Source organism: Cupriavidus sp. JZ107 (assembly GCF_053903255.1).
Genome location: NZ_CP096481.1, coordinates 694,219 through 750,825, shown reverse-complemented (window position 1 = coordinate 750,825; position 56,607 = coordinate 694,219). Strand labels below are relative to the sequence as shown.

Below are 56,607 nucleotides of genomic sequence, written 5' to 3'. Positions count from 1 at the left end.
CCGAAGACGAACAACAACGGAGCGCTCTCCCGATGAAAATTCCTTCCGCAGAATTCGTGGCGCCCAAGGACGACAACGCCCGGCTGCAGAACCTGTGCGGTCCGCTGGACGAAAACCTGCGCCAGGTCGAACAGGCGCTGGACGTCACGATCCAGCGGCGCGGCCACAAGATGACGGTGCGCGGCGCCAATGCCAACGAGGCCGCCGCCGCGCTGGAGCGCTTCTACAACCAGGCCCGCACGCCGCTGTCGATCGACGACGTGCAGCTCGGCCTGATCGAGACGCGCCAGTACGCCGCGCATGTCGCCGGCCCGCCCGGGGCGGACAACGACGCGGGCGGCGATGCCGACGACGAATCGCCGGTGCTGCACACGCGCCGCACCGGCCTGGTCGGCCGCACCGCGGCGCAGCGCGACTACCTGCGCAATATCGTCTCGCACGACCTGACCCTGGGCATCGGCCCGGCGGGAACCGGCAAGACCTATCTGGCGGTGGCCTGCGCGGTCGATGCGCTCGAGCGCGACGCGGTCAAGCGCATCGTGCTGACGCGTCCGGCGGTCGAGGCCGGCGAGCGGCTGGGCTTCCTGCCGGGCGACCTGGCGCAGAAGGTCGATCCGTATCTGCGCCCGCTGTACGACGCGCTGTACGACCTGCTCGGCTTCGACCGCACGCAGAAGATGTTCGAGCGCCAGATGATCGAGATCGCGCCGCTCGCCTATATGCGCGGCCGCACGCTGAACCACGCCTTCATCATCCTGGACGAGGCGCAGAACACCACGCCGGAGCAGATGAAGATGTTCCTGACCCGGATCGGCTTCGGCTCCAAGGCGGTGATCACCGGCGACACCACGCAGATCGACCTGCCGCGCGGCCAGAAGAGCGGCCTGATCGAAGCGCAGCACGTGCTGCGCGACGTGCGCGGCGTCGCCGCGACCCGCTTTACCAGCATCGACGTCGTGCGCCATCCGCTGGTGGCGCGCATCGTCGAGGCCTACGACGAATACCACGCCCAGCACAAGGACACCTGATTTGACCAGCAAGAAGATGGCTCCCAGCGCCGCCCCCAGCCTGATCCTGTTCGACGGCGAAGGCCGGGCCCGCAAGAGCGCCGCGCACGCGCTGCGCGTGCAGCTGCCCGACGGCCGCAGCCTGACCGTGGACCTGTCGCAGGCCGCCGACGGCGTGGTGTCGCTGCTGGCCGAGCACAGCGACCCGCGCCAGCGCGCCGGCCTGCTGGCCCGCCCCGACAGCCACGACGCGCTGGCGGTGGCGGTCACCGCCACGCCGCAGCTGACCACCACCGGCACGCCGGCCACGCCGCCCGAACTGACACTGGACGTGCAGTACGGCGACGGCGTCCGCGGCCGGCGCGGGCTGCCGCCGCGCGCACGGCTGCAGACGTGGCTGCGCTCGGCACTGTTCGCCGATGCCCAGCTGACCGTGCGCTTCGTCGACGAGGACGAGGGCCGCGCGCTGAACCGGGGCTTCCGCGGCAAGGACTACGCGACCAACGTGCTGACCTTCGCCTATGCCGAGCACGACGACGATCCGGTCACCGCCGACATCGTGCTGTGCTGCCCGGTGGTCGAGCGCGAGGCGCGCGAACAGCGCAAGCCGCTCGAGGCGCATTACGCGCATCTGCTGGTGCACGGCGCGCTGCACGCGCAGGGCTACGAGCACGAGGACGACGCCGAGGCCGAGGAGATGGAGGCCATCGAGACCGAGACGCTGCTGGCGCTGGGGTTTGCCGACCCGTACCGCGACGACGGCGGGCCGCGGCTGGGGCACTGAACGATCGGCGAGGGGATTGGCGGGCGGCCCCGCTTGCCCTCTCCCCCGGCCCCTCTCCCGCAAGCGGACGAGGGGAGAAACCAGCCAGTGCGACCTCGGCGCCGCATCGGACCCGGCCGGTGGCTCCGGCTGCCGGCCACCCGGCCGGAACCGAAAAACAATTGGTGTATGCTTGCTCCGGTATCCACCACGCGCACCTTGCGCCATGAACGACCCTTACCCTAGTTCGAAACCAGTCGACCGGCCCCGGTCCCTGCTCGAACGACTGAGCGATCTGATTTCTCCCGAGCCCGAATCGCGGGCCGAATTGCTCGAAGTCCTCCAGGATGCCCACGCCCGCAATCTGATCGACGCGGAGTCGCTGTCGATGATCGAGGGCGTGTTCCAGGTCTCGGAATTGACCGCGCGCGACATCATGGTGCCCCGCGCCCAGATGGACGCGGTCAATATCGCCGACGCGCCGGAAGCCTTCATTCCCTTCATGCAGGAGACCGCGCACTCGCGCTTTCCGGTCTACGAAGGCAGCCGCGACAACATCATCGGCATCCTGCTCGCCAAGGACCTGCTGCGCTACTACACCGACAGCGAGTTCGACCTGCGCGAGATGCTGCGCCCCGCGGTGTTCATCCCGGAGTCCAAGCGCCTGAACATCCTGCTGCGCGAATTCCGCAACAACCGCAATCACATCGCGATCGTGGTCGACGAGTACGGCGGTGTCGCCGGGCTGGTCACGATCGAGGACGTGCTGGAACAGATCGTCGGCGACATCGAGGACGAATTCGATCTCGACGAGGATGACGACAATATCGTGCCGCTGCCCGACGGCAGCTGGCGCGTGCACGGGCTGACCGAAATCGAGCAGTTCAACGAGGCCTTCGGCACCCAGTTTCCCGACGACGACGTCGATACGGTCGGCGGCCTGCTGACCAACCACGTCGGCCACGTGCCGCACCGCGGGGAAATCATCACGCTGCCGCCGCTGCGCTTCGAGGTGCTGCGCGCCGACGCGCGCCAGCTGCATCTGCTGCTGGTCCGGCGCGAAGCCCCCGCGGTCACCGACGCCGTGGCCAACGCATGAAGCGGCTGGCGCAGGGCTGGAACGGCGCCGCCGCCGCCGAACTCGATACACCACTGACCGACACCCGCCGCGGCCGCGCGCGCTGGGGCCGCCTGCTGCTGGCCGGCGTGCTTGGCGTCGCCCATACCCAGGCCTTCGCGCCGCGTGACTGGTGGTGGCTGCAGCTGCTGGCGCTGGCGGGACTGGCCGCGCTGCTGTTCGATACCCGCCGCGTGCGCGATGCCGCCGCGCTGGGCTACGCCTTCGGACTGGGCTGGTTCCTGTCCGGCATCTGGTGGCTCTATATCAGCATGCATGTCTACGGCGAGATGCCGGCCTGGATGGCCGCGCTCGCGGTGCTGCTGTTCTCCGGCTACCTGGCGCTCTATCCCGCGCTGGCGGCCGCCGCCTGGCATCGCGCCACCGCGCCGCGGCGCTTCGCTTCGGCCGCTTCGGGCAGTTGCGCCGGCTGGTTTGGCCTGGTGGCCGCGCCGCTGGCGTTCGGTGCCGCCTGGGGCCTGACCGAATGGCTGCGCGGCGTGATCTTCACCGGTTTCCCGTGGCTGGGCAGCGGCTATGCGCATACCGACGGACCGCTGGCCGGCTACGCGCCGCTGCTGGGCGTCTACGGGGTCGGCGCGCTGGCCGCGCTGTGCGCGGCCTGGCTGGCGGCGCTGGCGCGCGTCGTCCGACCGGCATCGGCGCAAGTGCCGGAAATGCCGGCCGGCGGCCGCGCCGCCGCGCTGTCGGCCAGGCTGGCGGTCCCGCTGGGCCTGGCGATGCTGCTCGGCGCCGGCTGGCTGCTGGCGGGGCGGGCGTGGACCGAGCCGGTGGGCGCACCGCTGTCGGTGCGGCTGCTGCAGGGCAACGTGCCGCAGGACATCAAGTTCGAGGCGGCCGGCATCGCCCGCTCCAACGCGCTGTACCGCGACATGATCACCGCCGCCCCGGCCGACCTGGTGGTCACGCCGGAGACCGCGTTCCCGCTGATCCTGCAGGACATGCCGCCGGAGATCGCGCTGGCGCTGCGGCAGTTCAGCGTCGGCACCGGCACCGCGCTGCTGTTTGGCGCCGCGGGCGCCGACTCGCCGGTCGACTTCACCAACAGCGTGTTCGGCATCGGCCCCGAGATGAAGGGGCTGTACCGCTACGACAAGCACCACCTGGTGCCCTTCGGCGAGTTCATCCCCTGGGGCTTCCGCTGGTTCGTCGACATGATGAAGATGCCGCTGGGGGACTTCCGCCGCGGCGGACTGGCGCAGGCGCCGCTGCCGGTGCGCGGCGTGATGGTGGCGCCCAATATCTGCTACGAGGATCTGTTCGGCGAGGAAATCGCGCGCACGCTGCGCGGCCAGCCGCAGCCGGCCAATGTGCTGGTCAACGTCACCAACCTGGCCTGGTTCGGCGACACCATCGCGCTCGATCAGCACCTGCAGATCTCGCGGATGCGTGCGCTGGAGACCCGCCGGCCGATGCTGCGCTCGACCAATACCGGCATGACGGCGGTGGTCGCGCCGGACGGCAGCGTGCCGGCGCGGCTGGCGACCTTCACCACCGGCACGCTCAGCGCACAGGTACAGGGCACGCGCGGGCTGACGCCCTATGTGCGGGTCGGCAATGTGCCGGCGGTGCTCGGCTGCCTGCTGGTGCTGCTGGTGGTGGCCTGGCGCGCGGCGTCGGGCCCGCGCGGCGCCGGCGCCTGAGCGTTTCGCCGGCCTGGGTGGCCGAGCCTTACTGGATCACGCTCGCGACGATCGATACCGCGGCCGCCGCCGCCATCACCGCCAGGGCGACCCGATAGGGTTTGTGCGAAAGAAACGACATGTTGTTGTCCCCGTTGTCTTGGCGCCGACGGGCGCCTGTGCGGCGCCGTCCGCTGCCTCTGTCGAACAGCTTTTCAATAATGTATACAAAAATCGATAACGGCAGGCGCTTCCGGAACTTGAGATCCCTCGGGATTTACCCGAAGTCCTCGCCCGGCTGCCGTGCCCTTCCCTTCGGCGGCTGCCGGGCAAAAAACCGCTAGAATTCTGGGTTTGGCAACGGCGGGGCCGGCTTGTCCGACCGCCGTCCTAGCCCGCTTCCGCTTCGGTGGCCCGCCGCCGGGCCAACACTCCGCGAACCGTCGTCTTCGTTATGCTGACCTTCCAACAAATGATCCTGACCTTGCAGTCCTACTGGGACCGGCAAGGATGCGCGCTGTTGCAACCCATCGATCTGGAGGTTGGCGCCGGTACCTCGCACGTGCATACCTTCCTGCGCGCGATCGGCCCGGAGCCGTGGCGCGCCGCCTATGTGCAACCGTCGCGCCGCCCGAAGGACGGCCGCTACGGCGAGAACCCGAACCGGCTGCAGCACTACTACCAGTACCAGGTCGTGCTCAAGCCCGCGCCGGAGAACATTCTCGAGCTGTACCTGGGCTCGCTCGAGGCGCTGGGCCTGGACCTGAAGCAGAACGACATCCGCTTCGTCGAGGACGACTGGGAAAACCCGACGCTGGGCGCCTGGGGCCTGGGCTGGGAGGTCTGGCTCAACGGCATGGAGGTGACCCAGTTCACCTACTTCCAGCAGGTCGGCGGCATCGACTGCAAGCCGATCACCGGCGAGATCACCTACGGCATCGAACGCCTCGCAATGTATCTGCAGGGCGTCGAGAACGTCTACGACCTGGTCTGGACCGAGTGGGAAGAAAACGGCAAGACGCGCCGCCTGACCTACGGCGACGTCTATCACCAGAACGAGGTCGAGCAGTCGACCTACAACTTCGAGCAGAGCAACACCGACATCCTGTTCCGCCATTTCGCCGAACACGAGAGCGAGGCCAAGCGGCTGATGGGCGTCGGCGCCGAGGCCGGCGCGGACCCGGCAACCCAGGCGGCCGGCGCCAAGCTGGCGCTGCCGGCCTACGAACAGGTGCTCAAGGCCGCCCACACCTTCAACCTGCTGGACGCACGCGGCGCGATCTCGGTGACCGAGCGCGCCGCCTATATCGGCCGCATCCGCAATCTGTCGCGGCTGGTCGCGCAGGCCTACTACGAATCGCGCGAGGCGCTGGGCTTCCCGATGTGCGGGCCGGCCGGCGGCGCGACCGCCGAGACCGCTGCCGCCGAGGCCGCCGCATGAACTCGATGGCACGCCGTGCGCTGTGCTGCGCGCTGGCGGTGGCCGCCGCGGGCGGCGCGCACGCCATCGTGCCCTCGGCCTATGCCCAGGCCTCGCAGGTGCTCTACCCGTCGGCCGAGCAGGCCAACGTCTGCGAAGGCGATTCGCAGGCGCTGCAGCAGTCCATCAACAAGCATCTGCAGCCGAGCGCCAACGCGATCGACCAGTGGACGCAGCTGGTGCGCTCGATGTCGTGCGACCTGTCCGGGTCCAGGGACCTGGGCTGGCGGCGCGTGCCGCTGCGCGCCTACGAGAGCGCGATCCGCTATCCGCTGACCTGGGTCGAGACCACGCACCGCAACGGCCGCCAACGGCGCCTGGTGCGGACCTACCATTCGGCCTCGCAACTGCCGCCGCGGATCGACTTCTGGATCGGCGGCCGCATCGACGAGATCCGCTACGATCGCCGCCATCACCGGCTGTATGCGCGCTTCTCCGCGAACAGCGAGAAGCTGGCCGGCAGCACGCAGTCCGCATGCCGCTCGACCACGCTGCAGTTTCGCCAGCAGCATGGGCTATGGCTGCTGTCGGGCGTCGAACCGCGCTGTTGAGCGCCGCTGAACCTTTCCGGCGCCGCCGATGCCGGCGTGCGCCACAAACCGTTGGAACCGATTCATGTCGCAACCCCTGACCGATTCGCTGCTGATCGAACTGTTCACCGAAGAGCTGCCGCCGAAGGCGCTGGCACGCCTGGGCGAGGCCTTTGCCCAGGGCCTGTTCGCCGGCCTGGCCGAGCGCGGCCTGCTCGATGACGGCAGCACGGTGACGCCGTACGCGACGCCGCGCCGCCTGGCCGCGCTGATCAGCGGCGTGCGCGAGAGCGCGCCGGACCGCGAGCAGCGCGAGAAGGTGCTGCCGGTGTCGGTGGCGCTCGACGCGGCCGGCGAGCCGACCGCGCCGCTGGCCAAGAAGCTGGCCGCGCTGGCCAAATCGGTCGGCGTCGATTCGATCGACTGGCAGACGCTGGAGCGCGCCTCCGACGGCAAGGCCGAGGCGCTGTTCTACCGCTACACCGCGCGTGGCGCGGTGCTGGCCGACGGCCTGCAGGCCGCGCTGGACGAGACCATCGGCAAGCTGCCGATCCCGAAGGTGATGAGCTACCAGCGCCCGGACGGCAGCACCGTAAACTTCGTGCGTCCGGCCCACCGGCTGATCGCGCTGCATGGCGACAAGGTCGTGCCGGTCTCCGCGCTCGGGCTGGCCGCGGGCCAGCGCACGCTGGGCCACCGCTTCCTGTCCGCCGGCGAGATCGAGATCCCGCACGCCGAGCGCTACGCCGCCGTGCTCGAGGACCAGGGCAAGGTGCTGGCCAGCTATGCCCAGCGGCGCGAGCGCATCCGCGAGGGGCTGCTGGCCGCCGCCGGCGCCGATCGCGTGATCATGCCCGAGGCGCTGCTCGACGAGGTCAATGCGCTGGTCGAATGGCCGGTGGTCTACGCCTGCCATTTCGAGGAGGCCTTCCTCGCCGTGCCGCAGGAGTGCCTGATCCTGACGATGCAGACCAACCAGAAGTACTTCGCGCTGACCGACGCCAACGGGCAGCTGCGCAACCGCTTCCTGATCGTGTCGAACCTGGCCACCGACACGCCGCAGTCGATCATCGGCGGCAACGAGCGCGTGGTACGCCCGCGCCTGGCCGACGCCAAGTTCTTCTTCGACCAGGACCGCAAGAAGACGCTGGCCTCGCGCGTGCCGCAGCTGGCCAACGTGGTCTATCACAACAAGATCGGCACCCAGCTCGACCGCGTGCAGCGGCTGCAGCAGATCGCCGGCCATATCGCCGATGCGCTGGCCAGGGCCGGCGTGCCGGTCGACAAGGCGGCGGCGATGCGCGGCGCGGAACTCGCCAAGGCCGACCTGCTGACCGATATGGTCGGCGAATTCCCCGAACTGCAGGGCACGATGGGGACCTACTACGCACGCCACGACGACGAGGCCGAGGAAGTCGCGCTGGCCTGCTCCGAACACTACCGTCCGCGCTTTGCCGGCGATGCGCTGCCGTCGAACCCGGTCAGCATCGCGGTCGCGCTGGCCGACAAGCTCGAGACGCTGGTCGGCATCTGGGGCATCGGCCTGCAGCCGACCGGCGAGAAGGATCCGTTCGCGCTGCGCCGCCATGCGCTGGGCATCCTGCGCATGCTGGTCGAGACGCCGCTGCCGGTGGGCATCGACGCGCTGCTGGCGCTGACCGAGCAGGCCTTCGCCGGCGTGCCGGCGGTCAAGCCCGCGCGCGAGGACATCACCGACTTCCTGTACGACCGCCTGCGCGGCTATCTGAAGGACAAGGGCTACACCACCAACGAGGTCGAGGCGGTGGTCAGCCTGCGCCCGCAGCGGCTCGACGACATCCTTGGCCGCATGGAAGCGGTGCGCACCTTCGCCGCGCTGCCCGAGGCGGACGCGCTGGCGGCCGCCAACAAGCGGATCACCAATATCCTGCGCAAGAATACCGAGGCGGTCGGCGAGGTCGCGCCGGCGCTGTTCCAGGAAGACGCCGAAGGCGCGCTGCATGCCGCCATCGACAGCGTGCGCCCCGGGGTCGAGGCGGCGTTCGCGCGCGGCGACTTCACCGCCGCGCTGCGCGACCTGGCCCGGCTGCGCGACGCGGTGGACCGCTTCTTCGACGGCGTGATGGTGATGGCCGAGGATGCGCAGCTGCGCGCCAACCGCCTCGCCCTGCTGGCCTCGCTGCATGCGCTGGCCAACCGCGTCGCCGACATCTCGAAGCTGGCCGCCTGATCGGCCGCGCCCTGCACGGACGCACCGCACCAGCCGCACCGACCGTACCCGTTACCGAAGCGCCGCCATGCCGCAGACACCGCCCAAATTCGTGATCCTGGACCGCGATGGGGTCATCAACCTCGACAGCGACCAGTTCATCAAGACGCCGGACGAATGGATTCCAATCCCCGGCAGCCTGGAAGCGATCGCCGCGCTGAACGAGGCCGGCTACCGCGTCGTGGTCGCCAGCAACCAGTCCGGCATCGGCCGCGGCCTGTTCGAGATGAGCGCGCTGAACGCGATGCACGAGAAGATGTACAAGGCGCTGGCGCGCCTGGGCGGCCGCGTCGAGGCAATCTTCTTCTGCCCGCACACCGCCGCGGACGCGTGCGACTGCCGCAAACCCAAGCCCGGCCTGATCCAGCAGGCCGCGCAACGCTTCGGCATCGAACTGCGCGGCGTGCCGATCGTCGGCGATTCGCTGCGCGACCTGGAGGCCGGCGTCGCCCTCGGCTGCGCGCCGCACCTGGTGCGCACCGGCAAGGGCGAAGGCACGCTGGCCAAGGGCGGCCTGCCGCCCGGCACGCTGGTCCACGACGATCTGCGCGCGTTCTCGCGCTGGCTGCTCGAAGGCGATGGCGCGCGGCACGGCGCCGCGGCGGCCTCGCACGCGGGCGCGGCGGCCGTGGCATCCGCCGGCCGCGCCACGTCTCCGGTTGACTCGACGAACCCTCGATGATCTTTCTACGCTCCCTGCTGTTCGCGTTGTACCTGCTGGTACTGACGCCTCCCTACGCCTGCGCCTGCTTCCTGGCCTTCCCGTTCATGAGCGCCAACCGGCGCTACCGCTTCGTGCGCGGCTGGCCGAAGCTGGTGATCGGCGCCGCCTGGCTGATCTGCGGCATCCGCTACCGCATCGAAGGCGGCGAACACCTGCAGGCCATGATCGACAAACCCGTGGTGCTGCTGTCCAAGCACCAGTCGGCGTGGGAGACCGTGGCGCTGGTGGCGACGATGCCCAAGCCGCTGTGCTTCGTCTTCAAGCGCGAGCTGCTGTTCGTGCCGTTCTTCGGCTGGGCGCTCGGCATGCTGAAGATGGTCCATATCAACCGCAAGGACGGTTCGCGGGCGTTCGCCTCCGCCGTGCGCCAGGGCCGCGAGCGGCTCGCCGAGGGCGCCTGGATCATCATGTTCCCGGAAGGCACGCGCACCCCGGCCGGCATGGAAAACCCGCGCTACAAGAGCGGCGGGGCCCGCCTGGCGGTCGAGACCGGCGCCTCGGTGATTCCGATCGCCGTCAATTCCGGCCGCCTGTGGCCGCGCAACTCGTTCCTGAAGTACCCCGGCACCATCACGATCTCGATCGGCCCGCCGCTGTCGTCGGCCCACAAGACCGCCGACATGCTGAACCAGGAGGTCGAGCAATGGATCGAGCGCGACATGCGCCGCATCGATCCGGAGAGCTATCTCCGAGGGCAGCCTGCATGAAGCCGGCCCGCCGCGCCCCGGAACCCGCGGACGGCCAGATGGAGCTGCCGCTGATGGACTCCGGCGCCGGCACGTCGGGCTCGCGGCCACCCGCCAGCGCGCTGGACGGCACCACGTCGGCCGGCCCGGCCACGGCGCCGTGGCCGGCGCCGCAGCCCAACGCCCGGCTGCTGCGGCTGGGCGAACGTCCGCTGCACTACACGCTGAAGCGTTCGTCCCGGCGCACCATCGGCTTCGTCATCGACGACCGCGGACTGTCGATCACCGCGCCGCGCTGGGTCACGATCGCCGACATCGAAGCGGCCATCGCCGAGAAACAGCGCTGGATCTTCGGCAAGCTGGCCGAATGGCAACAGCGCGATGCGCAGCGCGTGCTGCCGGCGGTGCAGTGGCGCGACGGCGCGACGCTGCCCTTCCTGGGCAAGCCGATCACGCTGCGGCTGGACTCGCCGACCGGCACGCTACTGTTCGATGGGCAGGCGCGCGTGCTGCATCTGGCGCTGCCCGAACAGGCCGACGAACAGCAGATCAAGGACCGCGTGCAGGCGTGGCTGCAGCACCAGGCCAAGCGCCTGCTGGCCGAGCGGCTCGATATCTATGCGGAGAAGCTCGGCGTGCGGCATCGCGCCTTCGCGCTGAGCTCGGCCAATACGCGCTGGGGCAGCTGCACCTCCGACGGCAAGATCCGGCTGAGCTGGCGGCTGATGCATTTCCCGTTGTCGGTGATCGACTATGTGGCCGCGCACGAGCTGGCGCACCTGAAGGAAATGAACCACAGCCCGCGCTTCTGGGACACGGTGGCATCGATCTTCCCCGAGTTCCGCGACGCGCGCGCGCAATTGCGCAGCCATCCGCCGGAAGCGTTGCCGGCGTTCTGACGCGGCGCGCACCGGCGGCGTCCCCCTCGGATCGCTGCGCCGATCCGTTCTACACTAACGCCTTTCCCGCAACACCCGCGTGGAACCCCGCAGTACCCCCAACAAGACGTCAATAGAACATCCCCAACAGAGGCTCATCATGCGACTCCTCCACACCATGCTCCGTGTCGGCGACCTGCAGCGCTCGATCGATTTCTACACCCGCGTGCTCGGCATGCAACTGCTGCGCGAGAGCGACAACCCCGAATACAAGTACCGGCTCGCCTTCGTCGGCTACGGCCCGGAGAGCGAGACCGCGGTGCTCGAGCTGACCTACAACTACGGTGTCGACAAGTACGAGATGGGCACCGCCTACGGCCATATCGCGCTGGAGACGGACGATGCCGCCGGCGCCTGCGAGCGCATCCGCGCGGCCGGCGGCAAGGTCACGCGCGAGGCCGGCCCGGTGAAGGGCGGCACCACGGTGATCGCCTTCGTCGAAGACCCGGACGGCTACAAGATCGAGCTGATCGAGCGCAACTCGACGCGCGACGCCAGCCGGCCCTAACGTACCTCCAGGGCCCCCGGACCCCGCCGTCCGCGCACCGCGGCGAGGCGCGGTCTCAAAGGATGGTGCAAACGCTCTTGCCGTTCGCCACGCGTCGCATGTTGCTTTCGAGCTGGTAGTCCCTGACGGTCGCGCCCTTGCCGTCCACCATGTCGGTCCGCGCCCCCGCCACGATGATCTTGAAGATGAAGCCCGGCGGCTGGTCGCTCATATGCGCGTACATCAGTGGCGTGCGGCCCAGCGTATCGCGGCCATTGATGTTGCCGCCGGCATCGCGCAAGCTCTTGACGATGTCCAGGTATCCGTCCGACGCCGCCACCATCATCGGCGAGGTGCCGGCATCGTCGCGGACATCCGGGTCGGCGCCGTAGGCCACCAACTGCTGCACGGCACGCAGCTGGCCCAACCCGGCGGCCAGATGCAGCGCCGTGATGCCTAGTGGGCCCCGGGCATCGACGGGAACGCCATGGAGCAGCAAGCGCGCGAACGGCGCGTCCGCGCCGAGCGCTATCGCGGTCATCAACGGCGTCATGCCCATGGCGGGCTCCGCTTGTTCGAGCACGGCGCGGTTGTCGACCGCCGCCGCCAGGTCGATCAGCGCGCAGGCCACGCGCGGCGCCTTGTTGCGCAAGGCCAGCTGCAACAGGTCCAGCCCGTCCTTGATCGGCATGTCGAGGCTCCAGTCGGCGCTGGTCACCAGATGCCGCACGGCGGCCGCATCGTCGGCCTCGATTCCTGACAGCACGCTGGTCCGAAATCCATTCATCCAGTCGACCAGGGCGTCTTCCAGCGCCGGCAGGATCGCCGCATGGCCGAGTGCCGGCGCGCCCCCCACGTCCTTGCCGAGCTCCAGCGCGCTCCTGCCGTGCCGGTTCGGCTTGCCGAGGGCGCCGAGCCCGATGCCGCCGCCGTACCAGCGCCCGTGGTCCAGCAACGACTGCACCACCGCGGGCATGGTCGGACGCAGGCCCAGCGCCAGGTGCATGCAGGTGTCGCCGTCGCGATTGGCGATGGCGGGATCGGCCCGATGGGCGAGCAGCGTATTGATCAGCGCCGGTTCGCAACGCGACTGGATCGCGGTGTGCAACGGCGTGTTGCCCTGCTCGTCGCGCCAGCGGATGGCGGCCGGTTCGCGCTGAAGCCACTCGCGCACCGCCGGGCCGTCGTGGCGCCGCAGCGCCAGCGCCAGTTCGCGGCCTGCGTGGTGGGGGCCGGCGCTGCCGGTGCGTTCATCGCTGGTGGCGTGGCGCGCGCCGTGAACGGTGTCGGGTACGGGGCCGGACTGGAACAGCGGGACCTGGCTCGTGATACGGCTAGCATGCATGCTGCGCTCCTTTGCGGTTGAGAGATCGGGCGACGCGGCCCTGGGCCGGTCGCGGCGCGATTCTCATCCGCGCCGGAAGGCGCGCTTTAGCATTCGGGTGGAGTTCTTGCGCAGGCCGGCGACACAGCGCGCGGACACAGTGCGCCGACACAGTGTGCCGACTGCCGCGGCCCGCGGAGGGAAGAAAAGGGAAGAAAAATCGGGCTTACCCGCCGATGCGATTGGCCAGCTCGACGTACTCTGCCACCGGCACCTCTTCGGCGCGGCGGCCCAGGTCGAAGCCGATCGCGTCGAAGTCGACGTGATCGCGCAGCATCGACAGCGTGTTGCGCAGTACCTTGCGGCGCTGCGAAAACGCCGCGGTGACCAGGTCGCCCAGCACCGTCATGTCGCACGCGGCGTACGGCGAGCGCAGCCGGCCGTCCTCGTGGCGCGGCCACGGAATCATCCGCACCACCGCGGAATCGACCTTGGGCGGCGGATTGAACGACTCCGGCGGCACGTCGAGCACGTACTCCATGTGGTAGCGCACCTGCAGCATGATCGACAGCCGGCCGAAGGCCTTGCTGCCCGGCTCGGCCACCATCCGCTCGACCACCTCCTTCTGCAGCATGAAATGCTGGTCGCGCACGTGATCGGCGAACTCCATCAGATGGAACAGCAGCGGGCTCGAGATGTTGTACGGCAGATTGCCGACGATGCGCAGCGGGCGTCCGGGCTGCTTCAGCTGGTCGAAATCGAAGGCGAGCGCATCGCCCGCGTGGATCGTCATGCGGTCACCGTAGCGGCGGCGCAGCCGTTCGACCAGATCGCGGTCCAGCTCGACCACGTGCAGATGATCGAGCCGCTCCAGCAGCGGCTCGGTCAACGCGCCCAGGCCGGGGCCGATCTCGACGACCAGGTCGCCGGCGTGCGGGTCGATGGCATTGACGATGCCGTGGATGATGCTGTCGTCGACCAGGAAGTTCTGGCCGAATCGCTTGCGGGCCGTATGGCCCTGGTGCACAGGGGAACGCATCGATGTCTCTTCAATGTCCGGCCGGCGGGTCGCCGCGCAGGTCCTGCGCGGCATGGCCGACCATGCCGATCGCGCAGCGGATCGCCTCGATCATGCTGCCGTGTTCGGCGCGGCCCGTGGCGGCCAGATCGAGCGCGGTGCCGTGATCGACCGAGGTGCGGATGAACGGCAGGCCGAGCGTGATATTGACACCATGGCCGAAGGTGCCGTATTTCAGCGGCGCCAGGCCCTGATCATGGTACATCGCCAGGACGCAGTCGGCGTCGCGCAGCAGCCGCGGCTGGAACAGCGTGTCGGCCGGATAGGGGCCGCGCACGTCGATGCCCGCCTCGCGCGCCTTGGTCAGCGCCGGCGCGATGATGTCGATCTCCTCGCGGCCGAGGTGGCCGCTCTCGCCCGCGTGCGGGTTCAGGCCGGTCACCAGGATGCGGGGATGGGCCAGGCCGAAACGCCGCCGCAGATCGGTGTCGACGATCGTCAGCGTCTCGAGCAGCATCGGCACGTCCAGCGCATCGGGCACGGCGCGCAGCGGCAGATGCGTGGTGGCCAGCGCCACGCGCAGCATCGCATTGGCATGCGCGGGCTGGGGGCCGGCCAGCATCATCACCACGCGCGCGACGCGGGCCCGTTCCGCCAGATATTCGGTATGGCCGGTGAAGGGCACACCGGCGTCATTGATCGTGCTCTTCTGCACCGGCGCGGTGACCACCGCCGCATAGCGCGCGGGCTGCCCCGGCGGCGGCTGCAGGCCGGCCAGCGCCGCATCGAGCAGCGCCAGCACATGGCGGCCGTTGCGCGCGTCGAGCACACCCGGCTGGCATGGCACCGCCAGCGGAATATCGTCGACGACGACCTCGCCCGCAACGAGTTTGTCCTGCCACGCTTCACCCAACCCGAGCGCCGCGGCGCGCTCGGCCAGCAGCCGCGCGTCGCCGAGCACATGGAAGCGCGGACCCGCCTTCCCGCCCGCCAGCTCCAGCACCGCCCGGATCGTGATGTCCGGACCGATGCCGGCCGGCTCGCCGGTCGTGATCGCGATCGGCAGCGGCGCGGCCGGATGCAATACATCGGATGGGGCGGAGGGTGTGGCAGACGGCGCGGTCATCGTGGTGGCGAAACGGTTCCCATGGCGGGAGCCCTGGTGGGACCCTTAGCGGCTTGCCTCGCGGTTGGTCCGGTATTCGACATAGGCCGCCTCGCGCAGCTGGCGCAGCCAATCTTCGTAGGCGGCGCGCAGCTTCTGCTCGCGCACCTCGGCGCGGGCGAAGTCGCGCTGCTTCTCCGGCGACACCTCGACCTCGCGGCGGTTGTCGACCTGGATCAGGTGCACGCCGAACTGGCTGGTGACCGGCTCGGACACTTCGCCCGGGCGCAGGCGGTTCATCGCCTGCTCGAACTCGGGGACCAGCTCGCCGGGCGACACCCAGCCGAGTTCGCCGCCGTTCTGCGCCGAACCGTCCTGCGAATAGCGCTTGGCGATATCGGCGAAGCTGGTGCCGTGCTGGATGCGGTCGCGCAGCGTCGACAGCTGCCGGCGCGCCTCGGCCTCGGGCATGTTCGGGCCGGTGCGGATCAGGATATGGCGCACCTGCGTCTGCGTGATGCGGCTGGGCGCGGCATCGCCGCCGGCGGGCGCGGTGCGCTTGCCGGCGAGCTTCAGCACATGGAAGCCGGCCGGGCTTTCGACGACCTCGGGCACCACCTTGCCGGGCTGCAGATCAAGCACGGCGTTGGCGAACTGCGCGGGCAGGCGGCCGATTTCGCGATAGCCGAGCGAACCGCCCTTGGCACCCTCGGCGCCGTCCGAATTGTTCTGCGCCAGCTGCGCGAAGTCCGCGCCGCCCTGGGCCTGCTTCAGCAGCCCCTCGGCCTTGGCGCGCAGCTGCGCCTTCTGCGCGTCGCTGGCGCCCTCGGGCACGCGCACGAAGATCTGCGCGACGTCATATTGGGCCTCGCCGGTCGGCGCGGCGCCGCTGCGTGCGGCGCGCGCGGCCAGGTAGTTGTCGATCTCGCCGTCGAACACCTGCACCTTGGAATCGACCTCGCGCTCGCGCAGCCGGATCACCTGCACCTGCTTGCGCAGTTCGCTGCGGTACTTGTCCCACGTCATGCCGCTGCGGTCGACCTGCGCGCGCAGGTCGGACACGCTGATGCGGTTCTGCTGCGCGACCGATTCGATCGCGCGGTCGACTTCCTGGTCGGTCACGCGGATGCCGGCGTCCTGCGCGGCCTGGGTCTGCACCCGCTCCATCACCAGCCGTTCCAGCACTTCGCCGAGCAGTTCCTCGCGCGGCGGAATCGGGCGGCCGGCGGTGCGCAGCTGGTTCTCGATCTCGTCGGCGCTATCGAGCAGCTCGCGCCGCGTGATCACGGTGTTGTTGACGATCGCCACCACCTCGTCGACCAGCTGCGAGCGGCCGGTGCGCTGCCCCGAGCCGAGACGCGGCTGGGTCGGCGAGGTCGGCGGCGTGGCCTGGGAACCTTGCGGCACGAAGATGCCGGTGGCGCGCGGCGCGGAGCCGGACCCACCAGGTGCCTTCAGCTGCGCGGCCGCCGGAACGGCCGCGCAGGCGAGCAATGCGGACAGCACGATGCCGCGCGAACGCCGCGACGATGCCGCGGCAACGGAAAATACGGAGACTGCTTGACGCTTCATCATGGTCCGTCATTCGTAATGGTCGAACTGGGTCTGAGGGATCGGCGCGGCCGAGACAGGCTCGTAGCCAGGCACGTTCAACCTCATGATATCCAGCGGATTGGAGCCGATCTTCGACAGGCCGCGGAACTCCACCTGCAGAAACACGCGGCCGGTGTAGCCCTGCGTGGTATTGCGGAATCGCTGGTAAGCGACCCGGCCGACCCAGCAGTCGGCGGCATATTCGAGCCCCAGCAGCGTATCGACCAGCTGGTTGGCGCTCATGTCGTAGGCGACACGCCCGATGCCGTAGGTCCGCCGCGTGATCGGCCACTGGCTCGAGATCTCGAACTGGTCGATCGCGGTATTGTCGGTGACCGTGGTCGGACGCCGGTAGCGATAGCCGACATTGAGCAGCTTGCGCGGCTCCGGCCGCCACGCGAACGCGATGTTCGACTGGATCACGCGGTCGTTTTCCGGGTTGTACTGCATCCCGGCATTGATGTAGTAGCCGCGGAACAGCTGGATGGTGGTGGCGCCCAGCAGGTCCGAATAGCCCTTCTCCGCATCGTCGAGCGTGCCGGTCAACTGCACGCGCTGGCCGCTCATGTCGAAGCGCTGCGCCAGCGTACCACGGAAGCGTTCGATGCCGGTCTCGGACTCGATCAGTCGGGTGGTCACGCCCGCGGTCAGCTTGTTGTTGTCGGCGATGCGGTCGTAGCCGGTAAACGGGTTCTCGCTGAAGATCTGGCCGTAGCCAAAGTCCGACTGCACCGTGTCGAACAGCGGGAACGCGCTCTGGTCGCGGAACGGCGTGTAGACGTAGAACAGCCGCGGCTCCAGCGTCTGCAGGTACTTGGTGCCGAACAGCCGGCTGATGGTCGGCGCGTCGCGCTCGAACGTCATGCCGCTGTCGATGCTGAAGGTCGGCACGGAGCGCGTCAGCGTGTTGTTGGCCCCCGGCGTGTTGGTCGACGGCTCCATCTGGTACTGGGCCGCGTTGAACATGACCTTGGGCGTCACGAACCAGCCCGGGCGCACGATCGGATAGCTGATCGACGGCTGGATGAACACGCGCTCGCCCTGCGGCTGCTGGAAGCCGGTGGTCGTCAGCGGGATGCGGAAGCGCGTGTAGTCGGCCTCGATCTGCACGTCGAAGCCGCCCCAGTTGTAGCGCGTGAACTTGCCGTTCAACTGCGGCACGCGCTCATAGGTCGGCTGGCTCGGCGCCAGCGTCTGGAAGGTCTGCACCCGCGCAAGCAGCGAGAAGTCCTGCCAGTTGTAGGTGACCCCGCCCTCCTGCGTGTACTGCCGCAGCGTCGACTGCGCGACCGTGCGCGTCAGGTCGTCCGGATAGCGGTCGTCCGATACCCGGTTCAGGTTCACATAGGCGTTCAGGCCCTTGGCCAGGTTCTGCGTATGCTGGATCGAGTACAGCCAGCGGTCCGAGTTGGTCTTCTGGTCGTTCGGCAGAAACTCGCCGCGGATCCGGCCCGCGTAGCCGTTGCCGATATAGCGGAAGTCGCCGCCCAGTTGCACGCCGCGCTCGCTCATCACGCGCGGATACAGCGTCAGGTCGCGGTTCGGCGCGATGTTGAAGTAGTACGGCACCGTCAGGTCGAAGCCCGAACGGGAGCTGTAGGCCATCAGCGGCGCCAGGAAGCCGCTGCGGCGCTCGTCGGTCAGCGGGAAGGTGACCGCCGGCGCCGCCAGGATCGGCACGTCGAAGAAGCGCAGCACGGCGCCGTGCGCGGTGCCGACCTGACGGTCGCTGTCCAGATCGAGCTGGCGCGCGCTGAAATACCAGTCCGCGTTGTCCGGCGAACAGGTGGTATAGGTGGCGCGCTGGATGGTGCTCTCGTTCTTGTTCAGGAAGTCGATGCGCTCGGCCGTGCCCAAACCGCCGGTCTGCTGGAAGTAGTAGTCCGGCGACAGCATGTAGCCTTCGTTGGCCTCGACGCGCAGCTTCGCCTCGGGGCCGACCGCCAGCGTGCCTTCGCGCGAGAGCCGGACATTGCCGGTCGCCAGCGCCTCGTCGCTGTCCTGGTCGTAGGTCAGCTTGTCGGCCTTGATCACCGCGCCGTCGCTGCGCAGTTCGGCATTGCCCTGCAGTTCCAGGCCGCGCTCGTTGTAGCCGGTCATGCTGTCGCCGGAGACATAGGTCGGCGCGCTGGGATCGCTCGGCGCGCTGCGCCAGGTGGCCGGCTCCGACAGATAGGGGATCAGTTCGCCGGGGCGCGGCGGCTGGCGCGGGTCGGCCGCCTCGGCCGTCGGCTCCGCAGCCGGCAGCGCGGGAATCGCCGAGCCGACCGCCTGGCCTTGCGCATGGGCGCCCAGCGACCAGCCGGCCATGGCCAGCACCAGCGGGCGCAGGGCCCGGACTGGCCGGCGCCCGGGCTGGCGGCCCGGCGCCTGGATTGCGGTGTGATTCGGTGATCGTTGTTGTTCGGTCATGCGTCGGGTCGTCGGTCGGACGGCGGGACGGTTGCGCGGAACCGCCGCAGCCACCGTCCAAACAGGCTGCCAGGCACAGGACGGCCCACCCGGGAGCCGCCCGGCGCCCGGGTCTGGTCGGGTATTATACGGGGCAACTTATCGACCCTTTCCGGCATGGCAGCACTTCCCCTCGACCCGCGCCAGGACCAGCTCAAAGCGTGGGTGTCCGGACTCGCTCCGGATTGGTCCATCGATCCCGAATCGTGCGTACCGGCATCGGCCGACGCCAGCTTCCGCCGCTACTTCCGCCTGCGCACCGACAACCCGGCGCATCCGACCGTGATCGCGATGGATGCGCCGCCCGCCCGCGAGGACTGCCGCCCCTTCATTCATGTCGCCGCGCTGTTCGGCGAGGCCGGCGTCACCGTGCCGACCGTGCTGGCGCAGGATCTGTCGCAGGGCTTCCTGCTGCTGGCCGACCTGGGCAACACCACCTATCTGTCGAAGCTGGACATCACGACCGCGCGCACGCTGTACGGCGACGCCGCCGCGGCGCTGGTCAGGATCCAGGCCGCGACCCGGCCCGGCACGCTGCCCGCCTATGACCGCGAGCTGCTGCAGCGCGAGCTGGACCTGTTCCCGCAGTGGTACGTGGCGCGCCATCTCGGCGTGGAGCTCGATGCGGGCCAGCAGGCGGACCTGACCGAGGTCATGCAGACGCTGCTGGCCAACAACCTGGCCCAGCCCCAGGTCTATGTGCACCGCGACTACCATTCGCGCAACCTGATGGTGCTCGACGGGGAGGACAAACGCGGCAACCCCGGCATCCTCGACTTCCAGGACGCCGTGATCGGCCCGATCACCTACGACGCGGTCTCGCTGTGGCGCGACGCCTATATCGAATGGGACGAGGAGCTGCAGCTGGACTGGCTGATCCGCTATTGGGAACGCGCCCGCAAGGCGAGCCTGCCGGTGGCGGCCGACTTCGGCGACTTCTATCGCGACTTCGAATGGATGGGCCTGCAGCGCCATCTGAAGGTGCTCGGCATCTTCGCGCGGCTCTACCACCGCGACGGCAAGGACGGCTACCTCGCCAACATGCCGCTGGTGCTGAAGTACGCGCGCGCGGTGGCCGGCCGCTACGGCGAGCTGCGCAAGCTGGTGCGCCTGTTCGATACGCTCGAAGGCGTCGAGCGCCCGGCCGGCTACACCTTCTGATGGATCCTGCCAGCAGCCCTACCCGGCGCGGCGAATGGTGGGCCGGCGTGCGCGCGCTGTCTCCGATGCTGCTGGGCGTGGTGCCGTTCGGCCTGATCTACGGCGTGCTGGCGGTCGGCGCCGGCATGCCCGCGTGGCTGGCCTGCGCGATGAGCGCGATCGTGTTCGGCGGCGCCTCGCAGATGATCCTGACCCAACTGTGGGCGGCGGGCACGCCGGCGGCGATCGTCGCCACCACGGTGGCGATGGTCAATCTGCGCCACGCGCTCTACTCCGCCACCGTCGCGCCAGCGCTGGCGCATCTGCCGCGCCGCTGGAAGGCGCTGATTGCCTATCTGCTGACCGACGAGGCCTTTGCCGCGATGACGCGGCGGCTCGGCGACGACCCGGCGCAACGGCGCTACCGCCACTGGTACTTCTTCGGCGCGGGCGTCGCGCTGTGGACGAGCTGGCAACTGTCGACGCTGGCCGGCGTGCTGGTCGGCGCGCAGGTGCCGCGCCACTGGCCGCTGGACTTCTTCCTGCCGCTGACCTTCATCGCCATCATCGTGCCCGGCCTGAAGCATCGCTCGCACGTCGCCGCGGCGGTGACCGCCAGCGCGCTGGCGGTGCTGTGCTTTGGCGTGCCGCACAAGCTCGGCCTGATGGCCGCCGCGCTGGGCGGCATCGCGGCCGGCATGCTGCTGCTGCCGCGCCGCAGCGGCCCCGCCGGCAAGGAGCACGCCGCATGAGCCCGTGGATGCTGCTCGGCGTGATGGCGGCCGCGGGCCTGGCGACCTATCTGATCCGCCTGTCCTTTATCGCCGTCGAAGGCAAGGTGCGCCTGCCCGCGTGGTTCCGCACCGCGCTGCAGTTCGTGCCGGCGGCGATGCTGTCGGCGCTGATCGCGCCCGACCTGCTGATGCGCGATGGCCAGCTTGCCATCGGCCTCGACAATGCCCGCCTGATCGCCGGCGTGGTCGCCATCGCGATCGCCGCGCGCACGCGCAGCGTCGGCTGGACCATCGCCGGCGGCATGGCCACCCTGCTCGTCCTGGAGACCCTGATTTGAAAGCGATGATCTTCGCCGCCGGACGCGGCGAGCGCATGCGCCCGCTGACCGATGGCTGCCCGAAGCCGCTGCTGCAGGTCGGCGGCAAGCCGCTGATCGTCTGGACCATCGAGGCGCTGGCCCGCGCGGGCCTGACCGACATCGTCATCAACCATGCCTGGCTCGGCCAGCAGATCGAGTCGGCGCTCGGCGACGGCGGCCGCTTTGGCGTGCGGCTGGCGTACTCGGCCGAGGGCGAGGCGCTCGAGACCGCGGGCGGCATCGCCAAGGCGCTGCCGCTGCTGCGAGATGGCGCCGGCGACGGTGGTGGCGGTGAGAACGGTGGCGGCGGCGAGATCTTCGTCGCGGTATCGGGCGACATCTACTGCGACTACGACTTCCGCGCGCTGTTGCCGCGCGCCGCCGCAATGGCCGGCGCGCCCGAGCCGCGCATGCACCTGGTGATGGTGCCCAATCCGCCGTTCCACCCAGAGGGCGATTTCGCGCTCGGCGCCGACGGCAAGCTGTCGCTGCCCGGCGATGCGCGGCTGGCCGATGGCGCCGCCCGCCTGACCTTCGGCAATATCGGCCTGTACGACACCCGCACCTTCGCCGGCATCGCGTCCGGACAGAAGGTGGCGATGACGCCGTTCTACCGCACCGCCATCGCGGCGGGCCTGGCCACCGGCGAGCGCTTCGCCGGCCGCTGGGAGAACGTGGGCACGCCGGCGCAGCTGGCCGCGCTGGACGCCGCGCTGTCGCGGTAGGGGCTCGCCGCGGTCGCCAATGCTGTCGTCCCCGCGAACGCGGGGACCCAGCGGCTTGAACAGCGGTCCCGGAAGTCACTGGGTCCCCGCCAGCGCGGGGACGACGGGGAGATGGCATGGCCGGTTTGCCTGGCGCGCCGGCCAACGCCAGTTACGACGGCGTTAGAATCGGGCCATTGCCCACTGCCTGCCCGATGCGAGTCGGTCCCCTCATGTCCGCACCAGATTCCGCCCTTCTCCAGGCCTGTCGCGCGCGCCGCGCCCGCGTGCTCGATCACCTGCGCGCCGCCGGCGGCGGCGTCGCGATCCTGCCCACGGCACCGGAAGCGATGCGCAACCGCGACAGCGACTTCCCGTACCGGCACGACAGCTACTTCTATTACCTCAGCGGCTTCACCGAGCCCGAGGCGGTGCTGGTGCTGATCGCCGCGCCGGCCGGCGGCAGCGACCGCAGCATCCTGTTCTGCCGCCCCAAGCACGAAGAACGCGAGATCTGGGACGGCTTCCGCTACGGCCCCGAAGCCGCGCGCGAGGTGTTCGGCTTCGACGAGGCGCACTCGATCGAGCAGATCGACGCGCAGCTGCCGCAGCTGCTGGCCAACCAGAATCTGATCGCCTATCCGCTGGCCGCCTCGACCCGCATCGACATGCAGGTGCGCCGCTGGCTCGATGCCGTGCGCACGCAGGGCCGCGCCGGCGTGGTGGCGCCATCCAGCGCGCTCGATATCCGCACGCTGCTCGACGAGATGCGGCTGTTCAAGGACGCCGGCGAACTCGGCATCATGCGCCGCGCCGCACAGATCTCGGCGCAGGCGCATGTGCGTGCGATGCAGGCCAGCCGCGCCGGGCTGCGCGAATACCATCTGGAAGCCGAGCTGCTGTACGAATTCCGCCGCAACGGCGCGCAGAGCGTCGCCTACAACTCGATCGTCGCCGCCGGTCCCAATGCCTGCGTGCTGCACTATCGCGCGGGCCCCGCCGAACTGCGTGACGGCGACCTGTGCCTGATCGACGCCGGCTGCGAACTGGACGGCTACGCGTCCGATATCACGCGCACCTTCCCGGTGTCGGGCCGCTTCTCGCCGGCGCAGCGCGAGCTCTACGATCTGGTGCTGGCCGCGCAGCAGGCCGCCATCGACGAGACGCGCGCCGGCGTGCCGTACAACGTGCCGCATGACGCGGCGGTGCGCGTGCTCGCGCAGGGCATGCTCGACACCGGCCTGCTGGACCGCGGCAAGGAAGGCGGCGTCGACGACGTGATCGCCAGCGGCAGCTATCGCCGTTTCTACATGCATCGCACCGGCCATTGGCTCGGCATGGACGTGCACGACGTCGGCGAGTACCGCGTGCCCGGCCCCGCACCGGCCGAGGGCGAGCGCCCGTGGCGGCCGCTCGAGGCGGGCATGGTGCTGACGATCGAACCCGGCATCTACGTCCGGCCGGCCGAGGACGTGCCGGAGCGCTACTGGCATATCGGCATCCGCATCGAGGACGACGCGGTGGTCACGGCCGGCGGCCCCTGTGAATTGATGACTCGCGGCGTCCCGGTCGACGCCGACGAGATCGAGGCGCTGATGCGCGAACGGAGTGAGAAGTGATGGTCAGCTGGTTGAGAAAACTGTTCGGCGGTGCCGATGACAACGCCACGGCGTCGCGGACGCAGGCGGAGCCGGAACAGCCGTTCATCGTCAATCTGTTCGACGACCGCGTGGTGGTGCATCGTCCCGACGGCCAGCGCGAAGAACTCGAATGGCAGGCGCTGGAGCGCGTGGTCGCGCGCGTATCGCGGCGCGCACCGTGGACCGGCAGGGCCTGGCTGATCCTGGTCGGCGAGGAACGGCCCGACGGCCGCCAGCAAGGCTGCGTGACGCCGCTCGACGCGGTCAACCACGAGGCGCTGCTGTCGCGCCTGCGCGCGTTGCCTGGCTTCGATCAGGCCCTGCTCGACAACGCGCTGCGCGATGCCCGCAACGGCAGGACGCGCGAGGACGTGGTGTGCTGGCAGCGCGGCGACGCCGCAGTGAGCGGTGCCAATGCCGGAGGTGCCAACGATGACCCAGCCCACCCCTGAACCGCACGGCGACGCCTGCGATATCGCCATCGTCGGCGGCGGCCCGGTGGGCCTCGCGCTGGCCTGCCGGCTGCTGCAGACCAGCCCCTGGCGCGTCGCGCTGATCGACGCCGCCACGCCGGCGCGCGCCGCCCGCGATCCGCGCGCGATCGCGCTGTCGCATGGCAGCCGCGATCTGCTGGCCCAGCTCGATGCATGGCCCGCGGCGGCGACGCCGATCGAGCATATCCATGTGTCGCAACGCGGCCGCTTCGGCCACGTCAAGCTGCATCACGACGACTACGGCATCCCGGCGCTCGGCTATGTGGTCCGCTACGGCGATCTGTGCGCGGCGCTCGAACACGCGCTGGGGCGCGCCGGCGGCCAGCAGCGTCTGGTGCGGGCGTTCGACACGCGCATCGATGCGATCGACCAGGTTGACGAGCGCGATGCGCGCGCGGCCCGCGAGTCACGGCACGGTCCCCCCGGCGCCTCGTCCGAGGCCGTGGCCGCCGGCTCGCCCGATACCGCGCCGGTGCAATTGCGCGGCGCAGGACCCGATGGCCAGCCGGTGCGCCTGGGCGCGCGCCTGGCGGTACAGGCCGAGGGCGGGCTGTTCCATCAGCAGGTGGCGCGCACCGCCGCGGCGGGCGCCAGCGGCACGCGCCGCCGCGACTACGGGCAGACCGCGATCGTCTCGCATGTCGCCTGCAGCCATCCGATGCCCGGCTGGGCATGGGAACGTTTCACCGAGCAGGGTCCGCTTGCGTTGCTGCCCCACGACCTGGACGACGATCCGCACGGCGACGGCGGCTCCGGCTATGCGCTGGTCTGGTGCTGCTCTCCCGAAGAGGCGGCGCGGCGCCTCGCGCTGGACGACGCGCGCTTCCTCGCCGAGCTCGGCGAGGTCTTCGGTCCGCGCATGGGACGCTTCACCCGCGTCGGCAAGCGCCACGCCTTCCCGCTGGGCCTCAATGCCGCGCAGCTGACCGTCAAGGGCCGGCTGGTGGCGATCGGCAACGCCGCGCAGACCCTGCATCCGGTCGCCGGCCAGGGTCTGAACCTGGGGCTGCGCGATGCATTCGCGTTGGCGGACGAGCTGCGCACCGCCTGCACGCCGCAGGCGCTGGCCGCCTTCGGCACGCGCCACCGGGTCGACCGCGCGATGACCATCGGCGTCACCGACCTGCTGCCGCGCGTGTTCGGCATCCCCTATCCGCTGGCCGCGCACGCGCGCGGGGCCTCGCTCGCCGCGCTGGCTTGCCTGTCGCCGCTCAAGCACGCGTTGGCCCACCAGATGATCTACGGCATGCGCCGCTGAGCCTGCCGCACAACGCGATGACGAGGATCGGGCCCGGATTGCGGCCATGCGGGCCGCTCGGGGCCGCCCGAGTCGATGTGGCGCCGCAGCACATCGAGCCTGCTTATTTATTGGGCAGCCGGCTGGTTTAGCGGTAAAATCCCGCCCTCGCACATGCCCCCCGCTTCACCGCCGACGCTGCTTCGGCCGGGCATGCCTTTCGCCATTCGATCCGTGACACCGCTGCTGGGCGGCCGGTCACGGCCAGCCTTTCTGGACGTCGCCGGACCCTAGCCGTGCAAATCGGACCTCACCACCTTCGCAACAACCTGTTCGTCGCGCCGATGGCCGGCGTCACGGACCGCCCCTTCCGCCAGCTTTGCAAGAAGCTCGGGGCGGGCTATGCGGTCTCGGAGATGGTCGCCTCCAACGCGCAGCTGTGGAAGAGCGAAAAGACCATGCGCCGCGCCAACCACGACGGCGAGGTCGAGCCGATCGCGGTGCAGATCGCCGGCGCCGAGCCCGGCATGATGGCCGAGGCGGCACGCTACAACGTCGACCGCGGCGCGCAGATCATCGATATCAATATGGGCTGCCCGGCCAAGAAGGTCTGCAATGTCGCGGCCGGTTCGGCGCTGCTGCAGAACGAGCCGCTGGTGGTGCGCATCGTCGAGGCGGTGGTCGGCGCGGTCGGCGACCGCGTGCCGGTCACGCTGAAGATCCGCACCGGCTGGGACCGGCAGAACCGCAACGCGGTGCGCGTCGCCCGCATGGCCGAGGCGGCCGGCATCAGCATGCTGACCGTGCATGGCCGCACGCGCGCCGACCTGTACCACGGCGAGGCCGAATACGAGACCATCGCCGCGGTCAAGGACGCGATCCGCATCCCGGTGGTCGCCAACGGCGACATCACGACGCCGCACAAGGCGCGGCACGTGCTCGCGGCCACCGGCGCCGACGCGATCATGATCGGCCGCGCCGCGCAGGGACGCCCGTGGCTGTTCCGCGAGATCGCGCATTTCCTGGCCACCGGCGAGCAGCTGCCGCCGCCGGAGGTGGCCGAGATCCGCGCGATCATGAACGCGCATCTGCAGGACCACTACGCCTTCTATGGCGAATTCACCGGCGTGCGTACCGCGCGCAAGCATATTGCCTGGTACACGCGCGGGCTCAAGGGTGCCAATCTGTTCCGGCACCGGATGAACACACTGGAAAGCACCGAGGCGCAGCTGGCCGCCGTCAACGCTTTCTTCGACGAGCAGGCCGCGCTGTCCGACCGGCTGGTGTATGTCGACGAAGGCGAAGCACAGACCGGCGCATCGAACAACAACAACAGGGAGTTGCTTGCCGCATGAGCCGCAACGTTATCGACCAATGCATCCGGGACAGCCTGAGCGCCTACTTCCGCGATCTGGACGGCGAGCAGCCGTCGAACATGTACAACATGGTGCTGGAGGCGGTGGAACGGCCGCTGCTGGAAACGGTGATGGCGCGTGCCGACCGCAACCAGTCGCTGGCCGCGGCCTATCTCGGCATCAATCGCAATACGCTGCGCAAGAAGCTGCAGCAGCACGGTTTACTTTGAAGCGTTCTCCATCACCATGATCAAGCAAGCCCTTCTCTCCGTTTCCGACAAGACCGGCATCGTCGACTTCGCGCGCGAACTGCATGCGCTCGGCGTGACGCTGCTGTCCACCGGCGGCACCGCCAAACTGCTCGCCGACGCCGGCCTGCCGGTCACGGAGGTGGCCGACTACACCGGCTTCCCCGAGATGCTGGACGGCCGCGTCAAGACGCTGCACCCGAAGGTACACGGCGGCATCCTGGCACGCCGCGACCTGCCCGAGCACATGGCCGCGCTGGCCAAGCACGGCATTCCGACCATCGACCTGCTGGTGGTGAACCTGTACCCGTTCCAGCAGACCGTCGCCAAGGACGACTGCACGCTGCCCGACGCGATCGAGAACATCGACATCGGCGGCCCGACCATGCTGCGCTCGGCGGCGAAGAACCATCGCGACGTCACGGTGATCGTCGATCCGGCCGACTACGCGCCGGTGCTCGAGGAAATGCGCGCCAACGGCAACCAGGTCGGCTACGACACCAACTTCCGGCTGGCCACCAAGGTGTTCGCCCATACCGCGCAATACGATGGCGCGATCACCAACTACCTGACCAGCCTCGGCGCGGACAAGTCGCACCGGGCGCGCAGCGCCTATCCGCAGACGCTGAACCTGGCGTTCGAGAAGGTGCAGGAAATGCGCTACGGCGAGAACCCGCACCAGTCGGCGGCGTTCTACCGCGACCTGAAGGCGGTCGACGGCGCGCTGGCCAACTACGTGCAGTTGCAGGGCAAGGAGCTGTCGTACAACAACATCGCGGACGCCGACGCGGCATGGGAATGCGTCAAGTCGTTCGAGGCCGCCGACGGCGCCGCCTGCGTCATCATCAAGCACGCCAACCCCTGCGGCGTGGCGATCGGCGCCAATGCGCTGGAGGCCTACGAGAAGGCGTTCAAGACCGATTCGACGTCGGCCTTCGGCGGCATCATCGCCTTCAACGTCGAGCTCGACGGCACGGCCGCGCAGGCGGTCGCCAAACAGTTCGTCGAGGTGCTGATCGCGCCGTCGTTCAGCGCGGCCGCGCGCGAGGTGTTCGCCGCCAAGCAGAACGTGCGCCTGCTGGAGATCCCGCTCGGCAAGGGCGTCAACCAGTATGACCTGAAGCGCGTCGGCGGCGGCCTGCTGCTGCAGAGCCCGGACGCGAAGAACGTGCAGCCGTCGGAGCTGCGCGTCGTCACCAAGCGCCATCCGACGCCGAAGGAAATGAGCGATCTGCTGTTCGCGTGGCGCGTCGCCAAGTTCGTCAAGTCGAACGCCATCGTGTTCTGCGGCGGCGGCATGACCCTCGGCGTCGGCGCCGGCCAGATGAGCCGCGTCGACTCGGCCCGCATCGCCAGCATCAAGGCCCAGAACGCCGGCCTGACGCTGGCCGGCTCGGCGGTTGCCTCCGATGCCTTCTTCCCGTTCCGCGACGGCCTGGACGTGGTGGTCGACGCGGGCGCGACCTGCGTGATCCAGCCGGGCGGCTCGATGCGCGACGACGAAGTCATCGCCGCCGCCGACGAGCGCAATATCGCGATGGTGCTGACCGGTACGCGGCATTTCCGGCATTGACGTGCAACGCTGGCGCTTGGGGTGAACGAGCGCCGGCTGCCCCCTCCCTGCCCCTCTCCCGCCAGCGGGAGAGGGGAACACAGTCACTCGATGAAGGGGCTCTCGGTTTTCTCCCCTCTCCCCTTTGCGGGAGTGGGGAACACCCACGGTCCGCATGCCGCTACCGCCGCCGACCTGAACTCCGCTCCCCTCTCCCGCTTGCGGGAGAGGGGCTGGGGGAGAGGGCTGCCGATCGCACAGCGCCCTGCACCGATTCCACCTACACTACCCCATCGCCACCTCTCCTAGCTCAATGCGCATCCTCGGCATCGACCCCGGCCTTCGTACCACCGGCTTCGGCGTGGTCGAAAAGCACGGCAACAAGCTCGCCTACGTCGCCTCGGGCACCATCAAGAGCGATGGCAACGGCAGCCTGCCCGAGCGTCTGAAGACGCTGTACGACGGCATTGCCGAGGTCACGCGGACCTATGCGCCGGACTGCGCGGCGATCGAGAAGGTATTCGTCAACGTCAATCCGCAATCGACGCTGCTGCTTGGGCAGGCCCGTGGCGCGGCGATCTGCGGGCTGGTGGGCTACGGCCTGCCGGTGTTCGAATACACCGCGCTGCAGTTGAAGGTGGCGGTGGTCGGCTATGGCCGCGCCAACAAGGCGCAGGTGCAGGAGATGGTGGCGCGGCTGCTGGCGCTGCCGGGCCATCCCAGCTCCGATGCGGCCGACGCGCTCGGCGTGGCGATCTGCCATGCGAACGGCGGCGATACGCTGGCGACGCTGAGCGGCCTTGCCCCGGAACTTGCGCGCAGGGGCGTGCGGGTCCGGCGGGGCCGGCTGGTCGGCTAGCACTCCTCGGCTGGCACTGGTCAGTTAGCACTGGCCGACTGGCTTGCTCGGCTGGCACTGGTCGGCTAGCACCCGCTGCCCTCCCATCGCGAACGGTGTCCCGGGCGACGCCCGCCTCACTTACAATCGGCCTGATCTCGCGCTCGAGGAGGCCGCATGTCCCGTCCCAGCCTGTTCCCCCGTCTTGCCTGGCAGCCCGCCGCCCGGCTCCACGCCGCGATGTCGGCGGCGATGCTGGCCACCCTGCTCGCGGGCTGTGCCACCCAACCCGTACCTCCCGCCGCGCCCGCCGCCGAACCGACGCAAGCCGAACCGGCCCCGCCACGACCCAGGCCGCTGGTAATCGGCCATCGCGGCGCCAGCGCGCTGCGGCCCGAACATACGCTGGCGGCGTACACCAAGGCGATCGAGGACGGCGCCGATCTGATCGAACCCGATCTGGTCGTCACGCGCGACGGCGTGCTGGTGGCCCGCCACGAGAACGAGATCGGCGGCACCACCAACGTCGCCACGCTGCCGCAGTTCGCCGAGCGCAAGCGCATCAAGGTGATCGACGGCGAGCGGCTGGAGGGCTGGTTCACCGAGGACTTCACGCTGGCCGAGCTCAAGACGCTGCGGGCGCGCGAGCGCATTCCGAAGCTGCGTCCGGCCAATGCACAGTACGACGACAAGTTCGAGATCCCGACGCTGGACGAGATCATCGCGCTGGCCGCCAATGCCTCGCGCCGCAGCGGCAGGACCATCGGCCTCTATATCGAGACCAAGCATCCGAGCTACTTCCGCGGCATCGGGCTGCCGATGGAAGAAAAGCTGGTCGACGCGCTGCGTGCCAATGCGCATACGCGCCGCGCACCGGTCTATCTGCAATCGTTCGAAACGGCCAATCTGCGCGCGCTGCGCGAGCGGCTCGGCAAGTCGATGCCCAACGTCAAACTGGTGCAGCTGATCGGCAATGCCTCGAAGGCGCCGGCCGACTGGCGGCTGTCCGGCGATACGCGCCGCTATGCGGACATGATCAAGCCGCTCGGACTGCGCGAGGTTGCCACGTACGCCGACGGCATCGGCCCGGAGCGCACGCACGTGGTGCCGCGCGACAGCGCCGGCGCGCTGGGCGCGCCTACCGCGCTGGTGCGCGACGCGCATGCGGCCGGCCTGGTCGTGCACCCCTACACGGTGCGGCCGGAGAACGCCTTCCTGCCCAAGAGCCTGCGCGGCCCGGGCGGCGACGCCGCGCGCCATCCGGCCGGCATGATCCGCGAGGTCCGGGCCCTGGTCGATGCCGGCGTGGACGGCTTCTTCACCGACGATCCCGCGCTCGGGCGCCGCGCGGTGGACAGCGCTCCGGGGCCGGCGCGGCCGGAATGACCGGTGTGCATTCTCCTCGTCGTCCCCGCGAAAGCGGGGACCCAGTGGCTTGCCTTGCCACGAGACGACGCCGCTGGCCCCCCGCTTTCGCGGGGGCGACGAGATCGTTCCTGACGCTCCCTGGAAGCACCGAAGCGCTGCGCTACACTGGCGCCCTTCGTGACTGACCCATGCTCGGGCGCCCCGCTTGCGCCCTCGCCCACTTTCGCAAGCCACCATGATCGGACGCATCGCCGGCACCCTCATCGAGAAGAATCCCCCGCATCTGCTGGTCGACTGCCACGGCGTCGGCTATGAGGTCGACGTGCCGATGAGCACCTTCTACAACCTGCCCGCGGTCGGCCAGCCTGTCACGCTGCTGACGCAGCTGATCGTCCGCGAGGACGCGCATCTGCTGTACGGCTTCGGCAGCGCGGAGGAGCGCAATACCTTCCGCGAGCTGATCAAGATCAGCGGCATCGGCGCGCGCATGGCGCTGGCGGTGCTGTCGGGCATGTCGGTGGCCGAACTGGCGCAGGCCATCACGCTGCAGGAGGCGGGCCGGCTGACGCGCATTCCCGGCATCGGCAAGAAGACCGCCGAACGGCTGCTGCTCGAACTGAAGGGCAAGCTCGGCGCCGAACTGGGCCATGTCGGCGGCGCGGCGGCCTCGCACGACAGCGCCGCCGATATCCTGAACGCGCTGTTGGCGCTGGGCTATTCCGACAAGGAGGCCGCCGCGGCAACCAAACAGGTGCCGGCCGGCACCGGTGTCTCCGAAGGGATCAAGCTCGCGCTGAAGGCGTTGTCGAAGGGCTGAGGCCGCGAGGGGCACGGGCACGTGCGTGCAGGCCGGTGTACGGGCCTGCGTACGAGCCAGTAAGCGGCACGTGCTCGCCGAGACGGCGGACGGCGCCGACGGTGCCGTGGGCTACAATCGAGCCAGTTTTCCCGCCTCCGCGCCATGATCCAGACCGACAAGTTCGCCCCGAGCCGCCCTGCCGACAGCGGCGACCGCCTGATTGCCGCCACGCCCGCGTCCAGCAGCGAGGAGGCCTTCGAGCGCGCGCTGCGGCCCAAGCTGCTCGACGACTATGTCGGCCAGCAGAAGGTGCGCGACCAGCTCGACATCTTCATGCACGCGGCGCGCAATCGCCGCGAAGCGCTCGACCACGTGCTGCTGTTCGGCCCGCCGGGCCTGGGCAAGACCACGCTGGCCCATATCATCGCGCGCGAGATGGGCGTCAATCTGCGCCAGACCTCGGGGCCGGTGCTCGAGCGGCCCGGCGATCTCGCGGCGCTGCTGACCAACCTCGAAGCCAACGACGTGCTGTTCATCGACGAGATCCACCGGCTGTCGCCGGTCGTCGAGGAAATCCTGTATCCGGCGCTCGAGGACTACCAGATCGACATCATGATCGGCGAAGGCCCGGCCGCGCGCTCGGTCAAGCTCGATCTGCAGCCGTTCACGCTGGTCGGCGCCACCACGCGCGCCGGCATGCTGACCAATCCGCTGCGCGACCGCTTCGGCATCGTCGCGCGGCTCGAGTTCTATACCGCCGACGAGCTGGCCCGCATCGTCACGCGCTCGGCCCAGCTGCTGCACGCGCGCATCGATCCGACCGGCGCGCTCGAGATCGCGCGCCGCTCGCGCGGCACGCCGCGTATCGCCAACCGCCTGCTGCGGCGCGTGCGCGACTATGCCGAGGTCAAGGGCGACGGCACCATTACGCGCGAGATGGCCGATGCCGCGCTGGCGATGCTGGACGTCGACCGCGTCGGCTTCGACCTGATGGACCGCAAGCTGCTCGAGGCCATCCTGCACAAGTTCAGCGGCGGGCCGGTCGGCGTCGACAATCTGGCCGCGGCGATCGGCGAGGAGCGCGACACCATCGAGGACGTGCTCGAACCGTTTCTGATCCAGCAGGGCTATCTGCAACGCACGCCGCGCGGACGCGTGGCGACCCCCGCCGCCTACCGGCACTTCGGGCTGGCAGCGCCCGGCGGCGCGCAGGGCAGCATCCTGCCGGACGAGTGATCACGCGATAAACCATTGTGGAGGCGCCGATGCGAAACGATCGAGACAGCACGATACGACGCGGGGCGCGCGCGCTGGCGCTGGCCGGCGCGATGGCCTGGGTGTTGGCGGCCGGCGCCGTCGGCGAGGCGAACGCGCAGACCGCGCCCGCGACCACCGCGGCGGAGGTCGTCCGCATCGATGCCTCGAACGCGGTGCTGGTGCGAGGGCCGCAGGGTCAGTTGACCGAATTGATGACCGGCGACGAGGCCCGCCATTTCGGTACGGTCAATGCGGGCGACCGCCTGACGGTCACGCGCGGCCCCGCGCGCATCACCAAGCTGGAGCCGCTGCCGAGCCGCAATGTCGCGACCGCGGAATCGGTCGACCGGCTGTCGCGCCGTCTGGACGACGGCCGGCCCGGCGTGGTGCGGGAGATCACGACCACGGCCACCGCCGAAATCATCGCGGTCGACCCGATCGGCCGCACGGTGACGTTCCGCGGCCCGCGCAACGCGGAACACGCGGCACGCGCGGACGACATCTCGATCGACGTGGCCGGGCTGCGGCCAGGCCAGATGGCCCGGATCGTTTATCGGGAGACGGTGGAGATTACGAGGGAAGGACGGTAGAACGTCGACCGCCGTCGCGTTGCTCCCCTCTCCCGCCCAGCGGGAGAGGGGTTGGGGGAGAGGGAAAGGGGGGTGGCTATCGCGATGCGCTTTCGCCAGAGCGAAGGCCGTTTGCCCTCTCCCCCGCCCCTCTCCCGCTCGCGGGAGAGGGGAGAAAACCAGCGCGGGGCGCGATACGCTGCGCTGCTAATCGCCGCCGGCGAGTCAAGCCGCCCGAGGGTGGCGCTCCGATTCCTGCAGATCGCCGTCGACCACACCACTCGCCCGCCCACCCAACGCCTCGCCAATCATCAGCAAGCTCGGATGCTGCGGGTCGATCCACGCCGCGGCTTCTCCCGCCGCCATCTGCCGCAGCGTGAACTGGCGGCTGCGCTGGTGCGGGGTCGAGGCGGCCTCGACCACCCAGGCGGGCGTCGAGGCGGGCTTGCCATGCGCGATCAGCTGCGCGGCGATGGCCGCGGCCTGGTCGCGGCCCATGTAGTAGACCAGCGTATCGGCCTTGACGTCGGCCTCCACGTCGATGGTGTCGGGCGCCTTCGCCTGCGTGGCAAACGCGACGCTGCGCGACACGCCGCGCTTGGTCAGCGGACGCGCGATCGCCGAGGCGGCGGCCAGCGCGGCGGTGATGCCCGGCACGATCTCGTAATCGATGCCCGCCTCTTCCAGCGCCTGCAATTCCTCGTCGGCGCGGCCGAACAGCATCGGATCGCCGCCCTTCAGGCGCACCACGCGCTCGTGCTTGCGTGCCAGGTCGACGATCTGCCGGTTGATGAACAGCTGCGCGGTCGAGCGCTTGCCACAGCGTTTGCCCACCTCCACCAGCCTGGCCTGCGGGCACCAGGCCAGCATCTCGGGGGACACCAGCGCATCGTGCAGCACCACGTCGGCTTCGCCCAATAGTCGTGCACCACGCACCGTAATGAGGTCCGCCGCGCCGGGTCCGGCGCCAATCAGGTAGACCTTGCCCATGTTGCTGCTCCTCGTGATTCCTGGATCGAGTGCGATCTCGCTTCGGTCTCAGGAATATGCACGGATCATGCCCGCGGCAACCGTGTGATTGGTCGCCTCGTCGATCAGCACGAACGCGCCGGTGGCGGGGTTGTCGCTGTAGACGTCGCAGACCACCGGCTTCTGCAGCGTGATCTGCACCGAGCCGATGTCGTTCAGGCGGATGTCGTGACGGCCGGTCTCGTGCGACAGCGTATGCACGTCGAGCACGCGGTCCACCGCCGACACGCGCGCGAACACGCTGGCGGTGGTGTGCTTCAGCACGTATTTGCGTGCGGTGTTCAGCGCGGCATCGTCGAACCAGCACAGGTCGGCCTGCAACTTTTTCGCCGGCAGCGCCTGCTGGCTTTCCGCGGCCGCTGCAGCGACGAACATGTCACCGCGCGATACATCGACGTCTTCGGCCAGCCGGATCGTGATGGTCTCGCCGGCGCTCGCCTCTTCGGCGGCACCGTTCGGCGTCAGCACCTCGGCGACCACCGCCTCGCGGTTGGCCGGCAGCACGCGTACGGTCTGGCCCACGCGCACCGTGCCGGCCTCGACGCGGCCGGCATAGCCGCGGAAATCGTCCGACTGCGCACCATCCTGGCGGATCACCAGCTGCACCGGGAAACGCAGCGCGGCCTCGCCCTGCGGCGCGACCTCCTCGACCGGCAGCGCCTCGAGCAGCGGCAGCAGCGGCTCGCCCTGATACCAGGGCATCGCCTCGCTGGCGTGCACGATGTTGTCGCCGCGCAGCGCCGACACCGGCACGTAACGCACGTCCTTCAAGCCCAGCTGGCTGGCCAGCTCGGCGTACGCGGTGCGGATCTCGTTGAAGCGCTGTTCGCTGTAGTCGACCAGGTCCATCTTGTTGACCGCGACGATCACGTGCTGCAGCTCGAGCAGCTTGACGATCGCGGTATGGCGCTTGGTCTGCGCCAGCAGCTGCGCGCGGCCATCGGCCACGGTCACCCGGGTGGCGTCGATCAGCACGATCGCGGCGTGCGCGGTCGACGCGCCGGTGACCATGTTGCGGGTGTACTGCTCATGGCCCGGCGTATCGGCGATGATGAACTTGCGGCGCGCGGTCGAGAAATAGCGGTAGGCCACGTCGATCGTGATGCCCTGTTCGCGCTCGGCCTCGAGGCCGTCGGTCAGCAGCGAGAAGTCGATCTGCTCGCCGGCGGTGCGCTTATTCTTGGCATTGGCCAGCGCGGTCAGCTGGTCCGACAGCACCGCCTTGCTGTCATACAGCAGGCGGCCGATCAGCGTGCTCTTGCCGTCGTCGACCGAACCGGCGGTGATGAATCGCAGAAGGCCCTGATGGGCGGCTTGAGTAGTCATGATGCAAATCCTGTGTCGGTGCGTCGCGCGTTGCGCAGAAATCCAGCCTCAGAAGTAGCCTTCCTTCTTGCGGCGCTCCATCGACGCCTCGCTGGTCTGGTCGTCCATGCGCGTGGCGCCGCGCTCGGTGATCTCGGTGACCGCGGTCTCGGCGATGATCTCGACCGGCGTCGCGGCGGTGCTGGCCACCGGGCAGGTGCAGCTGATGTCGCCGACCGTGCGGAAGCGCACCGACAGCACCTCGCTGATGTCGCCGTCCTGCTTCGGCGTGATCGGCGTCACCGGCACCAGCAGGCCGTTGCGGCGGACCACCTCGCGCTGGTGCGCGTAGTAGATCGGCGGCAGCGCCAGGTTCTCGCGCGCGATGTATTGCCACACGTCCAGTTCGGTCCAGTTCGAGATCGGGAACACGCGCATCTGCTCGCCCGGCGCCATGCGGGCGTTGTACAGGCTCCACAGCTCGGGCCGCTGCGCCTTCGGATCCCATTGGCCGAACTCGTCGCGGAACGAGAAGATGCGTTCCTTGGCGCGCGCCTTTTCCTCGTCGCGGCGGGCGCCGCCCATCAGCGCGTCGAACTGGTGCTGCTCGATCGTTTCCAGCAGCGTGACCGCCTGGGCCGCGTTGCGCGAATCGGTTTCCTTGCGCAGCCGCACGGTGCCGCGCTTGATCGAATCCTCGACGTGGCCGACCACCAGCCGCGCGCCGATCTCGGCGACGCGCTGGTCGCGGAAGGCGATCACCTCGGGATAGTTGTGGCCCGTGTCGATATGCACCAGCGGGAACGGCAGCTCGATCTTGCGATTGCCGAGCCGGAACGCCTTCAGCGCCAGATGCAGCATCACGATCGAGTCCTTGCCGCCCGAGAACAGCAGCGCCGGGTTGCGGCACTCGGCGGCCACCTCGCGGATGATGTAGATCGACTCGGCCTCGAGCCGGTCCAGGTGGTCGTTCTGCACCTCGATCAGGTGCGCGATGTCGGGGTTGCCGTCGCGCGTGGCCGCGGCGCCGGCCTGGAGTTCGTTCATGATGCCCATCTGTGGCCTCAATGCTTGATGTTCTGTTCGTGCAGACCGCACTCTTTCGAGTCGCGGCTTTCCCACCACCAGCGGCCGGCGCGCACGTCCTCGCCGGCGCGCACGGCACGCGTACACGGTTCGCAGCCGATGCTCGGATATCCCTTGGCATGCAGCGCGTTGACCGGAACCGCATGCCGCTTCAGATAGGCCCACACCTCGGCCTCGGTCCAGTCCGCCAGCGGATTGAACTTCGGAATGCCGCGCGCCTCGTCGATTTCCTCGAACGGCAGGTCGGCACGCGTGACGGCCTGCTCGCGGCGCTGGCCCGTCAGCCACGCGTCCGCATGCGACAGCGCGCGGTTCAGCGGCTCGACCTTGCGGATGCCGCAGCATTCCTTGCGCAGCTCGACGCTGTCGTAGAAGGCGTTCAGGCCGTGCTTGCGCACATAGTTCTCGACCGCCTCGGCGTCCGGCGTGAAGCGCTCGATCTCGTAGCCGTAGTGCGCCTTGACCTCGTCGAGCATCGCGAGCGTCTCGGCGTGCAGGCGGCCGGTCGCCAGCGTGAACACGCGGATGCCGGCGCGCAGCGCGGCCGAGCCGCGCAGGATCGCGTCGGTGATCACCATGTCCTCGGCGGCCAGGCTCGAGGCAAAGCGCGCGCGGTAGAAGCGGCTCGCGATCGCTTCGAGCCGTTCGGCCAGCGCGGCCTCCTTGGCCTCGAGCGCCGCGGCGGTGCCGCTGTATTCCGGCGCCGTCCACAGCGACGGGCGCAGCGGCGACGCGGCCGGGATTTCCGCGGCTGTCGCCGGCAGTTCGACGATCGGGATCACGCTCATGCCGATTCCCGTTGTTCGGCGCGCGCGCGGCGGAACAGCGGCAGCGGCTCGTCCACCGAGGCCTGGTAGGTCACGGTGAATTCGCTGAAGCCCTTGAGCGCGTCTTCGATGTTCTTGTCGGCACGCACGGCGAAGGCGTCGAAGCCGCAGCGCTTCATGAAGTTCAGCTGGTCGCGCAGCACGTCGCCGATCGCGCGCAGCTGGCCCTTCCAGCCATAACGGGTGCGCAGCAGATACGCGGTGGAAAAACCGCGGCCGTCGCGGAACACCGGGAAGTCGACCGCCAGCAGCGACACGCGCGCCAGTTCGCCGGCGACATCGCCCGGCTCGTCGTCCGGCGCCAGCCAGATGCCGGTGTTGGCCGCGGCGCGGCCGGCCAGCAGGCCGTCCTTGTGCGCCAGCCAGACCGGCAGCGGGAACAGCACCGCGTCCTGGCTCGATGCCGCCGCGGCGATCTGCTCGTCGGTCGGAGCCTGGCCCTCGTCGCCGCGCAGCACGGTCCACGCGTCGTCGACGATCGCCGGCACGGCGGCCTGGCCGCCGTCGGCGCGTTGCAGTTGGATGATCTTTGCCATATTCGTTCTCGATGCGTTTGCGTTCGTCGTTGCCGTGGGGCTCAAGCTTCGGCCCGTTCGCGCTGCTTGTTCGCGTAGACGCGTTCCTTGAACGGCGCGACGCCGATGCGGGCGAAGGTGTCGATGAAGCGTTCGTCCTCGATGCGGTGCTCGACGAAGGTCTCGATGATGCGGCTGACCACGTCCGGCATTTCCTCGGCCTTGAACGAGGGGCCGATCACCTTGCCCAGCGCGGTCTCGTTGCCCTGCGCGCCGCCGAGCGTGACCTGGTACCACTCCTCGCCGTCCTTGTCGACGCCGAGCACGCCGATGTTGCCGACGTGGTGGTGGCCGCAGGCGTTGATGCAGCCCGAGATGTTCAGCGAGACCTCGCCGAGGTCGTGCACGAAGTCCAGGTCGTCGAAGCGCTGCTGGATCGCCTGCGCGATCGGAATCGACTTGGCATTGGCCAGCGAGCAGAAATCCCCGCCGGGGCACGCGATGATGTCGGTCAGCAAGCCGATGTTCGGCGTGGCCAGCCCATTGGCCTTGGCCAGCTGCCACAGTTCGTACAGGTCGCGCTTGCGCACGTCCGGCAGCACCAGGTTCTGCTCGTGCGCGACGCGCAGCTCGCCATAGCCGTAGCGGTCGGCCCAGTCGGCGACCAGCTCCATCTGCTCGGCGGTCACGTCGCCCGGGGGCGCGGCCACGCCGGGCTTGGTCGACAGCGTCACCGCGGCATAGCCGGGTACCTTGTGGCCGTGCACGCTGCGGCGGACCCAGCGGGCGAAGGCCTTGTCCTCGAGCAGATGCTTCTCGAAGCTGGTATCGGTGTCGGGCAGCTTGTCATAGGCCGGCGGCGCGAAATACTGCGCGACGCGGTCGAACTCGGCCTGCGTCAGCGTGCCGGGGCCGTCCTTGCTGTGCTGCCATTCGGCCTCGACTTCCTCGGCGAACTTCTCGGCGCCGAGCGACTTGACCAGGATCTTGATGCGGGCCTTGTACTTGTTGTCGCGGCGGCCATAGCGGTTGTAGACGCGGATGGCCGACTCGATATAGGTCAGCATGTGCTGCCACGGCAGATCGTGCTTGATGATCGTGCCGAGGATCGGGGTACGCCCCAGGCCGCCGCCGGCCAGGATGTTCAGGCGCAGTTCGCCGTCCGCGTTGCGGTACGCGTAGACGCCGATGTCATGCATCTGCACCACGGCGCGGTCGTCCTTCGAGGCCGAGATCGCGATCTTGAACTTGCGCGGCAGGAAGGCGAATTCCGGCTGGAACGTGCTCCACTGGCGCAGCAGCTCGGCCAGCGGACGCGGGTCCACCGCCTCGTCCGGCGCGACGCCGGCGAAGTGGTCGGTGGTGATGTTGCGCACGCAGTTTCCCGAGGTCTGGATCGCATGCATCTGGACCGAGGCCAGGTCGGCCAGCGCATCGGGCACGCGCTCGAGCTCCATCCAGTTGTACTGGATGTTCTGGCGCGTCGAGAAGTGGCCGTAGCCGCGGTCGTAGTGGCGCGCCAGATGCGCCAGCATGCGCAGCTGCTTCGACGCCAGCAGGCCATAGGGAATCGCCACGCGCAGCATGTAGGCGTGGCGCTGCATGTAGAGGCCGTTCTGCAGGCGCAGCGGCAGGAATTCTTCCTCGGTCAGCTCGCCCGACAGGCGGCGACGCACCTGGTCACGGAACTGGGCGACGCGCTCGGCAACGATGCGCTGGTCGTATTCATCGTACTGATACATGGTGTGGGTCCGTTCAGTATGCGTTCGTGTTCGTTGGTGTTTCGTTCGTACGGGCGCCGGGCAAGGACACCGGCGCTAGGAAACCAGCTTGATCGCCACCAGCGTCAGCGTGGTGGCCAGCGCGCCGCGCACCAGCCGCTCCGGCAGCGCGCGCGACAGCTGCGCGCCCAGCCAGATGCCGGGGATCGAGCCCACCAGCAGCGCCATCAGCAGGTTCCAGTCGACGGTGCCGAGCCACACGTGGCCCAGCCCGGCCAGCGCGGTCAACGGCACCGCGTAGGCGATATCGGTGCCGGCCACCTCGGCCGGCTTCATGCGCGGATACAGCAGCAGGATCAGCGTCGCGCCGACCGCGCCGGCGCCGATCGACGACACCGTGACCAGCACGCCGATCACGACGCCGACGATCACGGTGGCCACCGCCTGGGCGCGGCCTTCCAGTTGAAAACGGGGATTGCGGGCCAGCCATTCCAGCAGCTGGCGGCGGAACAGCAGCGACAGCACGGTCAGGATCACCGAGATGCCGATCGACAGACGGATCGCGTGCAGCCAGCCGGCGTCGAGTTCGCCGGCGCTCTTGAGCACGAGGATGGCCGCCAGCGCCGCCGGCAGGCTGCCGAGGCACAGGCGCTTGACCACCTGCCATTGGATATGGCCGTGGGCGCGGTGTGCCAGCGTGCCGAAGCCCTTGGTGATCGCCGCGAAGGCCAGATCGGTACCGACCGCGGTGGCCGGCGAGAAGCCGAACAGCAGGGTCAGCAGCGGCGTCATCAGCGAGCCCCCGCCCACGCCGGTCAGACCGACGAGGACGCCTACCAACAGACCGGAAACGGTAAAGGCCAGGGACATGGGGGCGCACCGAAGTGGGTCCCCGCCGGGCCGCACCGGCCGTGTAACGCCGGGCGCACGGGGACTAGCCGTTCATTAACAAAGTTCGCAAATCGTAATAAACTCGCCTCATATCTCAAACTAATAAGAAGTTGTTTGTTTATACGGACGACGATATATGAACCTGCACCAATTCCGCTTCGTGCGCGAGGCCGTCCGTCAGAACTTCAACCTGACTGAAGCCGCTAAAGCGCTCTATACGTCACAACCAGGGGTCTCCAAGGCGATCATCGAGCTCGAAGAAGAGCTGGGTGTCGATATCTTCACCCGTCACGGCAAGCGAATCCGCAGCCTGACCGAACCGGGCCGCCGCATCCTGACCTCGGTCGAGAAGATCCTGCAGGAGGTGGAGAGCCTGAAGCGGGTCGGCAAGGACTACGCCGCCCAGGACCAGGGCAACTTCACGATCGCCACCACGCACACGCAGGCCCGCTACGCGCTGCCGCGGGTCATCGGCGAGTTCACCAAGCGCTACCCGAAGGTGCGGCTGTCGATCCAGCAGGGCAACCCGGCTCAGATCGCCGACATGGTGCTGCACGACCAGGCCGACCTGGGCATCGCCACGGAAGGCATTTCGGGCGACAAGAACCTGGTGTCGCTGCCCGGTTACCAATGGCAGCACACGATCGTGACGCCGCCGGACCACCCGCTGCTGGACAAGCCGCATCTGTCGCTGGCGGACCTGATCGGCTATCCGATCGTCACCTACGACCCGAACTTCGCCGGCCGCCCCAAGATCGACAAGGCGTTCGAGCTGCGCCACCTGCAGCCGGACATCGTGCTGGAGGCGATCGACGCCGACGTGATCAAGACCTATGTCGAGATCGGGCTCGGCATCGGCATCGTCGCCGGCGTGGCCTTCGATCCCGAGCGGGACCGCAATCTGCGCGGCATTCCGGCCGGCCACCTGTTCGGCACCAATGTGACGCACCTGGCCGTCAAGCAGGGCGCCTACCTGCGCAGCTTCGTCTATACCTTCATCGAACTGTTTTCGCCGACGCTGAACCGCAAGCTGGTCGAGCAGGCGATGTCGGGCGACCACGAGGCCTACGAACTGTGAGCGCACACCAACCCGAGCAACGGCCGGAGGCCGAGCCCACCATCGAGTGGACCGAGGAAGGCGTGCCGCATCGCGCGCGCTGGCGCTCCGAGGCCGGCATGCCGCCGCCGCGGCGCGTGGTGATCGCCGACGACCGCACCGACGCCGATACCGCCTACCGGCTCGCCTGCGAGGGCACCGCCCTGCTGTGGCGCGGCGACTTCCAGAATGCGCGCCAGCTGCTGCAGGCGATGGCGCGCCGGGTCGAGCGCAAGCCGCGCCGGGCGCAGCGCCAGGCCAAGGCCAAACCCGCGCCGGCCACCCCGGCCGAAGCCTTCCATCTGCATCGCCAGGCCCAGGCGCAGCGCGCCCGCACGCTCGGCATGCTGCTGCTGCCGTTCGAGGCCGATCACACCGTGCCGCTGCGCCGCGCGCCGGACGTGCGCGAGGCCTGCAGCGAGGCCTATGGCCCGGCCGACCAGCCTTATATCGCCTCGATGCGTGAACTGCTCGGCCTGATCGGCGCGCACGAGTGGCGCAAGAAGGGCGTGCCGGTGCCGGCGCTGGGCCACCGCATCCATCCCTGGTATGGCGTGTTCTCGCCGGTGCGCGGCGAGTATGTCGACCTGGTCGGCCAGGCGCCCTTGCCCAAGGCGCTGGCGCGCGAATCGCTGGCCTTCGATATCGGCACCGGTACCGGCGTGCTGGCCGCGATGCTGGCCCGGCGCGGCATCGCCCGCGTCGTCGCCACCGACCAGGACCCGCGCGCGCTGGGCTGCGCCGCCGACAATATCGGCCGGCTTGGGCTGACCAGACAGGTCGAGATCGTGCAGGCGGACCTGTTTCCGTCCGGCCGCGCGCCGCTGGTGGTCTGCAATCCGCCGTGGGTGCCGGCACGCGCCAATGCGCCGATCGAGCACGCGATCTACGATCCCGACAGCCGCATGCTGCGCGGCTTTCTGGCCGGCCTGGCCGCGCATCTGACCGACGACGGCGAAGGCTGGCTGATCCTGTCGGACCTGGCCGAACATCTGGGCCTGCGCACGCGCGAGGCGCTGCTCGGCATGATCGACGCCGCGGGCCTGCAGGTGCTGGGCCGCATCGACATCAAGCCGCGCCATCCCCGTGCCGCCGATGCCGACGATCCGCTGCACGCGGCCCGCGCGGCGGAGACGACCTCGCTGTGGCGGCTCGCGCCGAAGGCCGCCGCCCGGCCAGGTTGACTCCGTACTCAATAGAAGCAGACGCGAGAGAGAAGCCAACAAGCCGAAGGAGGAGACCCCAATGCCAAGATCCACCCTGCCCCGCCTGCGACGTTCGCTGCGCGTTGCCGCGCTGGCGCTTGCCGCCGCCGGCGCGCTGTGCTCCGGTGCCGCCCACGCCGACATCCGCGTCGGCATCGACGTGTCGACCACCGGGCCCGCCGCGTCGATCGGCATTCCGTCGAAGAACACGATCCTGATGTGGCCGGCGACGCTCGGCGGCCAGAAGGCCGAGTACATCCTGCTCGACGATGGCTCGGATCCGTCCGCAGCAGTGCGCAACGTCCGCAAGCTGATCTCCGAGGAAAAGGTCGACGTGATCGTCGGCCCGAACATCACGCCCACCGCGCTGGCCGCGCTCGACGCGGTATCGGAAGGCGAGACCCCGATGGTTGCGCTGGCCGCCTCGGCCGCGATCGTCGAGCCGCAGAGCGACCCCAAGCGCCGCTGGGCCTTCAAGATGCCGCAGAACGACTCGCAGATGGCGACCGTGCTGACCGAGCACATGAGCAACCACGGCGTGCGGTCGGTCGGCTTCATCGGCTTCAACGACGCCTACGGCGAGAGCTGGTGGCGAGAGTTCTCCAAGCTGGCCGAAGTCCGCAAGATCCGCGTGGTCGCCAGCGAGCGCTTCTCGCGCAACGACACCTCGGTCACCGGCCAGGTCCTGAAGCTGATGGCGGCCAACCCCGATGCGATCCTGATCGCAGGCGCCGGCACGCCGTCGGTGCTGCCGCAGAAGACACTGGGCGAGCGCGGCTACAAGGGCAAGGTCTATCAGACGCACGGCATCGCCACCGGCGAATTCCTGCGCATGGGCGGCAAGGACGTCGAAGGGACGCTGTTTCCGACCGGCCCGGTGGTGGTCGCTCGCCAGTTGCCCGACACCCATCCGGTCAAGAAGGTCGCGCTCGACTTCGTGACCCGCTACGAGGCCAAGTACGGCGCGGATTCGATCACGCAATTTGCCGGCGATGCCTGGGGCGCGTGGCAACTGCTGGATGACGCCGCACGGCGCGCGCTGAAGACCGGCGCGCAACCGGGCACCAAAGAGTTTCGCGCGGCGATGCGCAACGCGCTGGAAACCACCGCCAATCTGACCGTGCCGAACGGCGTGCTGAACCTGAGCCCGCGCGACCATCAGGGCTTCGATCAGCGCTCGCGCGTGATGGGCGTGATCCGCAACGGCAAGTTCAGTTACGCGGGACAATAAGGCCGGCATTGCCGGGCGCGGCACGGGCGAACGCACTGCCGCGCAACAACAAGATCAGGAAGGAGCTGTCGACATGACTACCATTGCCTTTATCGGCCTGGGCGCGATGGGCTCGCAGATGGTGCGCCATCTGCTCGCAGCCGGCCATACGGTACGCGCCTCGGTGCGCCGGCCCGAAGCCGCCGACGCGGCGCGCGAACTGGGCGCCGAGCCGTTCTTCAGCCCGGCCGAGGCGGCGCGCGGCGCCGAGGTCGTGTTCACCAACGTGACCTCGTCCGAGGATGTCCGCATGGTTCTGCTCGGCGAAGGCGGCGTGATCGAAGGCGCCGCGCCGGGCACGATCTGCATCGACCACAGCACGATCTCGCCGGTGGTCACGCGCGAGATCGCCCAGGCGCTGGCCGAACGCGGCATCGAGGCGCTCGACTGCCCGGTGTCGGGCGGCACCGTCGCCGCCGAAGCCGGCACGCTGACCATCATGGTCGGCGGCAAGGCGCAAATGCTCGAGCGCGTGCAACCGCTGCTCGCCTGCTACGGCAAGACCATCACCCATATCGGCGACAACGGCGCGGGCCAGGTCGCCAAGCTGTGCAACCAGATCGCGCAGGTCGTCAATATCGAAGGGATCGCCGAGGCGATGCGCTTCGCGCAGTCGCAGCAGGTCGACATGCAGCGCGTGCTGCAGGCGATGTCGACCGGCATGGCCGGCAGCCGCATGCTGGACATGATGGGACCGAAGATGGTCGCCCGCGATTTCGCCGCCGGCATCCAGGCGCGCCTGCACGACAAGGACTTTGGCCTGGCCGCCGACGTCGCCCGCGAAGCGGGTCTCGCCCTGCCCGCGATGCAGGCCACCGCCGCGCAGCTGCAGACGCTGATGCGCAACGGCTGGGGCAAGGACGACACCTCGTCGCTGCTGCGGGTGCTGGAGGATCAGCGCTGATCTGGCATGAAGGTGGCCGGGCATGGTCGTCAAACGCCATCTTCGCGTAGGCAAGGCCGGCCGCGGCGATCAGCACGGACCACCGGCCCCCGCCGACACGCCAGCCCTGCTCGAGACCTGCCCGCTATGCGGGCGGCCACTGAGCGCGGGCCCCAGCACCGACCTGCACCACCCGGTGCCCCGCTCCCGCGGCGGAACCGAGGTGGTGCCGATGCACCGGGTCTGCCACCAGAAGATCCACTCGGTCTTCACCGAAGCCGAACTCGCCGCCGAATTCCACGACTGGGACAAGCTGCGCCGCCACCCCGCCATGGCCGACTTCATCCGCTGGATCGCGCGCAAGCCGCCGGAGTATTACGACCGCAACCGCTGGACCAACGACAAGCGCCGGCGCTAGACCGCGCCGCCCCGCGGCAGGCCCCCCTCGGTTGTCCCGTCAGGCGATTTGCGGCATAATCCGCTGCTCAGCGCAGTGCCCCCGCCGCTTCTCCGGCAACCCTCCGGCACGATCGCGCACCCGCCCGGGTGGTGAAACAGGTAGACGCAGGGGACTCAAAATCCCCCGCCGCAAGGCGTGTCGGTTCGAGTCCGACCCCGGGCACCAATATCCGCCGAAGTAGTCCAAGGAATTCCACAAAACCCCGTAGAATAAAGGTCTGCGGGGTTTTAATTTCCCACGCCCAAGACTTCAGTGGCGGCGTCGCATCGATGATTTCCACCGCGCGCTCGCCGTGCTCGTCTGGATCATCATGACCAGATAAATTGCGCCGGCTCGCGCCGGCCCACACATCGGAGCTGCCTGCCATAATGATCCATCGGTAATTATAGGGTCGCTATGCTGGTCGCATTGCTTAACGGCGCTCGCACGTTTGCGTCGATTGCACCGAAAGGTCCAACGTACCACTGCCCCGGCTGCAGCCAGGAAGTCATCCTTAAGAAGGGTCTGAAGAAGATCCACCACTTCGCGCACAAGCCTCCCGTCACCTGTTCATGGGCCAAGGGCGAGACGGCCGCACACATGGCCGCGAAGCAGCTATTCCTGGACCACTTCCTCTCGATCCCGCGTCTTGCGGATGTGGAGTTCCCCGTCGGCACCCAGCGCGCGGACGTGTACGCGCTCTCCAAGACCAACGTTCCGTTCGTCCTTGAGATGCAGCATCAGCCCATCACGGAGCAGGAAATCGCGCGGCGGACGGCCGAATACTTCAAGCACGGTGCGGCGGTGAACTGGCTGCCATTGATCGACCTAAGCAAGCTCGATGGCAAAAAGAAGACGGCCACGGGCTACGAAATCGCGCGCTACAGCCCCAAGCCCTTCGAGAAGTGGCTGCACGGCTTCAACTTCAAGGAGCTGTGGTTTGTGGAACCTGCCACAGGGCATTTGTGGCAGGGTACGTTCAGCGCAGTCATGCTGGAGAAGCACTCGGCGGAATGGTATGAGCCTGGCGGCTATCATCAGTCGGTGAGCGGCTACACCTACCACTCCAAGCGCTACCGCAAGCTCACGCTGACCGGGCCATTCACGCTGTCACAGCTCGGCATCGCCAAGCAGGCTCGCAAGGCGGGCGGCATTGGCACGCACGTCTATCCTGGCGGACATCGGATAGTTTTTACCCCCACGGTCTAGCCCCCACCGGCTTTCCCGCCTGGAGCCCACAAGAGTGCGGCAAACTAATTTTTGTGGCTCTTTTAGGGCCTTCCCCACCAAGAACCCTACACCTAAGACTGCCAAGGGATAGCGGCTAACGTTCGAGTCCGACCCCGGTACCATCAGAAATATCTCCCCGTACTCAGACCTGGGAGATGCAGCAGCGCCAGCGCAGCAAATGACCCGGCGACGTAACCTGCAGCCCGGCACTGATGGCCACGACCACTCTCGGCAGTCACATGGTTGCTACTGGCGGCACGTCTTTTCAAAACATGGGCGAGCAGTGGGAAGCAGCTACCGGCCGCACTATCAACGTAAGGTGACTTCCGCGCTCGCCTATTTACTGGCGTCGCCCTGGGCGTGGTTCTGTTCCTTGCCGACAGGCGAATGGCCCCACTCTTCGCTTGGGGCAACCCCTTCGGCGGCATCCAGCGACCGTCCTTGCCGGACTCTGCGGGGAGGCCCAGCAGCTTCGCTTATTTCTTCCCCTAGCCGACAAACTGTAGGACTTCCAGGGCATCAAAAGTAAAGCGCTTGCCCCCGATCCTCTCCGTTGTCTGCGCCTCGCTCGGCTACGGCTTCCGCCCCCCCTTCACGCCTCTCCCAGCCAGTCCACGTTAGAAACGATGCTCGCCAAACGAATAGCGAGTCAAGGGTCACGTGTGCCGGCACAAGCTCGCCGGGCCAAGACACGGCTCTTTGACGCCGCAGGGGCGCCCCACGCTATGCCGGGGCCAGGCGTTCCAGGCTTGGCGCCCGTAAGCCGTGGCCCGGAAGCCCACCGGCGAAGGTGGAGAGTCCAGACAAGCAGGCCCTTTGGAAAGTACGGCCGGGCTGGCACGCGGCCGATATTGCCGTCCATGGAAGGTATAAAACAAGAAAATTTCAGCGCACCCCACTTTTTGGTGGTGCTCTTACCCGAATCCAAAATACCCCTCCTCTTGTAAAATCGAGTTACCGACGGCAAGGAGACACCATGGCTGGCTAATGTAACCTCGGTTACAGCCCCCTAAAACCATATCAAATACCGAACGTAGCCGACGCGAGCGCCGGTCAGCTACGCAAGCACCCGACCGTTTAGAAGGATTCTCGCTCAGCGCATCAGATGAAGTACACGCCCAGTGCTTTATAAAGCCGAGATAAATCCAAAAGGTCTGCGCAGCCGAGCTGCTAATATCATCCCCAAATCTCCGTCATGACGAAGAGATCGATAATCTGAAGACAAGTGCGGGATAGGTTTTCGCGGCTTTCCACATTACAAGTTCTCCCTAGGAGATCAAATTGTAAATACGGTTTTGTTCAAGAAGAACTGCTCTCGGAAATAAAAACACTCTCTCACTTGAAGAGACACCGTTCCGAGTTCAGCTTTCGGCCACAAGCTGCCGGTCAGCATTTTGACCGCTTCTAGGCTGCCGGCAGGCGCTTCAGATTGGTTGCCCAACTCCGTTAGAGCAGTTGCCTTAATCCGTTCATCGAGGTTATGTAGCAAAAAGTAACTATTAGCTTCGGCTTTGAACAATCCGTATTACTCTGTCACGATTTTTTCTAATTTGGTAGCCACCATGTCAACAAGTCCCTCGGAGGGCACGCTTCCAGATGAATTGTTTGTCGAAGTCCAGAAAATCTTTCGAGCTACTCCGGCTTTGTTAGTCGGATCTGGCTTCTCGTGCGGCTATGGGCTCCCCGGCATGTGGGACTTGGGCGCACATCTATTGACCAACGTCGAGTCTGCGCTACGAACAGATGAGGCAAAGGCGCTGTGGCAGAGCGCGTCTGAAGCCGTCAAGGCCAACCTTGAGGCTGGACTAAACACCATTCCGCAAGGTGCGGCCGGTAGAGAAGAACTTGTGGACGCCATTCGCTGCGAGACCGCCAAGCTCATTCTAGCGACGACGACGGCGGCAGAACAAACCATCCTAGATCAAGGCCTTGCGGGCGGCCATGCTCCCGCGCGTTTGCTTCGACTTCTCTTCAATGGGTCTGCGCAAAATGCCGAGAGCATCCCTGTCATCACAACGAACTACGACACGCTATTGGAGCTGTTCTGCGATCTGGCCGAGCTGCCAATTGATACGGGCTTCACCGGCTTTCGTCGCCGCAAACCACGAACGGCGCCAATCTTTCAGACTCAGTACAGCCGCGTTTGGACAGCAGAAAAGAAGGGTGGCTTTCAGGCGGATCATCGTCCCTGCAAGACTGTTCGCCTTTACAAGCCGCATGGGTCAATCAGTTGGTTGGCGACGTCTACTGGGCCAGTGGAGGCTCTGAATGACAACTCGAATGCGCCCCGAGCCATCGTTGTGCCAGGTCCGTCCAAGTATCAAGACGCGCTGGTGAATACCTTGTTTGATGCCATGCGCACGGAGATGAATGGCGTGCTCGGAAGCGCCGCAGCACTCCTGTGTCTCGGATTCGGATTCAATGATGATCACCTCCAAGGCGTAATCAGGGCCCGGCTAGACGCTCACATGCCGATGATCTTGTTGACCCGAGGTCCCACCGAAAGCATTAACGGGCTGCTTCGCGCATACCCACATGCTATTGCAATCTTCAAAGAGGCTGAGGGCGCAAAGTGTCTTTGGAACGGGCAGGTCTACGTATCCGAAGAGCCGCTGTGGCAGTTGGATAACTTCTTAAAAAAATTCTTGGAGTAAAGGCACGCAATGACAATCTTCACGTTCAATGAACAACAGGCGATTGGTGAGGTCCGCAGTGTCGAAACTTCACGTATCACCATTCGAGTTACCGATGGTCAGCGATTGCAAAAGGCGCGCGTCGGGCGGTTAGTAGCGATTCAGGCGACCGGCGATGAGTGGTTGATTGGCATCGTGGAGCGTGTCTGGCGACACCCGGTCGAATTGCCGACCTTGGAAGAAGGCGAAGTCACGGAGGGTGCCGCTGCCATTCAGCAGGAAGAGAACGGTGTGGCCATCAACTTGGTGGGCACTTACCGTGCTCGTGATGGACAACGACATAATGCCTTCAGTCGTGCGGTCTTTGCGCTCCCTGAGATAAATCGACCCGTTTACCCCATTGAAGAAAAGTCCCTTGAGGACTTCATGGGCATCTTGAGTGCTTCATCCAAAGCGGATGCAGCGACCCCCCTGAAAGTTGGTACCTACACATTGGACGGCAAGGCCAGCGCTTACATCGACGGAGACAAGCTCTTCCAGCGCCACGCGGCGCTGCTGGGCAGCACTGGCTCTGGTAAGTCCTTCACCGTTGCATCCATCCTGGAGCAGACTGCGCTGCTGCCTCATCCCAACGTTGTTGTGCTCGATCTGCATGGTGAGTATTCGAGCATGAAGTTTGCCTCGCACTATCGGATTGCGGGGATCGGGGACATCAAAGCGAAGAAAGAAGGTGCGATCTTTCTTCCCTTCTGGCTGCTCACCTATGACGAGATGCAGTCTGTCTTCGTGGATCGCTCTGGTAACAATGCGCCAAACCAAGCGATTGCTTTGATGGACTCAGTCATCGAGTTGAAGCGCTCTGCAATTGAATCGCTTGGAAAGCCTGAGTTGCTGGAGGGTTTCACAGTTGATACCCCCGTGCCCTACCGACTTGCCGATCTAGTCAGTTCCTTGGACTTCAAGAACGACGAGGCTATCGACACAGGTGAGGTGTATGCGTCCGGACCCCGTAAAGGGCAGCCGAAAACCGAAAAGGGCCCGATGAACGGGCAGTTGTCGCGCTTTCTCGTTCGCCTGAAGACAAAGATGAACGACCGACGCTACGCGTTTATGTATCAGGCACCTGCAGAGTACGAGACCTACGAGGCATTGCACGACCTCGCGAAAAAGTTGCTTGGCACGGGCAACGTCAAGGACGGCGTTAATCCTGGCATCAAAATCATAGACTTCTCCGAGGTTCCCTCAGACATCCTTCCGGTTGTGGTGGGGCTGGTCGGTCGACTGATCTACCAAATCCAATTCTGGAGCAGTCCTGGCGAAGACGGTGACGCGAGGCATCCGATTGTTATCGTCTGCGATGAAGCACATCTGTACCTACCTAGCGCGGCGGCATCGACGGGTCCACTGGAGAAACGCGCCCTGGAAAACTACGAGCGCATCGCCAAAGAAGGCCGAAAGTACGGTGTGGGCTTGATGGTGGTCAGCCAGCGCCCTTCCGACGTAAGCACAACCATTCTCAGCCAGTGCAGCAACATCATTAGCTTGCGATTGGCGAACAAGACCGATCAGGCGGTGGTCAAGCAGCTACTGCCGGAGAGCTTGGAAGGGCTCATGGAGGTGTTGCCAACCCTTGATGTGGGCGAGGCTGTGGTGGTCGGTGACGCGACCTTGCTGCCAACGCGCATCAAGATGTCCAAGCCACTGCACGAGCCGCGCAGCGCGACGATTCCCTTTTGGACTCGCTGGGCGACGCCCAAGGCGGAAGTAGATTTGGTCGCTGCCGTGGAAAACATGCGCCGGCAGTCTCGCTCTTAAGAACAAAAAGGAGCTTTCGCGCCCTCCGACTCGGCATGGGGCTCGTTGGTTGCCCGGTATCAGGCGGTATCACGACAAATGATACCGAGTGATACCAGCGGGCTCGGCTCCTTAAAGCCGACTCCAAGGGTTGACCCCAATGGAACCCTCGCCGCCCCAATTTGTATGATGACCTTATTACCCGATAAACCATCCTCCGGCCCAGCCATGTTCGACAAGGTCTCCGCCCCCGCGATGAGCGACACCGTCGCTCAGCAACTGCTCAAGCAGATCGAGATCGGCAGTTTTGCCGCGACCGGCAAGCTGCCTACCGAGGCCGTGCTGGCGCAGCAGTTCGGCGTTAGCCGTACGGTGATTCGCGAGGCGATTTCGCGGCTGAAGAACGAAGGCGTGGTGGAGCCGCGCCAGGGCAGCGGCGTGTTCGTCAAGGAGCATGGCGTGATCCGGCCGCTGCGGATCGACTACGCCGAGGCGATCGAGCCCAGCTCGATGCCGCATCTGCTGGCGGTGCGCCGCGCCATCGAGGCGGAGGTGGCGGCGGAGGCCGCGCGGCGCTGCACTGACCGGGATATCGCCGAGATCGACGCGGCGCTGGCCAATATCGACGAGGCGGCGGCCGCCGGACGCGATGGCGTGGCCGAGGATGTCGCCTTTCACCGCAAGATCGCCGCGGTGACCGGCAACCCCTACTTCATCAAGACGCTGAATTTCCTGAACCAGTACCTCGAGGCCGGGGTCGCGGTGACCCGCCGCAACGAGGCGACGCGCGACGATTTCTCGCGTCAGGTGCGCGACGAACACGCGGCCATCGTCGACGCGATCCGCGCGCGCGACCCGATGGCGGCACGCAATGCCGCCCTGACCCACCTGTACAACGCCGAGCGCCGGCTGTCGCAAGCCGGCATCTGCTGAGCGGCCGACGCGGCGGCTCGCGCCAACCAGAGACAGATCATGTCACGACATATTGGAGTCATCGGCCTCGGTGCCATGGGCCTGGGCGTTGCGCGCTCGCTGTTGCGCGCGGGCTTTCGCGTTCACGCCTGCGACGTGCGCGACGAGGTGCTGCGCGCCTTCGCCAACGAAGGCGGCATCGCCTGCGCCACGCCGGCCGAACTGGGTGCGCAGTGCGACGTGGTGGTGACGCTGGTGGTCAATGCCGAGCAGACCGAAGCGGTGCTGTTTGGTGAGCAAGGCGCGGTGGCCCGCATGAAGCCCGGCGGCGTGGTCATTGCCAGCGCGACGGTCGCGCCGGAATTTGCCGTGCAGCTTGGCGTGCGCCTGGAAGCGGCGGGCCTGCTGATGCTCGACGCGCCGGTGTCCGGCGGTGCGGCGCGCGCGGCGTCGGGCGAGATGACGATGATGACGTCGGGGCCGGCGGCCGCCTATACCGCCTGCGACGACGTGCTCGAGGCCATCGCGGGCAAGGTCTATCGACTTGGCGAGCAGCATGGTGCCGGCTCCAAGGTCAAGATCATCAATCAATTGCTGGCCGGCGTGCATATCGCGGCTGCCGCCGAAGCGATGGCGCTGGGGCTGCGCGAGGGCGTCGATCCGGGCGCGCTGTACGACGTGATCACCCATAGCGCCGGCAACTCGTGGATGTTCGAGAACCGGGTGCCCCATATCCTCAAAGGCGACTACACGCCGCTGTCCGCCGTCGACATCTTCGTCAAGGACCTGGGCCTGGTGCTCGATACCGCCCGCCGCAGCAAATTCCCGCTGCCGTTGTCGGCCACCGCGCATCAGATGTTCATGAGCGCGTCCAGCGCCGGCCATGGCGGCGAGGACGATTCCGCGGTGATCAAGACCTTCCCCGGCATCACGCTGCCGCCCTCACGCTGGTTCAAAACAGGCTGAGCGCCGTTCGTTGCCGCTGTCCGTTATCCCCCGCCCATTCATGTCCCACTCCAATCCGCCTCGCCCGCTTCTGGGCTGTATCGCCGACGATTTCACCGGTGCGACCGATCTGGCCAATATGCTGGTCAAGAGCGGCATGCGAACCGTGCAGACCATCGGCGTGCCGCCGTCCGCGGCGCCGCTGCAAGCGGACGCCATTGTGGTGGCGCTCAAATCGCGCACCATCCCGGCAACCGAGGCCATTGCGCAATCGCTGGCCGCCCTCGCCTGGCTGCGCGAACAGGGCTGCCACCAATTTTTCTTCAAGTACTGCTCGACCTTCGACTCGACCGATGCCGGCAATATCGGCCCGGTGGCCGATGCCCTGCTCGATGCGCTGGACCAACAGTCCGGCTTCTCGATCGCCTGTCCGGCTTTTCCGGAGAACGGCCGCACGGTCTTTCGCGGCCATCTGTTCGTTGGCGACGCGCTGCTGAACGAGTCGGGCATGCAGAACCATCCGCTGACGCCGATGCGCGATGCCAATCTGGTGCGCGTGCTGCAACGGCAAAGCCGCGGCAAGGTCGGCCTGATCCGCTATGACACGATCGCCGCGGGCGCGGGCGCGGTGCGCGAGGCGATCGCGCAGTTGCGCGCCGATGGCGTACGGCTGGCGATTGCCGACGCGCTGTCCGACCAAGATCTGCACGTGCTCGGCGAAGCGTGCGCCGATCTGCCGCTGGTGACCGGCGGCTCGGGCATCGCGCTCGGCCTGCCCGCCAACTTCCGCCGCGCGGGTCTGTTGGCGGAACGCGCCGATGCCGCGCAATTGCCCCGCATCGAAGGCCATGCCGCGGTGCTGGCAGGCAGCGCATCGCAAGCGACGAACCAGCAGGTGGCAGCGTGGCGCGGCAACGGGAACGGGAACGGAGCTGACGCCAGGCCGAGTTTTCGCATCGACCCCCTCGCGGTGGCGCGCGGCGAAGCGGTGGTCGAGCAGGCGCTGGCGTTTGCCCGATCGCATCTGCCCGAGCCGGTACTGATCTATGCCACCGCCACGCCCGACGAAGTGCGCAGCGTGCAGCGAGCGCTCGGCGTGGCGGAGGCCGGCCAACTGGTGGAGGCCACGCTGGCTGCCATCGCGCGCGGTCTGCGCGAGATGGGCGTGCGCAAGTTCGTGGTTGCCGGCGGCGAGACGTCGGGCGCCGTGGTGCAGGCACTCGACGTGAAATCGCTGCAGATCGGCGCGCAGATCGATCCCGGCGTGCCGGCCACCGCCACCATCGACACCGAGCCCTTGGGTCTGGCGCTGAAGTCGGGCAATTTCGGCGCGGTCGATTTCTTCGCCAAGGCGCTGCGCCAGCTGGAAGGAGGCATCCAATGAGCGAGGAAGCCCGCCTGCGCGAGGAGATCTGCACGATCGGCGCGAGCCTGTATGCGCGCGGGCATGCGGTCGGCAGCGCCGGCAATATCAGCGCGCGGCTCGACGACGGCTGGTTGATTACGCCGACCGATGCCTGCCTCGGCCGGCTGGACCCGGCGCGCATCGCCAAGGTCGACGCCAGCGGCCAGCACGTGTCCGGCGACAGGCCCTCGAAGACGCTGGCGCTGCATCGCGGCATCTATGCCAACGACCCGAACGCGCACGGCGTGGTGCATACGCATTCGACCCATCTGGTCGCGCTGACGCTCGCGGGCGTCTGGCGCGACGACGACGTGCTGCCGCCGATCACGCCCTACTACGTGATGAAGGTTGGCCATGTTCCGCTGCTGCGCTATCGCCGCCCGGGCGACCCCGAGGTCGCGGCGCAAGTGGCCGCGCTGGCCGCGCGCGTGCGCGGCGTGCTGCTGGACCGGCTGGGCCCCGTGGTGTGGGGCCCGTCGGTTTCGCAAGCGTCGTGGGCGCTCGAAGAGCTCGAGGAAACCGCACGCCTGTGGTTGATGACCGATCCCAAGCCGGCGCCGCTCGACGCCGCGGCGCTCGAAGAACTACGCCAGACCTTCGGCGCACGCTGGTAGCGGACGCGCCAGCCCGCGGTGTGCACGGGCCTTGATCACGCACACCGGCGCCGGCGCGACAGCCGGCCCGACACAATCCATAGGAGACAACCGATGACAGCCTACGACGCGGCCGCGGCCGCCTACGTCGACGCACCCGACAAAGCCGAACTCGACCTGACCTACCGCAAGGTGTTCTGGCGCATCGTGCCGTTCCTGATGCTGTGCTACGTGGTGGCCTATCTGGACCGCGTCAACGTCGGCTTCGCCAAGCTGCAGATGTCGCAGGACCTGGCCTTCAGCGAGACGGTGTTCGGCCTGGGCGCCGGCATCTTCTTCCTCGGCTACTTCCTGTTCGAACTGCCGAGCAATATGCTGATGCACCGGATCGGCGCGCGCATCTGGATCGCCCGCATCATGATCACCTGGGGCATCCTGTCGGCGATGTTCGCCTTCGTCACGACGCCGACGCAGTTCTATGTGCTGCGCTTTCTGCTGGGCCTGGCGGAAGCGGGTTTCTATCCTGGCGTGATCCTTTACCTCACCTACTGGTTTCCGTCGCACCGCCGCGCCAAGATCATCGCGGTGTTCATGTCGGCGATTCCGGTATCGGGCATCTTTGGCAATCCGCTGTCCGGCTGGATCATGGAGAGCTTCCACGGTGGCGCCGGTTTCCACGGCTGGCAATGGATGTTCGTGCTCGAGGCCATTCCCGCGGTGCTGATCGGCATCGCGACGATCCTCTATCTGGACAATAACATCCGCAGCGCCAAATGGCTGACCGAGCGCGAGAAGCAGCTGCTGGCCGACGAGATCGCCGCGCAGCCGCAGGAGCAGCAACAGCACACGCACTCGCTGCGCGCGGTGTTCCGTGATCCCCGCATGTGGTGGATGTCGCTGATCTACTTTGCCTTCGTCTCGGGGCAGTATGGCCTGACGTTCTGGATGCCGACCTTCGTCAAATCGACCGGCATCACGGGCACGCTGGAAATCGGGCTGCTGAGCGCGATTCCGTTCGTGGTCGCCATCGTCGCGATGAACCTGTTCGGCCACAGCGCGGACAAGCGCCGCGAGCGGCGCTGGCATCTGATCGTGCCGGCGCTGATGGGCACCGTCGGCTTCACCATCGCCGCCTCCGCCACCGGCAACACCACGCTGTCCATCGTCGCGCTGTCGGTGGCCGCCGCCGGCGTGCTGACCTGCGCCCCGCTGTTCTGGTCGCTGCCGACCGCGTTCCTTGCCGGCAGCGCCGCCGCGGCCGGCATCGCGATCATCAATTCGATTGGCAACCTGGCCGGCTTTGCCAGCCCCTATCTGATCGGCTTCCTGCGCGATGCCACCAACAGCACGGCAGCCGGCATGTATGTGCTGGCCGGCATGCTGGTGCTCGGCGCCGTCGCCGTCTGGCTGACGCCGGCCA

General features: G+C 67.8%; 51 protein-coding genes, 1 tRNA gene and 1 pseudogene (1 of these 53 only partly in view). 40 read left to right on the top strand and 13 right to left on the bottom strand.

Going from position 1 to position 56,607, the window contains the following annotated elements; translation table 11 throughout:
• Positions 1 to 32 precede the first annotated feature (32 nt).
• The 11 genes from M1D55_RS13025 (at position 33) to gloA (ending at position 11,644) form a co-directional block, all read left to right on the top strand.
• Entirely contained in the window at positions 33 to 1,028 is a 996-nt protein-coding gene (locus M1D55_RS13025) for a PhoH family protein (RefSeq protein ID WP_006579847.1), read from the top strand.
• 1 nt (position 1,029) lies between these two features.
• Positions 1,030 to 1,791, top strand: coding sequence for an rRNA maturation RNase YbeY (ybeY, locus tag M1D55_RS13020; RefSeq protein ID WP_456282346.1), 762 nt, complete (start codon positions 1,030 to 1,032; stop codon positions 1,789 to 1,791).
• A 205-nt stretch (positions 1,792 to 1,996) separates the two neighbouring features.
• A complete protein-coding gene (locus M1D55_RS13015) occupies positions 1,997 to 2,869 on the top strand; it encodes an HlyC/CorC family transporter (RefSeq protein ID WP_043440367.1) in 873 nt (290 codons plus the stop codon).
• The gene (lnt, locus tag M1D55_RS13010; RefSeq protein WP_456282345.1) at positions 2,866 to 4,551 is read left to right on the top strand and encodes an apolipoprotein N-acyltransferase; all 1,686 of its coding nucleotides are present in this window, start codon (positions 2,866 to 2,868) and stop codon (positions 4,549 to 4,551) included. The genes M1D55_RS13015 and lnt overlap by 4 nt, the downstream gene beginning before the upstream one ends.
• Positions 4,552 to 4,984: 433 nt before the next feature.
• Positions 4,985 to 5,971: a glycine--tRNA ligase subunit alpha gene (glyQ, locus tag M1D55_RS13005; protein ID WP_456282344.1), complete on the top strand. Its 987-nt coding sequence runs from the start codon at positions 4,985 to 4,987 to the stop codon at positions 5,969 to 5,971.
• Positions 5,968 to 6,561 carry a hypothetical protein gene (locus M1D55_RS13000; RefSeq protein ID WP_006579596.1) on the top strand — a complete coding sequence of 198 codons (594 nt, stop codon included), beginning with the start codon at positions 5,968 to 5,970 and terminating at the stop codon, positions 6,559 to 6,561. Before glyQ ends, M1D55_RS13000 begins: the two co-directional genes overlap by 4 nt.
• 64 nt (positions 6,562 to 6,625) lie before the next feature.
• Entirely contained in the window at positions 6,626 to 8,749 is a 2,124-nt protein-coding gene (gene glyS / locus M1D55_RS12995; RefSeq protein ID WP_456282343.1) for a glycine--tRNA ligase subunit beta, read from the top strand.
• 67 nt (positions 8,750 to 8,816) lie between these two features.
• Positions 8,817 to 9,470, top strand: coding sequence for a D-glycero-beta-D-manno-heptose 1,7-bisphosphate 7-phosphatase (gene gmhB / locus M1D55_RS12990; RefSeq protein ID WP_082928583.1), 654 nt, complete (start codon positions 8,817 to 8,819; stop codon positions 9,468 to 9,470).
• Complete coding sequence (locus M1D55_RS12985) at positions 9,467 to 10,219, top strand: lysophospholipid acyltransferase family protein (RefSeq protein ID WP_006579167.1); 753 nt, start codon at positions 9,467 to 9,469, stop codon at positions 10,217 to 10,219. Before gmhB ends, M1D55_RS12985 begins: the two co-directional genes overlap by 4 nt.
• The gene (locus M1D55_RS12980) at positions 10,216 to 11,097 is read left to right on the top strand and encodes a M48 family metallopeptidase (RefSeq protein ID WP_456282342.1); all 882 of its coding nucleotides are present in this window, start codon (positions 10,216 to 10,218) and stop codon (positions 11,095 to 11,097) included. Before M1D55_RS12985 ends, M1D55_RS12980 begins: the two co-directional genes overlap by 4 nt.
• Before the next feature lie 139 nt (positions 11,098 to 11,236).
• Positions 11,237 to 11,644, top strand: coding sequence for a lactoylglutathione lyase (gene gloA / locus M1D55_RS12975; protein WP_006576854.1), 408 nt, complete (start codon positions 11,237 to 11,239; stop codon positions 11,642 to 11,644).
• 55 nt (positions 11,645 to 11,699) lie between these two features.
• Here the strand turns inward: gloA and M1D55_RS12970 are convergent, their stop codons facing one another.
• From M1D55_RS12970 to M1D55_RS12950, 5 genes are all read right to left on the bottom strand, one after another.
• Positions 11,700 to 12,968 carry an ankyrin repeat domain-containing protein gene (locus tag M1D55_RS12970; protein ID WP_456282341.1) on the bottom strand — a complete coding sequence of 423 codons (1,269 nt, stop codon included), beginning with the start codon at positions 12,966 to 12,968 and terminating at the stop codon, positions 11,700 to 11,702.
• Positions 12,969 to 13,173: 205 nt separating this feature from the next.
• Positions 13,174 to 13,986 carry a 16S rRNA (adenine(1518)-N(6)/adenine(1519)-N(6))-dimethyltransferase RsmA gene (gene rsmA, locus M1D55_RS12965; protein ID WP_053823188.1) on the bottom strand — a complete coding sequence of 271 codons (813 nt, stop codon included), beginning with the start codon at positions 13,984 to 13,986 and terminating at the stop codon, positions 13,174 to 13,176.
• Between the two features lie 10 nt (positions 13,987 to 13,996).
• Entirely contained in the window at positions 13,997 to 15,091 is a 1,095-nt protein-coding gene (pdxA, locus tag M1D55_RS12960) for a 4-hydroxythreonine-4-phosphate dehydrogenase PdxA (protein ID WP_456282340.1), read from the bottom strand.
• 45 nt (positions 15,092 to 15,136) lie between these two features.
• Positions 15,137 to 16,642 (bottom strand): peptidylprolyl isomerase, encoded by a 1,506-nt coding sequence (locus tag M1D55_RS12955; protein ID WP_456282702.1) that lies wholly within the window; start codon positions 16,640 to 16,642, stop codon positions 15,137 to 15,139.
• 9 nt (positions 16,643 to 16,651) lie between these two features.
• A complete protein-coding gene (locus M1D55_RS12950) occupies positions 16,652 to 19,075 on the bottom strand; it encodes an LPS-assembly protein LptD (RefSeq protein ID WP_456282339.1) in 2,424 nt (807 codons plus the stop codon).
• Positions 19,076 to 19,231: 156 nt separating this feature from the next.
• Here M1D55_RS12950 and M1D55_RS12945 point away from each other — a divergent pair, with 156 nt between their 5' ends.
• From M1D55_RS12945 to M1D55_RS12875, 15 genes are all read left to right on the top strand, one after another.
• Entirely contained in the window at positions 19,232 to 20,275 is a 1,044-nt protein-coding gene (locus M1D55_RS12945; protein WP_023264254.1) for an aminoglycoside phosphotransferase family protein, read from the top strand.
• Entirely contained in the window at positions 20,275 to 21,006 is a 732-nt protein-coding gene (locus M1D55_RS12940) for an AzlC family ABC transporter permease (protein WP_456282338.1), read from the top strand. The genes M1D55_RS12945 and M1D55_RS12940 overlap by 1 nt, the downstream gene beginning before the upstream one ends.
• Positions 21,003 to 21,326 carry an AzlD domain-containing protein gene (locus M1D55_RS12935; RefSeq protein WP_043439412.1) on the top strand — a complete coding sequence of 108 codons (324 nt, stop codon included), beginning with the start codon at positions 21,003 to 21,005 and terminating at the stop codon, positions 21,324 to 21,326. The genes M1D55_RS12940 and M1D55_RS12935 overlap by 4 nt, the downstream gene beginning before the upstream one ends.
• Complete coding sequence (murU, locus tag M1D55_RS12930; RefSeq protein WP_456282337.1) at positions 21,323 to 22,072, top strand: N-acetylmuramate alpha-1-phosphate uridylyltransferase MurU; 750 nt, start codon at positions 21,323 to 21,325, stop codon at positions 22,070 to 22,072. The genes M1D55_RS12935 and murU overlap by 4 nt, the downstream gene beginning before the upstream one ends.
• A gap of 212 nt (positions 22,073 to 22,284) precedes the next feature.
• Positions 22,285 to 23,670 carry an aminopeptidase P N-terminal domain-containing protein gene (locus tag M1D55_RS12925; RefSeq protein WP_456282336.1) on the top strand — a complete coding sequence of 462 codons (1,386 nt, stop codon included), beginning with the start codon at positions 22,285 to 22,287 and terminating at the stop codon, positions 23,668 to 23,670.
• A complete protein-coding gene (locus M1D55_RS12920) occupies positions 23,670 to 24,143 on the top strand; it encodes a hypothetical protein (RefSeq protein WP_456282701.1) in 474 nt (157 codons plus the stop codon). The genes M1D55_RS12925 and M1D55_RS12920 overlap by 1 nt, the downstream gene beginning before the upstream one ends.
• Positions 24,124 to 25,443 carry a UbiH/UbiF/VisC/COQ6 family ubiquinone biosynthesis hydroxylase gene (locus tag M1D55_RS12915; protein ID WP_456282335.1) on the top strand — a complete coding sequence of 440 codons (1,320 nt, stop codon included), beginning with the start codon at positions 24,124 to 24,126 and terminating at the stop codon, positions 25,441 to 25,443. Before M1D55_RS12920 ends, M1D55_RS12915 begins: the two co-directional genes overlap by 20 nt.
• Positions 25,444 to 25,718: 275 nt before the next feature.
• Positions 25,719 to 26,777, top strand: coding sequence for a tRNA dihydrouridine synthase DusB (gene dusB, locus M1D55_RS12910; protein ID WP_232206703.1), 1,059 nt, complete (start codon positions 25,719 to 25,721; stop codon positions 26,775 to 26,777).
• The gene (locus tag M1D55_RS12905) at positions 26,774 to 27,007 is read left to right on the top strand and encodes a Fis family transcriptional regulator (protein WP_006578759.1); all 234 of its coding nucleotides are present in this window, start codon (positions 26,774 to 26,776) and stop codon (positions 27,005 to 27,007) included. Before dusB ends, M1D55_RS12905 begins: the two co-directional genes overlap by 4 nt.
• A gap of 16 nt (positions 27,008 to 27,023) precedes the next feature.
• Positions 27,024 to 28,598 (top strand): bifunctional phosphoribosylaminoimidazolecarboxamide formyltransferase/IMP cyclohydrolase, encoded by a 1,575-nt coding sequence (gene purH / locus M1D55_RS12900; protein WP_456282334.1) that lies wholly within the window; start codon positions 27,024 to 27,026, stop codon positions 28,596 to 28,598.
• Positions 28,599 to 28,890: 292 nt separating this feature from the next.
• The gene (gene ruvC / locus M1D55_RS12895; RefSeq protein WP_456282333.1) at positions 28,891 to 29,436 is read left to right on the top strand and encodes a crossover junction endodeoxyribonuclease RuvC; all 546 of its coding nucleotides are present in this window, start codon (positions 28,891 to 28,893) and stop codon (positions 29,434 to 29,436) included.
• A gap of 219 nt (positions 29,437 to 29,655) precedes the next feature.
• Entirely contained in the window at positions 29,656 to 30,801 is a 1,146-nt protein-coding gene (locus M1D55_RS12890) for a glycerophosphodiester phosphodiesterase (RefSeq protein ID WP_456282700.1), read from the top strand.
• A gap of 217 nt (positions 30,802 to 31,018) precedes the next feature.
• Positions 31,019 to 31,600: a Holliday junction branch migration protein RuvA gene (gene ruvA, locus M1D55_RS12885; RefSeq protein ID WP_456282332.1), complete on the top strand. Its 582-nt coding sequence runs from the start codon at positions 31,019 to 31,021 to the stop codon at positions 31,598 to 31,600.
• 144 nt (positions 31,601 to 31,744) lie between these two features.
• Entirely contained in the window at positions 31,745 to 32,818 is a 1,074-nt protein-coding gene (gene ruvB, locus M1D55_RS12880) for a Holliday junction branch migration DNA helicase RuvB (RefSeq protein WP_006577233.1), read from the top strand.
• Between the two features lie 29 nt (positions 32,819 to 32,847).
• Positions 32,848 to 33,429, top strand: coding sequence for a hypothetical protein (locus M1D55_RS12875; RefSeq protein WP_456282331.1), 582 nt, complete (start codon positions 32,848 to 32,850; stop codon positions 33,427 to 33,429).
• A gap of 204 nt (positions 33,430 to 33,633) precedes the next feature.
• On the opposite strand, the gene cobA is transcribed toward M1D55_RS12875, so the two are convergent.
• The 7 genes from cobA to M1D55_RS12840 all read right to left on the bottom strand — a co-directional run bounded on the left by cobA (position 33,634) and on the right by M1D55_RS12840 (position 40,761).
• Positions 33,634 to 34,398 (bottom strand): uroporphyrinogen-III C-methyltransferase, encoded by a 765-nt coding sequence (gene cobA, locus M1D55_RS12870; RefSeq protein ID WP_456282330.1) that lies wholly within the window; start codon positions 34,396 to 34,398, stop codon positions 33,634 to 33,636.
• Positions 34,399 to 34,446: 48 nt separating this feature from the next.
• Positions 34,447 to 35,763 carry a sulfate adenylyltransferase subunit 1 gene (locus tag M1D55_RS12865; protein ID WP_053822394.1) on the bottom strand — a complete coding sequence of 439 codons (1,317 nt, stop codon included), beginning with the start codon at positions 35,761 to 35,763 and terminating at the stop codon, positions 34,447 to 34,449.
• Between the two features lie 48 nt (positions 35,764 to 35,811).
• Positions 35,812 to 36,798 carry a sulfate adenylyltransferase subunit CysD gene (gene cysD, locus M1D55_RS12860; protein ID WP_456282329.1) on the bottom strand — a complete coding sequence of 329 codons (987 nt, stop codon included), beginning with the start codon at positions 36,796 to 36,798 and terminating at the stop codon, positions 35,812 to 35,814.
• Positions 36,799 to 36,806: 8 nt separating this feature from the next.
• Positions 36,807 to 37,616 carry a phosphoadenylyl-sulfate reductase gene (locus M1D55_RS12855; RefSeq protein WP_456282328.1) on the bottom strand — a complete coding sequence of 270 codons (810 nt, stop codon included), beginning with the start codon at positions 37,614 to 37,616 and terminating at the stop codon, positions 36,807 to 36,809.
• The gene (locus M1D55_RS12850; RefSeq protein ID WP_261667461.1) at positions 37,613 to 38,191 is read right to left on the bottom strand and encodes a DUF934 domain-containing protein; all 579 of its coding nucleotides are present in this window, start codon (positions 38,189 to 38,191) and stop codon (positions 37,613 to 37,615) included. The genes M1D55_RS12855 and M1D55_RS12850 overlap by 4 nt, the downstream gene beginning before the upstream one ends.
• A 41-nt stretch (positions 38,192 to 38,232) precedes the next feature.
• Positions 38,233 to 39,912 (bottom strand): nitrite/sulfite reductase, encoded by a 1,680-nt coding sequence (locus M1D55_RS12845; RefSeq protein ID WP_456282327.1) that lies wholly within the window; start codon positions 39,910 to 39,912, stop codon positions 38,233 to 38,235.
• Positions 39,913 to 39,987: 75 nt separating this feature from the next.
• The gene (locus M1D55_RS12840; protein WP_006577803.1) at positions 39,988 to 40,761 is read right to left on the bottom strand and encodes a sulfite exporter TauE/SafE family protein; all 774 of its coding nucleotides are present in this window, start codon (positions 40,759 to 40,761) and stop codon (positions 39,988 to 39,990) included.
• Positions 40,762 to 40,918: 157 nt separating this feature from the next.
• Here M1D55_RS12840 and M1D55_RS12835 point away from each other — a divergent pair, with 157 nt between their 5' ends.
• From M1D55_RS12835 to M1D55_RS12805, 7 genes are all read left to right on the top strand, one after another.
• Positions 40,919 to 41,860, top strand: a complete 942-nt coding sequence (locus tag M1D55_RS12835; protein WP_456282326.1) for a CysB family HTH-type transcriptional regulator — start codon at positions 40,919 to 40,921, stop codon at positions 41,858 to 41,860.
• Positions 41,857 to 43,062: a methyltransferase gene (locus M1D55_RS12830; RefSeq protein WP_456282325.1), complete on the top strand. Its 1,206-nt coding sequence runs from the start codon at positions 41,857 to 41,859 to the stop codon at positions 43,060 to 43,062. The genes M1D55_RS12835 and M1D55_RS12830 overlap by 4 nt, the downstream gene beginning before the upstream one ends.
• Positions 43,063 to 43,123: 61 nt before the next feature.
• Entirely contained in the window at positions 43,124 to 44,314 is a 1,191-nt protein-coding gene (locus M1D55_RS12825; protein ID WP_064576471.1) for an ABC transporter substrate-binding protein, read from the top strand.
• 73 nt (positions 44,315 to 44,387) lie between these two features.
• The gene (locus tag M1D55_RS12820) at positions 44,388 to 45,257 is read left to right on the top strand and encodes an NAD(P)-dependent oxidoreductase (protein ID WP_174782096.1); all 870 of its coding nucleotides are present in this window, start codon (positions 44,388 to 44,390) and stop codon (positions 45,255 to 45,257) included.
• Positions 45,258 to 45,279: 22 nt separating this feature from the next.
• Positions 45,280 to 45,654, top strand: a complete 375-nt coding sequence (locus M1D55_RS12815; RefSeq protein WP_456282324.1) for an HNH endonuclease — start codon at positions 45,280 to 45,282, stop codon at positions 45,652 to 45,654.
• A gap of 122 nt (positions 45,655 to 45,776) precedes the next feature.
• A tRNA-Leu gene (locus tag M1D55_RS12810) sits at positions 45,777 to 45,861 on the top strand.
• A gap of 231 nt (positions 45,862 to 46,092) precedes the next feature.
• A complete protein-coding gene (locus tag M1D55_RS12805) occupies positions 46,093 to 46,884 on the top strand; it encodes a competence protein CoiA (RefSeq protein ID WP_456282323.1) in 792 nt (263 codons plus the stop codon).
• A gap of 1,297 nt (positions 46,885 to 48,181) precedes the next feature.
• On the opposite strand, the gene M1D55_RS12800 is transcribed toward M1D55_RS12805, so the two are convergent.
• Positions 48,182 to 48,424 (bottom strand): hypothetical protein, encoded by a 243-nt coding sequence (locus M1D55_RS12800; protein ID WP_456282322.1) that lies wholly within the window; start codon positions 48,422 to 48,424, stop codon positions 48,182 to 48,184.
• Positions 48,425 to 48,467: 43 nt separating this feature from the next.
• Here M1D55_RS12800 and M1D55_RS12795 point away from each other — a divergent pair, with 43 nt between their 5' ends.
• The 7 genes and pseudogenes from M1D55_RS12795 to M1D55_RS12765 all read left to right on the top strand — a co-directional run.
• Positions 48,468 to 49,559 (top strand): SIR2 family protein, encoded by a 1,092-nt coding sequence (locus M1D55_RS12795; RefSeq protein ID WP_456282321.1) that lies wholly within the window; start codon positions 48,468 to 48,470, stop codon positions 49,557 to 49,559.
• Positions 49,560 to 49,568: 9 nt separating this feature from the next.
• Positions 49,569 to 51,353: an ATP-binding protein gene (locus M1D55_RS12790; protein ID WP_456282320.1), complete on the top strand. Its 1,785-nt coding sequence runs from the start codon at positions 49,569 to 49,571 to the stop codon at positions 51,351 to 51,353.
• Positions 51,354 to 51,560: 207 nt separating this feature from the next.
• A complete protein-coding gene (locus tag M1D55_RS12785) occupies positions 51,561 to 52,265 on the top strand; it encodes a FadR/GntR family transcriptional regulator (protein ID WP_456282319.1) in 705 nt (234 codons plus the stop codon).
• A 33-nt stretch (positions 52,266 to 52,298) separates the two neighbouring features.
• A pseudogene (gene ltnD, locus M1D55_RS12780) lies at positions 52,299 to 53,210 on the top strand (L-threonate dehydrogenase); the annotation flags it as partial.
• Between the two features lie 40 nt (positions 53,211 to 53,250).
• Complete coding sequence (gene otnK / locus M1D55_RS12775) at positions 53,251 to 54,573, top strand: 3-oxo-tetronate kinase (RefSeq protein ID WP_456282318.1); 1,323 nt, start codon at positions 53,251 to 53,253, stop codon at positions 54,571 to 54,573.
• On the top strand, positions 54,570 to 55,208 hold the full coding sequence (gene otnC / locus M1D55_RS12770; protein WP_064576478.1) for a 3-oxo-tetronate 4-phosphate decarboxylase: 639 nt from the start codon (positions 54,570 to 54,572) through the stop codon (positions 55,206 to 55,208). The genes otnK and otnC overlap by 4 nt, the downstream gene beginning before the upstream one ends.
• A 93-nt stretch (positions 55,209 to 55,301) precedes the next feature.
• Positions 55,302 to 56,607: the 5' portion of an MFS transporter gene (locus M1D55_RS12765; protein ID WP_456282317.1), read on the top strand. It continues 17 nt past the right edge of the window; the window shows 1,306 of its 1,323 coding nt (coding positions 1-1,306); its start codon is at positions 55,302 to 55,304; the stop codon falls past the right edge of the window.

Bases quoted from the DNA above. Each gene is read 5' to 3' on its own strand.
- M1D55_RS13025 (WP_006579847.1), top strand. From the start codon at position 33: ATGAAAATTCCTTCCGCAGAATTCGTGGCGCCCAAGGACGACAACGCC.
- M1D55_RS13015 (WP_043440367.1), top strand. From the start codon at position 1,997: ATGAACGACCCTTACCCTAGTTCGAAACCAGTCGACCGGCCCCGGTCC.
- lnt (WP_456282345.1), top strand. From the start codon at position 2,866: ATGAAGCGGCTGGCGCAGGGCTGGAACGGCGCCGCCGCCGCCGAACTC.
- glyQ (WP_456282344.1), top strand. From the start codon at position 4,985: ATGCTGACCTTCCAACAAATGATCCTGACCTTGCAGTCCTACTGGGAC.
- M1D55_RS13000 (WP_006579596.1), top strand. From the start codon at position 5,968: ATGAACTCGATGGCACGCCGTGCGCTGTGCTGCGCGCTGGCGGTGGCC.
- glyS (WP_456282343.1), top strand. From the start codon at position 6,626: ATGTCGCAACCCCTGACCGATTCGCTGCTGATCGAACTGTTCACCGAA.
- gmhB (WP_082928583.1), top strand. From the start codon at position 8,817: ATGCCGCAGACACCGCCCAAATTCGTGATCCTGGACCGCGATGGGGTC.
- M1D55_RS12985 (WP_006579167.1), top strand. From the start codon at position 9,467: ATGATCTTTCTACGCTCCCTGCTGTTCGCGTTGTACCTGCTGGTACTG.
- M1D55_RS12980 (WP_456282342.1), top strand. From the start codon at position 10,216: ATGAAGCCGGCCCGCCGCGCCCCGGAACCCGCGGACGGCCAGATGGAG.
- gloA (WP_006576854.1), top strand. From the start codon at position 11,237: ATGCGACTCCTCCACACCATGCTCCGTGTCGGCGACCTGCAGCGCTCG.
- M1D55_RS12970 (WP_456282341.1), bottom strand. From the start codon at position 12,968: ATGCATGCTAGCCGTATCACGAGCCAGGTCCCGCTGTTCCAGTCCGGC.
- rsmA (WP_053823188.1), bottom strand. From the start codon at position 13,986: ATGCGTTCCCCTGTGCACCAGGGCCATACGGCCCGCAAGCGATTCGGC.
- pdxA (WP_456282340.1), bottom strand. From the start codon at position 15,091: ATGACCGCGCCGTCTGCCACACCCTCCGCCCCATCCGATGTATTGCAT.
- M1D55_RS12955 (WP_456282702.1), bottom strand. From the start codon at position 16,642: ATGAAGCGTCAAGCAGTCTCCGTATTTTCCGTTGCCGCGGCATCGTCG.
- M1D55_RS12950 (WP_456282339.1), bottom strand. From the start codon at position 19,075: ATGACCGAACAACAACGATCACCGAATCACACCGCAATCCAGGCGCCG.
- M1D55_RS12945 (WP_023264254.1), top strand. From the start codon at position 19,232: ATGGCAGCACTTCCCCTCGACCCGCGCCAGGACCAGCTCAAAGCGTGG.
- M1D55_RS12940 (WP_456282338.1), top strand. From the start codon at position 20,275: ATGGATCCTGCCAGCAGCCCTACCCGGCGCGGCGAATGGTGGGCCGGC.
- M1D55_RS12935 (WP_043439412.1), top strand. From the start codon at position 21,003: ATGAGCCCGTGGATGCTGCTCGGCGTGATGGCGGCCGCGGGCCTGGCG.
- M1D55_RS12925 (WP_456282336.1), top strand. From the start codon at position 22,285: ATGTCCGCACCAGATTCCGCCCTTCTCCAGGCCTGTCGCGCGCGCCGC.
- M1D55_RS12920 (WP_456282701.1), top strand. From the start codon at position 23,670: ATGGTCAGCTGGTTGAGAAAACTGTTCGGCGGTGCCGATGACAACGCC.
- M1D55_RS12915 (WP_456282335.1), top strand. From the start codon at position 24,124: ATGACCCAGCCCACCCCTGAACCGCACGGCGACGCCTGCGATATCGCC.
- M1D55_RS12905 (WP_006578759.1), top strand. From the start codon at position 26,774: ATGAGCCGCAACGTTATCGACCAATGCATCCGGGACAGCCTGAGCGCC.
- purH (WP_456282334.1), top strand. From the start codon at position 27,024: ATGATCAAGCAAGCCCTTCTCTCCGTTTCCGACAAGACCGGCATCGTC.
- ruvC (WP_456282333.1), top strand. From the start codon at position 28,891: ATGCGCATCCTCGGCATCGACCCCGGCCTTCGTACCACCGGCTTCGGC.
- M1D55_RS12890 (WP_456282700.1), top strand. From the start codon at position 29,656: ATGTCGGCGGCGATGCTGGCCACCCTGCTCGCGGGCTGTGCCACCCAA.
- ruvA (WP_456282332.1), top strand. From the start codon at position 31,019: ATGATCGGACGCATCGCCGGCACCCTCATCGAGAAGAATCCCCCGCAT.
- ruvB (WP_006577233.1), top strand. From the start codon at position 31,745: ATGATCCAGACCGACAAGTTCGCCCCGAGCCGCCCTGCCGACAGCGGC.
- M1D55_RS12875 (WP_456282331.1), top strand. From the start codon at position 32,848: ATGCGAAACGATCGAGACAGCACGATACGACGCGGGGCGCGCGCGCTG.
- cobA (WP_456282330.1), bottom strand. From the start codon at position 34,398: ATGGGCAAGGTCTACCTGATTGGCGCCGGACCCGGCGCGGCGGACCTC.
- M1D55_RS12865 (WP_053822394.1), bottom strand. From the start codon at position 35,763: ATGACTACTCAAGCCGCCCATCAGGGCCTTCTGCGATTCATCACCGCC.
- cysD (WP_456282329.1), bottom strand. From the start codon at position 36,798: ATGGGCATCATGAACGAACTCCAGGCCGGCGCCGCGGCCACGCGCGAC.
- M1D55_RS12855 (WP_456282328.1), bottom strand. From the start codon at position 37,616: ATGAGCGTGATCCCGATCGTCGAACTGCCGGCGACAGCCGCGGAAATC.
- M1D55_RS12850 (WP_261667461.1), bottom strand. From the start codon at position 38,191: ATGGCAAAGATCATCCAACTGCAACGCGCCGACGGCGGCCAGGCCGCC.
- M1D55_RS12845 (WP_456282327.1), bottom strand. From the start codon at position 39,912: ATGTATCAGTACGATGAATACGACCAGCGCATCGTTGCCGAGCGCGTC.
- M1D55_RS12840 (WP_006577803.1), bottom strand. From the start codon at position 40,761: ATGTCCCTGGCCTTTACCGTTTCCGGTCTGTTGGTAGGCGTCCTCGTC.
- M1D55_RS12835 (WP_456282326.1), top strand. From the start codon at position 40,919: ATGAACCTGCACCAATTCCGCTTCGTGCGCGAGGCCGTCCGTCAGAAC.
- M1D55_RS12825 (WP_064576471.1), top strand. From the start codon at position 43,124: ATGCCAAGATCCACCCTGCCCCGCCTGCGACGTTCGCTGCGCGTTGCC.
- M1D55_RS12820 (WP_174782096.1), top strand. From the start codon at position 44,388: ATGACTACCATTGCCTTTATCGGCCTGGGCGCGATGGGCTCGCAGATG.
- M1D55_RS12815 (WP_456282324.1), top strand. From the start codon at position 45,280: ATGGTCGTCAAACGCCATCTTCGCGTAGGCAAGGCCGGCCGCGGCGAT.
- M1D55_RS12805 (WP_456282323.1), top strand. From the start codon at position 46,093: ATGCTGGTCGCATTGCTTAACGGCGCTCGCACGTTTGCGTCGATTGCA.
- M1D55_RS12795 (WP_456282321.1), top strand. From the start codon at position 48,468: ATGTCAACAAGTCCCTCGGAGGGCACGCTTCCAGATGAATTGTTTGTC.
- M1D55_RS12790 (WP_456282320.1), top strand. From the start codon at position 49,569: ATGACAATCTTCACGTTCAATGAACAACAGGCGATTGGTGAGGTCCGC.
- M1D55_RS12785 (WP_456282319.1), top strand. From the start codon at position 51,561: ATGTTCGACAAGGTCTCCGCCCCCGCGATGAGCGACACCGTCGCTCAG.
- otnK (WP_456282318.1), top strand. From the start codon at position 53,251: ATGTCCCACTCCAATCCGCCTCGCCCGCTTCTGGGCTGTATCGCCGAC.
- otnC (WP_064576478.1), top strand. From the start codon at position 54,570: ATGAGCGAGGAAGCCCGCCTGCGCGAGGAGATCTGCACGATCGGCGCG.